The organism is Janibacter hoylei PVAS-1, from assembly GCF_000297495.1.
GTDB lineage: Bacteria > Actinomycetota > Actinomycetes > Actinomycetales > Dermatophilaceae > Janibacter > Janibacter hoylei.
Window position 1 is genome coordinate 1 of sequence record NZ_ALWX01000043.1, and the last position, 56,627, is coordinate 56,627.

At 71.2% G+C, this 56,627-nt stretch carries 52 protein-coding genes, 5 tRNA genes, 1 other RNA gene and 1 pseudogene (1 of these 59 running past the window's edge); 24 read left to right on the forward strand and 35 right to left on the reverse strand.

Features of this window, described 5'->3' with window-relative positions:
- The 5 genes from B277_RS09570 to B277_RS09585 form a co-directional block, all read right to left on the reverse strand.
- Positions 1–1,233 (reverse strand): DNA polymerase III subunit gamma and tau (locus B277_RS09570; protein ID WP_007927669.1); only part of this gene is annotated, 1,233 nt, incomplete at its 3' end.
- A gap of 114 nt (positions 1,234–1,347) precedes the next feature.
- On the reverse strand, positions 1,348–1,917 hold the full coding sequence (locus tag B277_RS09575; RefSeq protein ID WP_007927683.1) for an NADPH-dependent FMN reductase: 570 nt from the start codon (positions 1,915–1,917) through the stop codon (positions 1,348–1,350).
- A gap of 80 nt (positions 1,918–1,997) precedes the next feature.
- Entirely contained in the window at positions 1,998–3,035 is a 1,038-nt protein-coding gene (locus B277_RS16000; RefSeq protein WP_007927685.1) for a hypothetical protein, read from the reverse strand.
- Positions 3,036–3,159: 124 nt separating this feature from the next.
- Positions 3,160–3,256: signal recognition particle sRNA small type (gene ffs / locus B277_RS16865), an RNA gene on the reverse strand.
- A gap of 101 nt (positions 3,257–3,357) precedes the next feature.
- A tRNA-Ser gene (locus B277_RS09585) sits at positions 3,358–3,445 on the reverse strand.
- An 83-nt stretch (positions 3,446–3,528) separates the two neighbouring features.
- Here B277_RS09585 and B277_RS09590 point away from each other — a divergent pair.
- Complete coding sequence (locus B277_RS09590; RefSeq protein WP_007927687.1) at positions 3,529–3,987, forward strand: DUF3817 domain-containing protein; 459 nt, start codon at positions 3,529–3,531, stop codon at positions 3,985–3,987.
- Positions 3,988–3,993: 6 nt separating this feature from the next.
- Here B277_RS09590 and lhgO read toward each other — a convergent pair whose 3' ends face one another.
- The 5 genes from lhgO to B277_RS09615 all read right to left on the reverse strand — a co-directional run bounded on the left by lhgO (position 3,994) and on the right by B277_RS09615 (position 10,631).
- On the reverse strand, positions 3,994–5,199 hold the full coding sequence (lhgO, locus tag B277_RS09595; RefSeq protein ID WP_040881290.1) for an L-2-hydroxyglutarate oxidase: 1,206 nt from the start codon (positions 5,197–5,199) through the stop codon (positions 3,994–3,996).
- Position 5,200: 1 nt separating this feature from the next.
- Positions 5,201–7,039, reverse strand: coding sequence for a hypothetical protein (locus B277_RS09600; protein WP_007927690.1), 1,839 nt, complete (start codon positions 7,037–7,039; stop codon positions 5,201–5,203).
- Between the two features lie 99 nt (positions 7,040–7,138).
- On the reverse strand, positions 7,139–8,713 hold the full coding sequence (locus B277_RS09605; protein ID WP_007927691.1) for a hypothetical protein: 1,575 nt from the start codon (positions 8,711–8,713) through the stop codon (positions 7,139–7,141).
- Complete coding sequence (locus B277_RS09610; RefSeq protein WP_007927692.1) at positions 8,667–8,972, reverse strand: hypothetical protein; 306 nt, start codon at positions 8,970–8,972, stop codon at positions 8,667–8,669. Before B277_RS09610 ends, B277_RS09605 begins: the two co-directional genes overlap by 47 nt.
- 108 nt (positions 8,973–9,080) lie before the next feature.
- Positions 9,081–10,631, reverse strand: a complete 1,551-nt coding sequence (locus tag B277_RS09615) for a helicase HerA-like domain-containing protein (RefSeq protein WP_007927693.1) — start codon at positions 10,629–10,631, stop codon at positions 9,081–9,083.
- A gap of 51 nt (positions 10,632–10,682) precedes the next feature.
- On the opposite strand from B277_RS09615, the pseudogene B277_RS17975 reads away from it, so the two are divergent.
- Together B277_RS17975 and B277_RS09620 are read left to right on the forward strand one after the other, a co-directional pair.
- A pseudogene (locus B277_RS17975) lies at positions 10,683–10,983 on the forward strand (type II toxin-antitoxin system VapB family antitoxin).
- Positions 10,984–10,990: 7 nt separating this feature from the next.
- Positions 10,991–11,494 (forward strand): LytR C-terminal domain-containing protein, encoded by a 504-nt coding sequence (locus tag B277_RS09620; protein WP_007927695.1) that lies wholly within the window; start codon positions 10,991–10,993, stop codon positions 11,492–11,494.
- Positions 11,495–11,526: 32 nt separating this feature from the next.
- Here B277_RS09620 and B277_RS09625 read toward each other — a convergent pair whose 3' ends face one another.
- The 3 genes from B277_RS09625 to B277_RS09635 form a co-directional block, all read right to left on the reverse strand.
- Positions 11,527–11,877, reverse strand: coding sequence for a hypothetical protein (locus B277_RS09625; RefSeq protein WP_007927696.1), 351 nt, complete (start codon positions 11,875–11,877; stop codon positions 11,527–11,529).
- Positions 11,878–11,974: 97 nt separating this feature from the next.
- Positions 11,975–12,064: transfer RNA gene (locus tag B277_RS09630), tRNA-Ser, on the reverse strand.
- 64 nt (positions 12,065–12,128) lie between these two features.
- Positions 12,129–12,575: a nucleoside deaminase gene (locus tag B277_RS09635; protein WP_007927697.1), complete on the reverse strand. Its 447-nt coding sequence runs from the start codon at positions 12,573–12,575 to the stop codon at positions 12,129–12,131.
- Between the two features lie 81 nt (positions 12,576–12,656).
- Here B277_RS09635 and upp point away from each other — a divergent pair, with 81 nt between their 5' ends.
- The 3 genes from upp (at position 12,657) to B277_RS09645 (ending at position 14,300) form a co-directional block, all read left to right on the forward strand.
- Entirely contained in the window at positions 12,657–13,295 is a 639-nt protein-coding gene (upp, locus tag B277_RS09640; RefSeq protein ID WP_007927698.1) for a uracil phosphoribosyltransferase, read from the forward strand.
- 91 nt (positions 13,296–13,386) lie between these two features.
- The gene (locus tag B277_RS17980) at positions 13,387–13,560 is read left to right on the forward strand and encodes a hypothetical protein (RefSeq protein WP_007927699.1); all 174 of its coding nucleotides are present in this window, start codon (positions 13,387–13,389) and stop codon (positions 13,558–13,560) included.
- Between the two features lie 2 nt (positions 13,561–13,562).
- A complete protein-coding gene (locus B277_RS09645) occupies positions 13,563–14,300 on the forward strand; it encodes a PH domain-containing protein (protein ID WP_007927700.1) in 738 nt (245 codons plus the stop codon).
- Positions 14,301–14,430: 130 nt separating this feature from the next.
- On the opposite strand, the gene B277_RS09650 is transcribed toward B277_RS09645, so the two are convergent.
- The 5 genes from B277_RS09650 to B277_RS17505 all read right to left on the reverse strand — a co-directional run bounded on the left by B277_RS09650 (position 14,431) and on the right by B277_RS17505 (position 19,102).
- On the reverse strand, positions 14,431–15,393 hold the full coding sequence (locus tag B277_RS09650) for a permease prefix domain 1-containing protein (RefSeq protein WP_040881291.1): 963 nt from the start codon (positions 15,391–15,393) through the stop codon (positions 14,431–14,433).
- Positions 15,390–15,725: a PadR family transcriptional regulator gene (locus tag B277_RS09655; RefSeq protein ID WP_007927704.1), complete on the reverse strand. Its 336-nt coding sequence runs from the start codon at positions 15,723–15,725 to the stop codon at positions 15,390–15,392. Before B277_RS09655 ends, B277_RS09650 begins: the two co-directional genes overlap by 4 nt.
- A gap of 114 nt (positions 15,726–15,839) precedes the next feature.
- A complete protein-coding gene (pntB, locus tag B277_RS17495; protein ID WP_007927705.1) occupies positions 15,840–17,288 on the reverse strand; it encodes a Re/Si-specific NAD(P)(+) transhydrogenase subunit beta in 1,449 nt (482 codons plus the stop codon).
- Positions 17,289–17,291: 3 nt separating this feature from the next.
- Entirely contained in the window at positions 17,292–18,824 is a 1,533-nt protein-coding gene (locus tag B277_RS17500; protein WP_007927706.1) for a Re/Si-specific NAD(P)(+) transhydrogenase subunit alpha, read from the reverse strand.
- A gap of 140 nt (positions 18,825–18,964) precedes the next feature.
- Positions 18,965–19,102 carry a hypothetical protein gene (locus B277_RS17505; RefSeq protein WP_156811770.1) on the reverse strand — a complete coding sequence of 46 codons (138 nt, stop codon included), beginning with the start codon at positions 19,100–19,102 and terminating at the stop codon, positions 18,965–18,967.
- Positions 19,103–19,144: 42 nt separating this feature from the next.
- Here B277_RS17505 and B277_RS09670 point away from each other — a divergent pair, with 42 nt between their 5' ends.
- Complete coding sequence (locus B277_RS09670) at positions 19,145–20,797, forward strand: acetolactate synthase (RefSeq protein ID WP_007927707.1); 1,653 nt, start codon at positions 19,145–19,147, stop codon at positions 20,795–20,797.
- Between the two features lie 18 nt (positions 20,798–20,815).
- On the opposite strand, the gene B277_RS09675 is transcribed toward B277_RS09670, so the two are convergent.
- Positions 20,816–22,246 (reverse strand): pyridoxal phosphate-dependent decarboxylase family protein, encoded by a 1,431-nt coding sequence (locus B277_RS09675; RefSeq protein WP_007927708.1) that lies wholly within the window; start codon positions 22,244–22,246, stop codon positions 20,816–20,818.
- Positions 22,243–23,583: an MFS transporter gene (locus B277_RS09680; RefSeq protein WP_040881292.1), complete on the reverse strand. Its 1,341-nt coding sequence runs from the start codon at positions 23,581–23,583 to the stop codon at positions 22,243–22,245. The genes B277_RS09675 and B277_RS09680 overlap by 4 nt, the downstream gene beginning before the upstream one ends.
- Before the next feature lie 73 nt (positions 23,584–23,656).
- Here B277_RS09680 and B277_RS09685 point away from each other — a divergent pair, with 73 nt between their 5' ends.
- From B277_RS09685 to B277_RS09695, 3 genes are read left to right on the forward strand one after another with little or no spacing between them, the layout of a single operon-like run.
- Entirely contained in the window at positions 23,657–24,874 is a 1,218-nt protein-coding gene (locus tag B277_RS09685) for a pyridoxal phosphate-dependent aminotransferase (protein ID WP_007927710.1), read from the forward strand.
- Between the two features lie 59 nt (positions 24,875–24,933).
- Positions 24,934–25,317, forward strand: a complete 384-nt coding sequence (locus B277_RS09690; protein WP_007927711.1) for a fluoride efflux transporter FluC — start codon at positions 24,934–24,936, stop codon at positions 25,315–25,317.
- The gene (locus B277_RS09695; RefSeq protein ID WP_007927712.1) at positions 25,314–25,670 is read left to right on the forward strand and encodes a fluoride efflux transporter FluC; all 357 of its coding nucleotides are present in this window, start codon (positions 25,314–25,316) and stop codon (positions 25,668–25,670) included. Before B277_RS09690 ends, B277_RS09695 begins: the two co-directional genes overlap by 4 nt.
- Before the next feature lie 141 nt (positions 25,671–25,811).
- On the opposite strand, the gene B277_RS09700 is transcribed toward B277_RS09695, so the two are convergent.
- Positions 25,812–26,408 carry a superoxide dismutase gene (locus tag B277_RS09700; protein ID WP_007927714.1) on the reverse strand — a complete coding sequence of 199 codons (597 nt, stop codon included), beginning with the start codon at positions 26,406–26,408 and terminating at the stop codon, positions 25,812–25,814.
- A 114-nt stretch (positions 26,409–26,522) separates the two neighbouring features.
- Here B277_RS09700 and B277_RS09705 point away from each other — a divergent pair, with 114 nt between their 5' ends.
- The 5 genes from B277_RS09705 (at position 26,523) to B277_RS09725 (ending at position 32,004) form a co-directional block, all read left to right on the forward strand.
- Positions 26,523–27,164: a MarR family winged helix-turn-helix transcriptional regulator gene (locus B277_RS09705; RefSeq protein ID WP_007927717.1), complete on the forward strand. Its 642-nt coding sequence runs from the start codon at positions 26,523–26,525 to the stop codon at positions 27,162–27,164.
- Between the two features lie 54 nt (positions 27,165–27,218).
- Positions 27,219–30,470 (forward strand): fused isobutyryl-CoA mutase/GTPase IcmF, encoded by a 3,252-nt coding sequence (gene icmF / locus B277_RS09710; protein ID WP_007927718.1) that lies wholly within the window; start codon positions 27,219–27,221, stop codon positions 30,468–30,470.
- A gap of 93 nt (positions 30,471–30,563) precedes the next feature.
- On the forward strand, positions 30,564–30,932 hold the full coding sequence (locus tag B277_RS09715) for a YidH family protein (RefSeq protein WP_007927720.1): 369 nt from the start codon (positions 30,564–30,566) through the stop codon (positions 30,930–30,932).
- Complete coding sequence (locus tag B277_RS16005; RefSeq protein WP_007927722.1) at positions 30,929–31,249, forward strand: DUF202 domain-containing protein; 321 nt, start codon at positions 30,929–30,931, stop codon at positions 31,247–31,249. The genes B277_RS09715 and B277_RS16005 overlap by 4 nt, the downstream gene beginning before the upstream one ends.
- Positions 31,249–32,004: a helical backbone metal receptor gene (locus B277_RS09725; RefSeq protein ID WP_007927724.1), complete on the forward strand. Its 756-nt coding sequence runs from the start codon at positions 31,249–31,251 to the stop codon at positions 32,002–32,004. The genes B277_RS16005 and B277_RS09725 overlap by 1 nt, the downstream gene beginning before the upstream one ends.
- A 90-nt stretch (positions 32,005–32,094) precedes the next feature.
- Here B277_RS09725 and B277_RS09730 read toward each other — a convergent pair whose 3' ends face one another.
- From B277_RS09730 to B277_RS09745, 4 genes are all read right to left on the reverse strand, one after another.
- Positions 32,095–33,855: a S8 family serine peptidase gene (locus B277_RS09730; RefSeq protein ID WP_007927726.1), complete on the reverse strand. Its 1,761-nt coding sequence runs from the start codon at positions 33,853–33,855 to the stop codon at positions 32,095–32,097.
- 97 nt (positions 33,856–33,952) lie between these two features.
- Positions 33,953–34,714, reverse strand: coding sequence for a ParA family protein (locus tag B277_RS09735; RefSeq protein ID WP_007927728.1), 762 nt, complete (start codon positions 34,712–34,714; stop codon positions 33,953–33,955).
- 215 nt (positions 34,715–34,929) lie between these two features.
- The gene (locus B277_RS09740) at positions 34,930–36,195 is read right to left on the reverse strand and encodes an acyl-CoA dehydrogenase family protein (RefSeq protein WP_007927730.1); all 1,266 of its coding nucleotides are present in this window, start codon (positions 36,193–36,195) and stop codon (positions 34,930–34,932) included.
- Between the two features lie 46 nt (positions 36,196–36,241).
- Complete coding sequence (locus B277_RS09745; RefSeq protein WP_083853718.1) at positions 36,242–37,567, reverse strand: acyl-CoA dehydrogenase family protein; 1,326 nt, start codon at positions 37,565–37,567, stop codon at positions 36,242–36,244.
- A 292-nt stretch (positions 37,568–37,859) separates the two neighbouring features.
- On the opposite strand from B277_RS09745, the gene B277_RS09750 reads away from it, so the two are divergent.
- Both B277_RS09750 and B277_RS09755 read left to right on the forward strand, forming a co-directional pair.
- Complete coding sequence (locus B277_RS09750) at positions 37,860–39,698, forward strand: phosphoenolpyruvate carboxykinase (GTP) (protein WP_007927734.1); 1,839 nt, start codon at positions 37,860–37,862, stop codon at positions 39,696–39,698.
- A 182-nt stretch (positions 39,699–39,880) separates the two neighbouring features.
- Positions 39,881–42,904, forward strand: a complete 3,024-nt coding sequence (locus B277_RS09755) for a M36 family metallopeptidase (RefSeq protein ID WP_007927736.1) — start codon at positions 39,881–39,883, stop codon at positions 42,902–42,904.
- 103 nt (positions 42,905–43,007) lie between these two features.
- Here the strand turns inward: B277_RS09755 and B277_RS09760 are convergent, their stop codons facing one another.
- From B277_RS09760 to B277_RS09770, 3 genes are all read right to left on the reverse strand, one after another.
- Positions 43,008–43,385 carry a winged helix-turn-helix transcriptional regulator gene (locus B277_RS09760; RefSeq protein WP_338009756.1) on the reverse strand — a complete coding sequence of 126 codons (378 nt, stop codon included), beginning with the start codon at positions 43,383–43,385 and terminating at the stop codon, positions 43,008–43,010.
- A 257-nt stretch (positions 43,386–43,642) separates the two neighbouring features.
- Positions 43,643–43,715, reverse strand: a tRNA-Arg gene (locus B277_RS09765).
- 69 nt (positions 43,716–43,784) lie between these two features.
- Entirely contained in the window at positions 43,785–44,198 is a 414-nt protein-coding gene (locus B277_RS09770; protein ID WP_128277200.1) for a hypothetical protein, read from the reverse strand.
- A 148-nt stretch (positions 44,199–44,346) separates the two neighbouring features.
- Here B277_RS09770 and B277_RS09775 point away from each other — a divergent pair, with 148 nt between their 5' ends.
- The 5 genes from B277_RS09775 (at position 44,347) to B277_RS09795 (ending at position 50,788) form a co-directional block, all read left to right on the forward strand.
- Positions 44,347–45,078, forward strand: coding sequence for a response regulator transcription factor (locus B277_RS09775; RefSeq protein WP_007927739.1), 732 nt, complete (start codon positions 44,347–44,349; stop codon positions 45,076–45,078).
- Positions 45,075–46,547, forward strand: coding sequence for a sensor histidine kinase (locus tag B277_RS09780; RefSeq protein ID WP_007927740.1), 1,473 nt, complete (start codon positions 45,075–45,077; stop codon positions 46,545–46,547). The genes B277_RS09775 and B277_RS09780 overlap by 4 nt, the downstream gene beginning before the upstream one ends.
- 148 nt (positions 46,548–46,695) lie before the next feature.
- Entirely contained in the window at positions 46,696–48,777 is a 2,082-nt protein-coding gene (locus tag B277_RS09785; RefSeq protein WP_007927742.1) for an ArnT family glycosyltransferase, read from the forward strand.
- Entirely contained in the window at positions 48,770–50,026 is a 1,257-nt protein-coding gene (locus tag B277_RS09790) for a bifunctional glycosyltransferase family 2/GtrA family protein (RefSeq protein ID WP_007927744.1), read from the forward strand. Before B277_RS09785 ends, B277_RS09790 begins: the two co-directional genes overlap by 8 nt.
- Before the next feature lie 30 nt (positions 50,027–50,056).
- Positions 50,057–50,788: a hypothetical protein gene (locus B277_RS09795; RefSeq protein ID WP_007927746.1), complete on the forward strand. Its 732-nt coding sequence runs from the start codon at positions 50,057–50,059 to the stop codon at positions 50,786–50,788.
- Positions 50,789–50,828: 40 nt separating this feature from the next.
- Here B277_RS09795 and B277_RS09800 read toward each other — a convergent pair.
- The 5 genes from B277_RS09800 to B277_RS09820 form a co-directional block, all read right to left on the reverse strand.
- Positions 50,829–50,921: transfer RNA gene (locus B277_RS09800), tRNA-Ser, on the reverse strand.
- Positions 50,922–50,996: 75 nt separating this feature from the next.
- Positions 50,997–52,490 (reverse strand): LCP family protein, encoded by a 1,494-nt coding sequence (locus B277_RS09805; protein ID WP_007927748.1) that lies wholly within the window; start codon positions 52,488–52,490, stop codon positions 50,997–50,999.
- Between the two features lie 175 nt (positions 52,491–52,665).
- Positions 52,666–52,869, reverse strand: coding sequence for a cold-shock protein (locus tag B277_RS09810; protein WP_007927749.1), 204 nt, complete (start codon positions 52,867–52,869; stop codon positions 52,666–52,668).
- Between the two features lie 242 nt (positions 52,870–53,111).
- Positions 53,112–53,555, reverse strand: a complete 444-nt coding sequence (locus B277_RS09815; RefSeq protein WP_040881306.1) for a type II 3-dehydroquinate dehydratase — start codon at positions 53,553–53,555, stop codon at positions 53,112–53,114.
- A 1-nt stretch (position 53,556) separates the two neighbouring features.
- A tRNA-Ser gene (locus tag B277_RS09820) sits at positions 53,557–53,643 on the reverse strand.
- Between the two features lie 212 nt (positions 53,644–53,855).
- Here B277_RS09820 and B277_RS09825 point away from each other — a divergent pair.
- Positions 53,856–54,077 (forward strand): hypothetical protein, encoded by a 222-nt coding sequence (locus B277_RS09825; RefSeq protein WP_007927751.1) that lies wholly within the window; start codon positions 53,856–53,858, stop codon positions 54,075–54,077.
- 181 nt (positions 54,078–54,258) lie between these two features.
- Here the strand turns inward: B277_RS09825 and cysE are convergent, their stop codons facing one another.
- Together cysE and cysK are read right to left on the reverse strand one after the other, a co-directional pair.
- A complete protein-coding gene (gene cysE / locus B277_RS09830; protein ID WP_007927752.1) occupies positions 54,259–54,858 on the reverse strand; it encodes a serine O-acetyltransferase in 600 nt (199 codons plus the stop codon).
- A 2-nt stretch (positions 54,859–54,860) separates the two neighbouring features.
- Positions 54,861–55,787, reverse strand: a complete 927-nt coding sequence (cysK, locus tag B277_RS09835; protein ID WP_007927753.1) for a cysteine synthase A — start codon at positions 55,785–55,787, stop codon at positions 54,861–54,863.
- Between the two features lie 251 nt (positions 55,788–56,038).
- Between cysK and B277_RS19920 the strand changes: the two genes are divergently transcribed.
- Positions 56,039–56,627 carry the 5' end (the start) of a heterodisulfide reductase-related iron-sulfur binding cluster gene (locus B277_RS19920; RefSeq protein WP_007927754.1) on the forward strand. 3,080 nt of this gene lie beyond the right edge of the window, so only the first 589 of its 3,669 coding nucleotides appear in the window; it begins with the start codon at positions 56,039–56,041; its stop codon lies off the right edge, out of view.

Below are 56,627 nucleotides of genomic sequence, written 5' to 3' on the forward strand. Positions count from 1 at the left end.
GCGCGGGCACGGGCGCGACGGGTGCCGCCTGCGGGGGGGCGGGGGGCTCCCCCCTTCGCTCGTGGGGACGCCACCGACGTCGAGCCGACGCTCGAGCCGGTCGAGGCGCGCGGCGTACCCAGACTCGCCGGCTGCGGCCGGCAGCAGGACGCGCGCGGCGATGATCTCCAGCTGGACCCGCGGCGAGGTCGCACCGGTCATCTCGGTGAGGCCGGCGTTGATGATGTCGGCGGCACGGGAGAGCGACGCCGGCCCGAAGGTGGCCGACTGCTGGCGCATGCGGTCGATCTGGTCGCCCGGCAGCCCGCGCAGGATCGCGGCGGCGCCGTCCGGGGCCGCCGCCACGACGATGAGGTCGCGGAACCGCTCGAGCAGGTCCTCGACGAAGCGCCGGGGGTCGAGGCCGGTCTCGATGACCGAGTCGATGACGCGGAAGACGCCGGCGGCGTCGTCGGCGCCGAAGGCCGTCACCGCTGCGTCGAGCAGCTCGCCGTCGGTGAAACCCAGGAGGGCCGCGGCCCGCTCGTAGGTCAGGCCGGACTCGTCGCTCCCTGCCATGAGCTGGTCGAGGACGGACAGCGAGTCACGCACCGACCCGCCACCGGCCCGCACGACGAAGGAGAGGACACCCGGCTCGACGCGCACTCCCTCGGCGGCGCACAGCTGCTCCATGTACTCCTGCAGCCGCGCTGGCGGGACGAGACGGAAGGGGTAGTGGTGGGTCCGGGAGCGGATCGTGCCGATGACCTTTTCGGGCTCGGTGGTCGCGAAGATGAACTTCACGTGCTCGGGCGGCTCCTCGACGATCTTGAGCAGCGCGTTGAAGCCCTGCGGCGTCACCATGTGCGCCTCGTCGATGATGTAGATCTTGTAGCGGCTCTGCGCGGGGCCGAAGGAGGCCCGCTCGCGCAGGTCACGGGCGTCGTCGACACCGCCGTGGCTCGCGGCGTCGATCTCGATGACGTCGACGGTCCCGGCCCCGCCGCGGGAGAGGGCCGTGCACGAGTCGCACTGCCCGCACGGGGTGGGCGTCGGCCCCTGCTCGCAGTTGAGGCAGCGGGCCAGGATGCGCGCACTCGTCGTCTTGCCGCACCCACGCGGCCCGGAGAAGAGGTAGGCGTGGTTGACCCGGCCCGACCGCAGTGCCTGCATGAGCGGATCGGTCACGTGCTCCTGCCCGATGACGTCGGCGAAGGTCTCGGGGCGGTAGCGGCGGTACAGCGCGGTGCTCACGGGCACGACTCTACGTGCGCACGACGACAGCGAGCTCCCCCGCGACCGCCTGTGGACGACGGCGCCCGACGGCGCGTCTACGGCGGCAGCGGGAGAGGTCGCTGCGGGACTGCGTCAGGAGCGAAGGGAGGCGGTCGCGTCCGTCAGGCGCGTCAGCTGGCGCAGGACGTTGCCCAGCTCCTTGGTGCGTCGCTCGGCCGGCGCGAAGACGTCGCCGTCCTCGCGCTGCTCGACCTCGAGCATCGTCGAGAAGGAGACCTGGCCGCGGACGACGTGCATCTGCGCGTTTGCGAGGATCGTGCGCCAGTGCTCGACCGCACGCACGCCGCCGTCGGCGCCGTAGGAGACGAGAGCGGCACCCTTGTGCACCCACTCGGGGTAGAGGACGTCGAAGGCATTCTTCAGCGCGGCCGGCACACCGTGGTTGTACTCGGGCGTGACGAAGACGTAGCCGTCGAACTCGTCGATCTTCGCGCTCCAGCGCCGGGTGTTGGGGTTGTCGTACTGCCGCTTCGCGGCGCCGGGGACCGTCGGCTCGTCGAGGAGGACGAGGCCGTAGTCGGCGAGGTCGACGAGCTCGTACTCGGCGTCGTCACGACCGGCGGCCTGGGCCATGACCCAGTCGGCGACCTGGGCGCCGAAGCGGCCGGGTCGGGTGCTGCCGAGGATGATGGCGATCTTCACGGAGGGACTCCTTGGGGCGGTGCAGTCGTGGCGCGGGCGGGCCCGCCACCGAGGAGGTGGCGGGCCCGCCGTCGTGGGGCTCAGCTGCGGGGCCGACCGTCGCCGCGCAGGTCCTCGACCTTACCGCGCACCTTGTCGAGGAGGCCGGGCTCGGCGTGGTCCCCGCCCGCCCGCTCCTCGGGGGACAGGTGGTCGGGTCGCTGGCCGCCGGCCGTGGGCTCGACCGTCGGGTCGGCCACGGGTGCTGCCGGCTCGACATCGCGCGCCGGAGCCACGCCGGGGTCGGACCAACCCGACTCACCCGTCCGCGTCGTCTCGTCGGTGAACGCGTCGTCCCGCGGGGCCTCGGTGAAGGCGTCGTCCCGCGTGGCGGCAGCCGTCGTGTCCGCCGGGACCGTGTCGCGACGGGAGGGGTCCGACGACTCCCACCCGGGCGCAGCCTCCGGTGCTGGCTCGACCGGCGGAGCGGGCTCGACGGGGTCATGCCCCGCCTCGGTCCCGTGAGCAGCGGCGCCAGCGCCGACAGCGCCCGCTCCGACAGTGCCCGCGGCAGCGGTGCCGGCACCGGACGGGCGCAGGTCGCTGCGGCGCGTCGTGGACTCGTCGACGTCATCGGCGTACGAGTCCTCGGACTCGATCATCCCGTCACGGTCACCTCGCCTATCGACCTCGGCGTCGCGGCGCACGTCCGCGTCCTCGACGCGGCGTCCTTCGCGGTCCGTCGGCACGTCCGGGTCCTTGACGTCCGCCTCGCGGAGCTTGTCCTCGTAGGAGCGACGGTCCTCGTCGGCGACGGCGCTCTTGGCCCGGGCCTCCTCCTCGAGGCGCTCGGCGTCGATGCGACGCTGCTCGGCCTCGGCCGCCTTGCGCTCGGCCTCGGCGGCCTGACGGTCCGCCTCGGCGGCTGCTGCTCGGGCGTCGGCGTCGGTTGCCGCAGCAGTGGCCTCCGACTCGCGGGTGCGGCGCTCTCGCTCGGCGGCCTCGCGCCGCAGCTGCTCGGCCTCGGCGCGGTCACGCTCGACCCGCTTGGCCTTGGCGCCCTTCGACACTGCCATGACGATGCCGATGATGATGAGCACCAGCACGACAGCGATGATGATCCAGATCCAGGTGTCCATGCTCCCCTCCTCGGGGTTGCTGCGGTCGCCGTTGCGATCGCTTGTTGCCAACCTACGAGGATCACGCCCGGATTTCGATCGGACGGGTGCATCACATCGAGCGGGCCCGTTGGCACGCCGTGAGCAAGAGGACACCCCGCGTACCTGGAAGAGCTCACCTACCCTTGCTGCATTCCTGCCCTGGGGGAGTTCGGCGAGGTACCACCACGCGGGGTGCCGATCGCAGAGTCTACGTCTCCCCCTTCGTCGGCGAAAGTCGGCCCCCGCCGCGGTCGTCCTCCGACAATGACGAAGCCCCGGTCCGCGGACCGGGGCTCATCGCTGGCGGAGGATAGGGGATTCGAACCCCTGAGAGCTTTCACTCAACGCGCTTTCCAAGCGCGCGCACTAGGCCACTATGCGAATCCTCCGCGGGAGAGATTACCTGAGCACCGCGCCACCTCGAAATCGGGCAGATTTCACTCCGCCGACACCTGTCGGCGACGATGGCGGCATGGCTCTCCCGTCCCCTCGCCGGCTCTACACGATCGTCGCCACCGCCGAGGCGGTGACGTGGACGCTGCTGCTCGTCGGCATGTTCCTCAAGTACGTCACCGAGACGACCGAGCTCGGCGTGCGGATCGGCGGCATGCTGCACGGCATCGTCTTCATCGCCTACGTGCTCGTGACGGTCATCGTGTGGATCGACGCGCGATGGAGCACCAAGCACGGCGTCGTCGCCCTGGTCTCGGCCATCCCGCCCCTCGTCACGCTGTGGACCGAGCGGTGGCTCGAGCGCGAGGGGCAGCTCGCCGACACGTGGCGGCTGCGGACGAAGGGAGCCGCTGGCACCCCGCTCGAGCGGCTCGTCTCCGGCGCGCTGCGCCGCCCGGGGCTGGCGGCGCTCGCCCTCGTCGTCGCGGTCGCGGTCCTCACCGGCGTCGCCCTGCTCGTCGGCCCGCCCGTCGGCTGAGCGAGGTCACACCAGCCCGGCGACGACCTCCTCGGCGATCGCCAGGCTGGAGGTCGCAGCCGGCGACGGAGCATTGCGCGCCGCGGTCACCGGCCCCATCCGCTCGATGACGAAGTCGTCGACAAGCGACCCGTCCCGGCCGACCGCCTGGGCCCGCACCCCCGCGCCGCCGGGCACGAGGTCCGCGTCGGCGAGGCTCGGAACGTAGCGGCGGGCCGCATCGGCGAAGCGACGCACCGACAGCGAGCCGGCCACCTCCGCAACCCCCGAGCGCCAGTGGCGCGCCGCGACCCCTGCGGAGCCCGGCCAGGTCACGGTCTCCAGGAGGTCTCGGGCGTCGACGTCCCGCCAGCGGTAGCCCTCCCGGGACGCTGCCGGCACGGCATTGGGCCCGACGTCGACGGTGCCGTCGACCCTCCGGGTCAGGTGGATGCCGAGGAAGGGCAGCCGCGGGTCCGGGACCGGGTAGACGAGTCCGCGCACGAGATCGGACCGCTCGGGCGTCAGTAGGTGGTACTCCCCGCGGAAGGGCACGATCCGCGGGTCGGCGGAGCCGCCGGCCATGCGGGCGAGCCGGTCGACGTGGAGCCCCCCGCAGAGCACCAGCCGGTCGGCGGCGAGCCGGGTCCGCTCCCCCGCGTGGTCGACGAGCACCTCCACCCCCGAGCGAAGGGGGCGCATGCCCACCACCTCGTGACCGGTGAGGACCCTCCCTCCGGCCGAGACCACGTCGACCGCAAGGGCCCGCGCGACGGCAGGGAAGTCGGTGATCGCAGTGGACGGCGAGTGCAGGGCGGCGCGTCCGCGCACGTGCGGCTCCAGGTCGCGCAGCCCGTCCGGCCCGACCATGGCGGTGCCGGGCACGCCGTTGGCGAGCGAGCGCCGGTGCACCTCGGCCAGTCGGGCCTCGTCGGCCCGGTCGACGGCGACGACCACCTTGCCCACCTCGACGAAGGGGATGCCCCGCTCGCTCGTGTAGTCGCGCAGCAGCCCGACCCCGCGCCGGCACAGGCGGGCCTTGAGCGAGCCCGGTGGGTAGTAGACGCCGGCGTGGACGACCCCCGAGTTGTGGCTGCTCTGGTGGGCGGCGACCGTCGGCTCCTTGTCGAGGACGACGACCTCGGCGTCGGGCCGGGTCCGCTGCAGCTGGCACGCGGTGGCCAGCCCGAGGAGCCCGGCGCCGACGACGAGGGTGCGCGACGAAGGGGGCAGGTCAGTCCCCTCCCGTGCCGGTGCTCGTGACGGTGCCGCGGTGACCTCGGGTCGTCCCCGTCACCGCCTGGTAGTCCTGGGCCAGCTGGGTCTGGAACTCGACGGGGCCCTTGCTCGACATCGCCCGGAGGATGTCGTCGTCGGACTGGGCGGCGAGCAGGTCGGTGGACGCCCGGTCGACACCGTCGAGACTGCGGGCCTTGTCGCCGTCACCCTCGACGTACTGGAGGACGTCGTCGGCGCTCCACTTCTGGCTCGTGTCGATGTCGCTGCCCCGGTACCACTCGGGCGACTCGTTGATCTTGGTCGCCGCCTGCTCCGCGGCCTGGTAGCGCATGGCCTGGAGATCGGTCGAGGTGAGCGACATCGCGACATTCTGCCGCTGGGTGGGCTCGGCATCGGAGCCCTGGAAGAAGTTGTACTGCCGGGCCACCTCTGGGTCGACGTCGCGCTCGCGCAGGTAGTAGCTCGAGGCGTCCTGGTCCTTCACGCCGGCGGCGTCGTAGACGGTGGTGCCGCCGATCTGGGTGCGCCCAGAGTCGCCGGACCACTCGACGGTCTGCCGGCCGTCCGCGTGGTGCTTCGTCAGGCCGCCCGCCTCCCAGCTGCTGCCGTCGCTCCCGAAGGTCTTGTCCCCGAGCGTGAGGGAGGACCCCGTGGACCGCGACCCGGAAAATGCCTCGACGTCGGCGATGTCGGTCACGCCGGCGGCGTCGGCCGACGGCACCTTGCCGAGGATGAGGAATCGGGTGTAGGCGTCCTGCCCTTCGGGGGTCGACAGGTCGAAGGTGACGTCCTTGGCCGTCCCCTCGGTGAAGGATGAGTCGGCGGACAGGCCGACATTGGCCTTGTCGACGCCGAGACCCACCGAGCTCTTGGCCTTGTCGAAGTCGGCGTCGCCGACGCGGACGGTCACCTCGTCCCCTTCGCCACGGGAGACCTCGACGTAGCGGTCGATCCCGGACTCCTTGCCCATGCTCGCCATGAGGGCGGAGTACTCGCCGCCGAGCTCGTGCCCGGTGTACCAGGTGCTGCCGAGGCGGATCGAGGACCCCTCCGGCATGCCCAGGGGGTCGAGGGGGTGGATCGACGTGGGGTCGAGGCCGTCCGGGCCGGTGACCGACCAGCTCGTCTCGGTGCCGGCGAAGAGCTTGCCGTCGACACCCACCCGACCGACCTTGGCACTCGCCTCGGCGCTGAGCTCCGCGGTCCCGGCGACGGTGTGGGTCTGCAGGCCTCGCCCCTTGGCGTCGACGCCGGCGTCCGTGGTCGACGCGGTGACGGTGCCCGAGACCTTGACGTGCTTGCCCTTGGACTCCGACTGCGACACCGAGCCGGTGCCCTCCTCGCGACCGCCGGGCCGCCCGTCGATGATGTTGCGCGGCTCGGCGTCCGGTGGCGCGTCGTGCCCGCCACGGGGCTTGTCGAGGGCGGCGAGGAGCGGGTTGTCCATGCCGGACCCGCGACCGTCCCCACTGGTGAGCTTGCTGGTGACGTCCTTGATCTTGTCGATGGCGTCCTGCCGGTCGGGTCGGGTGCTGGTCCCGCCCGACCCGCCGCGGGCGCCGCCGCCGGACCCCTGGGTCTGCTCGTCGGCCTGGTCGCGCAGCTCGTCCGCCCAGGCGATGATCGTCGACCCGATCGACGCGATCGCCGGGCGGACCTGCGCCACGTCGGCGGCGAGGCTCTCGGCGTCCGGGCCGCTCCACGAGGCCTCGAGAGCCTGCGCGGCCGGGCCGAGCCTTTCACCGATCTTTTCGATCTGGGCACCGTTGCCGCGCAAGGCTTCTGCGATCCCGCGCAGTCGCTCGGCATCCGCGCCGTGCGTCACACCGCTCATGACTCCCCTTCGTCCGTGGTGCACCCAGCCTCACCCGCTGGCGGGTCTCCGGCAATGGGGAGTGGTCCCCGCGGCGGCGCTGTCCCGTGCGGGCGCAGGTCAGGCCGAGCGGGCGCTCGTGATGTCGCCGACCGGCCGGACGTAGTTGCCCGTGGCGGTGTGGTAGTCCCCCGCGAGGTCGCGCTGCACGACCAAGGGTCCGTCGCCGAGCATCAACACCCGCAGCATCTCCTGGTCGCTCTGGGCTCCCAGGATCGTCATGGTGGTGTCGCCCGTCGCGATGTCCCGGAGGTCGGTGCCCGCAGTATCCGGATGTTCCTCGAAGTACCGCAGCACGTCCTCGCTGGTCACGTGCCCGTCCGCCGCGGCCGGGAAGTTCGGGAAGTTCTCGGGGTTGGCGTTGACGATGGATGCGTGGGTGGCGGCAGCCTGGTACCTCATGGTGGCCAGGTCGTCATGGGTGAAGTTGATGACGACATTTTGATCGTGCGTCGGGGTGACGTCCTCGCCGAGGTAGTTGCGGTTGTACTCAGCCGCTGTGGTCGGGTCCACCCCCTCCATGCGGATGTAGTAGGTGTTGTCCTCGACCACCATGTTGCCGTCGGCGTCGAAGCTCGCCGTGCCGCCGACCTGCCTGCCCTGGGCCTCGCCGGTCCAGTCGAGGGTCGTCGTCCCGTCGGCGTGCGTGCGCTGCACTCCCCCGGCGCCCCACTCCGCGAGCGTGCCGCCGGCAGAGACGTCGCCCGCCGTCATGCTGAGGTCCACCGACTTCGAGGCGTTGAAGACGGTGAGGTCGGCGACGTCGACGACTCCGGGGGCGTCGGCCGCCGGGGGCTTGCCGATCATCACGTCGTCGAAGGTCGCGCGCCCTCCCGGGGTGGACATGTCGATCGTCACCTCCCGGGCCGTACCACTCGAGGTCTCGCTGGACGCGCCGGCCTTGACGTTGGCGTCCGGTGTCCCGAGGCCCAGCTCCGACGAGGACCGCAGGAACTCCGCGTCACCGACCTGGACGACGACCTGGTCACCGTCGCCCCTGCTGATCTCGACATAGCCCTCGGTGCCGAACTCGTACCCCGCGCCGGCCATGAGGCCGCGGAAGCGGGCCTCCGCGTCGAAGGCGGCGAAGTACTCCTCGCTGAAGCGGACGCTGACGCCGGGCGGCCAGGACATCGGGTCGTTGGGGTCGATGCTCAGCGGGTCCACCCCGACCGGAGCCGTCACCTCGTAGCTGGCCTCCTTGCCTCCACTGGCGCTGAAGCCCCCACCCGTCAGGTCGCCTCCGGCCTCGCCGGCGATGCCGGCCTCGGCCCGCACGCTCACCGTCGTCGTCTGGACGCTGCGCCCCTCGGAGTCGACGAACTCCCTCGACACCGCCACGGTCTCCGTGCCGGTGACCTGGCCCTTGATGACCTTGCCGCCCTCCACGTCATCGCTGTTCGACACGTATCCGGGCTGCTCCACCTCCCCCGGGTCGGTCTGGGGTCCGTCGCCGATCGCATTGGTCATCGCACCAGCCGGCAGGTCGAAGGGGGACCGCCCCTCCCCCGAGGTCATCCCCCCGACCAGGTCGCGGAAGCCCTGCGGCACACCCGTGATGTGCCGGCCACCACGGATGCCCTCGCCGTCACGCGCGCCGGGACGACCGGCGCCGCCCCCCTTCGCCGGAGCCACGACGCTGCTCGTCCGCCTGATGACGCAGCTGGTCGGCGAAGGCCACGAGGGTCGACCCGGTGCGGGCCATCTCCGGACGCAGGTGGTCGGTCTGCGCGAGCAGGTACTCCATGTCGGGGCCGCTCCAGGACGCCCGCAGCACGGTCGAGGCGTGCCCACGCGTCTCGCTCAGCTGGCCGATCTGCTCCGCGTGCCCCCGCATGAGCTCGCTGATCTCGTCGAGCCGATCCGGGTCCGCCCCGCTCGTCACACCGGCCATGCCCCTGCCCTCTCCCTCGCGTCACGTACTCGCGGGCATCCTGTCAGGACGGACCACGGCCCGGCGATGGGGAGTGCTCCCCTCCGCCGGGCCGTCCTGTCTGCTGCGTCAGCGGCGGCGGCGCGAGGTGCCGAAGATCGAGCGGGTGATCTCGCGCCCGATGACCGTGCCGGCCGAGCGCAGCGCCGACCTGAAGGCCGAGCTGCCGACGACCTTCTCGACGACGCCCGGCTCCTCCTTCGGCGGCGTGGGAGCCGTGGGCTGCGGTGGGGCGGCGGGCTCCCCCTTCGCCTCGTCCTGCGCCGGGGCGGCCTCGAGCTTGGCCGCGAGCTTTTCGTACGCGGACTCGCGGTCGAGGGCCTCCGTGTACTTCGGGGCGAGCGCGGAGCCGGCGGCCGTCTGCTCGAGCAGCTCTGGTGCCGACGGCGACATGAGGGACTGCGGCGCGCGCATCATCGTGTGGGCGACCGGGGTCGGTGTCCCCTTCTCGGAGAGCACGGTGACGACCGCCTCGCCGGTGCCCAGCTGGGTGAGCAGCTCCTCGAGGTCGTACTCGGTGTGCGGGTAGGTCTTCACCGCCGCCTTGATCGCCTTGGCGTCCTCCGGGGTGAAGGCCCGCAGCTGGTGCTGCACCCTGTTGCCGAGCTGCGCGAGGACGTCGGCGGGGACGTCCTTGGGGCTCTGCGTCACGAAGAAGACACCGACCCCCTTGGAGCGGATGAGGCGCACCGTCTGCTCGATCGCGTCCTGGAAGGCCTTGCTCGCCTCGTCGAAGAGCAGGTGCGCCTCGTCGAAGAAGAAGACGAGCTTCGGCTTGTCGACGTCGCCGACCTCCGGCAGGTCCTGGAAGAGGTCGGCGAGCAGCCACATGAGGAAGGTCGAGAAGAGCTGAGGCCGCTGCTGCACCGCAGGCAGCTCGAGGCAGGTGACGATGCCCCGGCCGTCGTCGGCGACCCGCAGCAGGTCAGCCGTGTCGAACTCCGGCTCGCCGAAGAAGACGTCGGCGCCCTGGTCCTCGAAGGCGATGAGCTCGCGCAGGATCACCCCGGCCGTCGCGCTCGACAGACCACCCAGCGCCTTGAGCTCCGCCTTGCCCTCGTCGGAGACCAGGTGCTGGACGACCGCTCGCAGGTCCTTGAGGTCGAGCAGCGCCAGACCCTGCTTGTCGGCGAAGTGGAAGACCAGCCCCAGGCTCGACTCCTGCGTCGCGTTGAGCCCGAGGACCTTGCTCAGCAGGGTCGGGCCGAAGCTCGTGATCGTCGTGCGGATCGGGACGCCTGTGCCCTGCCCGCCGAGGGTGAGGAACTCGGTGGGGAAGGCGGTGGCCTGCCAGTCCTGCCCGATGGAGGTCGTGCGCGCGGCGAGCTTGTCGCCCCCTTCGCCGGGGGTGGCGATGCCCGAGAGGTCACCCTTGATGTCCGCGAGGAAGACGGGCACACCTGCCGCGGAGAGCTGCTCGGCCATGAGCTGCAGGCTCTTGGTCTTGCCCGTGCCGGTGGCGCCGGCCACGAGACCGTGCTTCGTCAGGCTCGCCAGCGGCACACGCACCGGCGCATCCGGCTGGGGAGCGCCGTCGAGCACCGCCGCGCCGAGGTCGACGGCGGGCGCCTCGAAGGTGTAGCCCGCGCGGATCTGGTCCAGGTGTGAAGAGTCGGTCACAAGCCCGAGACTAGTGCGGCGTGCGGTGACCGCCCCTCTTATCGTGTCTGCGTGATCTTCCAGTCCGTCGGCGACGACCGGCCCTACCCCGCGCACGGGCGCGTGACCCCCCCGCGACTGGGCCGACGTCCCACCGCGGCCCGTACGGCTCGAGCAGCTGACGACGACGAAGAGCTCGCTCAACCTCCACGACCTGCTCGCCGAGGACTCGACCTTCTACGGCGACCTCTTCCCGCACGTCGTCGTCTGGCGTGGCCGGCACTACCTCGAGGACGGTCTCCACCGCGCCCTGCGCGCCGCGCTGCAGCAGCGCTCGACCCTGCACGCCCGCGTCCTCGAGCTCGCCGACTGACACCGTCATGGCCCAGGACGAGTACGACACCCCCGGCGACGAGGGGCGCGCCCGGCGCCGACGGTCCGTCGTGACCTTCGCCGTCGTGCTGCTCCTGCTCTTCTTCGCGGTGTGGTACGCGCTGTCGTACATCCGCGCCGACCGGGCCAGCGGCAGCGCCTCGACGTCGACGAGCACACCGGCACCGACGTGCACGCGCTCTCCGTCGGACGTCGAGGTCAACGTCTACAACGCGACCAACCGCGACGGGCTGGCCGCCCAGGTCGCCCGCCAGCTCAAGGCACGTGGCTTCACCGTCAAGACCGTCGCCAACGACCCCAAGAAGGTGACCGTCGAGGGAGCGGGCCAGCTGCGCTACGGCCGGGCCGGCAAGCCCGACGCCGACTTCGTCGCCGGGCACACCGGCCCCCTGCGCAAGCTGCAGGACTCCCGCACGCGCACCACGGTCGACATCGTCCTCGGCCCGGACTTCGAGCGGCTCGTCCGCTCCAGCGACGTCACTGCCTGCTGACCCGCACCCCCGGCACGGGGCGCTCCTTTCGGTCAGGGGCGGGTCGTCGTCAGCTCGACCTTGTCGTCGCCGACGACGTCGCAGGTGATCGTCGTGTCGACGATCTGGAAGCTGCTGCCCTGGGTGCACGTGCTCTCCACGCCGCCGGCCTGGATGAGCGCCTCGCCACCCTGCTTCGCCGACACCAGCCGGATCCGGTCAGCCGACTTCAGCCCGTGGTCCTTGTCGTACGGCCGCGGGAAGTCGTGGAACTGGTCGCCCTGGATCTTGATCTTGCAGGTGTTGTCGGTGTCGCACTTCGAGCTCCACGTGTCGCAGGCGGCCAGTGGCAGGACCGCCACGACCACGGCGGCGGGGACGAGGGCTCGCATGATCTGACGCATGCCCCCAGACAACCAGACGCGGCGCGGTCCGTCCCGTCACGACCGTGTGACACGACGAAGGTCCCACCCGGCGAGCCGGGTGGGACCTTCGGTCAGCTGGCGGTGGCGGTGGGATTTGAACCCACGGTCGGCGTCAACCGACAAACGCTTTCGAGGCGTTCTCCTTAGGCCGCTCGGACACGCCACCGCGGAGCACAATACAAGGTCGAGGCGGTCTGCCCCCAATCGGGCGAAGGGAGCACCCCCTCCCCTCATCGCTGCGCGGCCCCGCGGTGCTCGGCGAAGAAGTCCAGGAGGAGGCGGGCGCACTCCCCTTCGCGCACCCCGCCGACGACCTCGGCGCGGTGGATAGATCGGCGGTCGCGCACGACGTCCCACACCGACCCGCAGGCGCCGGCCTTGGCGTCCCACGCGCCGAGGACCACCCTCGGGACGCGGGCCGCGACCACCGCACCGGCGCACATGGCGCAGGGCTCGAGGGTGACGACGAGGGTGCACCCCTCGAGGCGCCACTCCCCCTTCGCCTCGGCCGCGGCACGCAGGGCGACGACCTCGGCGTGACCGGTCGGGTCACCGTCCCGCTCACGGGTGTTGCGCCCTTCGCCGATGATCTCGCCGGCCGCGTCGACGACGACGGCACCGACGGGGATGTCGCCGTCGGCGACCGCCGCTGCCGCCAGCTCGAGGGCACGACCCATCCACGTCTCCTCCGCGGGGCGGGACGGGCGGGTGCGGTCGCAACTCACGGGACCAGTGTCGCGCACGGTAGTTTGCGAGGCATGCGCGTCATCGTCGCGGACCACCCGCTCATCGCCCACAAGCTGACCTACCTGCGGCACAAGGGCACCGACAGCCCGACCTTTCGCCGGCTCGCGGACGAGCTCGTCACCCTGCTCGCCTACGAGGCGACCCGTGAGGTCCGCACCGAGCCCTTCGACATCGAGACGCCCGTCGGCCCGACGACCGGGATGCGGCTGTCGACGCCCAAGCCGCTCGTCGTGCCGATCCTGCGTGCCGGCCTCGGCATGCTCGAGGGCATGGTGCGGCTGCTGCCGACCGCTGAGGTCGGCTTCCTCGGCATGCTGCGCAACGAGGAGACGCTCGAGGCGGTGACCTACGCCAACCGGCTGCCCGACGACCTCTCGGGCCGTCAGTGCTATGTCATCGACCCCATGCTGGCGACCGGCGGCACGCTCGCCATGTCGATCCGCTACCTCGTCGAGCGGGGCGCCGACGACATCACCGCCGTCACCCTGCTCGCGGCGCCCGAGGGCATCGAGGCGCTCGAGCGCGAGCTCGCCGACCTCCACGTGCCGATCACCCTCGTGACGGCGGCCGTCGACGAGCGGCTCGACGAGCAGGGCTACATCGTGCCCGGCCTCGGCGACGCCGGTGACCGGCTCTACGGCGTGGTCTGACCGTCACACCTGTCACATCTGCAACACTGGGGCGGATCCACGCCCCCGTGGACCCGCGCAGCGACCGCAGACGACGGAGAAGAACGAGCCCATGAACGCGCCGCCGATCAAGAAGATCGTCCTCTGGCTGCTCACGATCTTCCTCCTCTACGCCATCCTCACCTCGCCGACCGAGGCCGCCAACATCGTCGGCTCCGCCTGGGACGTCGTCGCCAACGGCGTGACCAACATCGGCAGGTTCTTCGACTCGCTCATCGCGAGGTAGCCGTGGCGGCGGAGGTCGGGCACCGGGGCCTGCGCAAGTACCTGCTGCCCGGCGAGACCCCCGTGGCCGAGATCCGCCACCACCGGATCGTCCTGCTCAAGCCCTTCGCGATCACCGTCGCGGCGCTCGCGCTCGTCGTCTGGCTCGACATCTCGGTCAGCGATGCGGGCAGCGCGATCCTCCCCTACCTGTGGTGGGCCTGGCTGGCCGTCGTCGGCTGGGCCGCCTGGCAGTGGATCGAGTGGCGGCACACCCGCGTCGTCGCCACCGACAAGCGGATCGTCCTCTTCGAGGGGTGGATCAACCACAAGGTCTCGATGATGCCACTCAAGAAGGTCACCGACATGGGCTACGAGCGCTCCTTGCTCGGCCGCATCCTCGGCTACGGGACCTTCGTCCTCGAGAGCGCCGGCCAGGACCAGGCGCTCTCGAGCATCGAGTTCGTGCCCGACCCCGACGACAACTACCGGGCCATCTGCTCGGTCGTCTTCGGCATGGGTGTCGTGGACGACGAGGACGAAGGGGGCCCCGCGGACGAGGAGCCTGCGTGGGAGACCTCGGCCGACTTCACCACCCGCCTCGGCGTCGTCGACGGCGTCTACGTCGGCGGGCCGCCGCCGGCGGCCGACGGGTCCGCAGTCGGGCACGGCGCCTCCATCTACCGCAGCCGCGACCTCGTGCGCGAGGACCGCGACGCCGACACCGGCGAGCTGCCGCCCTACGACCCCGACGCCTACTGACGCCCCTCCCCCCTTCGTATTTCCCTACGGAAATCGCACCCCCCGGGCCGCATCTCCCTAGGGAGATGCGGCCCGGGGGGTGCGATTTCCGTAGGGAAACGTGCAGGGAGGGTAAGCGGGGTCGGGCGGGTCAGGCGGGGTCGGAGTCGCGCATGCGGCGCAGCGCCGTAACCGCCTCCCAGCCGCAGATGACGACGATGCCGACGGCCACGGCCGGCAGCAAGACGCTCCAGTCCTCGCTCCACCCGAAGGTCTCGTGGAACTGCGCCGGCAGGTCGGTCAGCAGCCGGTCGGTGAGCAGCAGCCAGACGAGCGCCACACCCGAGACGACGGCGCTCACCAGGCTCACGGCCGCGAGCGGGGCGGACCAGCCGCCGCGCGCCCACGCCGCCACGGTGACGAGGACGTCGACGGCGAGGAAGCCGATGATCAGCCCCTGCCAGCCCATACCCAGCGCCGGGTCGAGCACCTGGACGGCGTGCTCGCCGACTCCTCCCCACTGCCACACGCACAGGCCGATGACGACGAGGGTCGAGACGACCTCGAGGAGCATCTCCGCCATCCCGGCACGACGCGCGCGGTCGGCTGGGTCCGCGAGCTCGTCCGGGTCCCACGTGCCGACGAGGCCCTGCTGCTCGCCGGGGCTGCCGTAGCGCTCGGCGACCGCGAAGACGAGCGTGGTCCAGAAGACGACGTGCACCGCCACGTGGAAGGCGAGCGCAGCACCCTCACCGACGATCTCGCCGAAGCCCGCGTCGCTGCCGAAGGCGTGCGCGACGACGGTGCCGAGCACCGCGAGCGGGACGAGGATGACGAGCAGCAGCCGGACCAGCCGCACCCACGAGGGGAAGTACACCGGCCCGACGAGGTGGTTGGGCCGACCTCCGTACTCACGGGCCAGGACGTCGGGGTCGCCGAGACCCACGATCGTCTCGCGTTCGGCCGCAGCCGGCGCCTCACCGGCAGCGACCTTCCCTTCGACCGTCTCCTCGATCGTGCCGCGCAGCTCGCGGGCGACGTCCGGCCCGGTCTCCGGCGGGAGCTGTCGGGTCACGGTCCACACATATCGGTCGGTCAGGCTCGTGCCACTCATGACTGGTCTCCGTCCAGTGCCGCGACCGCCGCATCGAGCGATCGCCATTCGGTCATCAGGTGGGCGCGCAGGTCGGCGCCAGCCGGGCTCGTGCGGTAGAACTTCCGCGGCCTGGCCTCGTCGGTGTTCCACTCGCTCGTCAGCAGGCCCTGCTTCTCCAGGCGCCGCAGGAGCGGGTAGAGCGTGTTGCCGTCCACCGCGAAGCCCGCGGTGTCGAGCGTCTCGAGCAGCGCGTAGCCGTAGCGCGGCTCGTCGAGGATCGCCAGGGCGGCGAGCACGACGGTCCCCCGCCTCAGCTCCTGCAGGTGCCCTGCGAGCAGTTCATCGTCCATGCGTCACACTCTAGTGTGTGACGCACAGTATTGTCCATGGCACTTCGTGGAGATGCCGAAGGGCGGCGCCCACCCGACCGGGTGAGCGCCGCCCTTCGCTGCGGTCGGCCTGCCTCAGAGGGCCTTGAGGATCTCGCCCACCTTGTCCTTGGCGTCGCCGAAGAGCATCTGCGTGTTGTCCCGGAAGAAGAGTGGGTTCTGCACGCCGGCGTAGCCGGTGGCCATGGAGCGCTTGAAGACGACGACGTCCTTGGCGTTCCACACCTCGAGCACGGGCATGCCGGCAATCGGGCTGCTCGGGTCCTCCGCCGCGGCCGGGTTGACCGTGTCGTTGGCACCGATGACGAGGACGACGTCGGTCTCGGGGAAGTCGTCGTTGATCTCGTCCATCTCGAGCACGACGTCGTAGGGGACCTTCGCCTCGGCGAGCAGCACGTTCATGTGCCCGGGCAGACGGCCGGCCACCGGGTGGATGCCGAAGCGGACGTCCACCCCCTTCGCCCGCAGCTTGGCGGTGAGGTCGGCGACGGGGTACTGCGCCTGCGCCACGGCCATGCCGTAGCCCGGGGCGATGACGACGGACGAGGCGTCGGAGAGCAGCTCGGCGACCTGCTCGGCCTGGATCTCGCGGTGCTCGCCGTAGTCCTTGTCCTCACCCGTCACCTGACCGTCGGAGCCGAAGCCACCGGCGATGACGGAGACGAAGGAGCGGTTCATCGCCTTGCACATGATGTACGAGAGGAAGGCACCGGAGGACCCGACGAGCGCACCGGTGACGATGAGCAGGTCGTTGGAGAGCATGAAGCCCGCGGCGGCCGCGGCCCAGCCCGAATAGCTGTTGAGCATCGACACGACGACCGGCATGTCGCCGCCGCCGATGGAGGCCACGAGGTGCCAGCCGAAGAGCAGGGCGATGACCGTCATGATCGCGAGCGGGATGATCGACGGGGAGACGACGAACCACACGCACAGCGCGACCGAGACGAGCACGGCGAGCAGGTTGAGCCAGTGGCGGGCCGGGAGCACGAGCGGCGAGGACTTGATCTTCGCGCTGAGCTTGAGGTAGGCGACGATCGAGCCGGTGAAGGTCACGGCACCGATGAAGACACCGATGAAGACCTCACCGTTGTGGATGCCGACCATGTCGATCGCCTCGAGCCGCTTGTGCTCGGCGACCGCCTCCGGGCTGTCACCGTGCGACGCGAAGAAGGTGTTGTAGCCGACGAGCACGGCGGCCAGACCGACGAAGGAGTGCATCATGGCGATGAGCTCCGGCATGCCGGTCATCTCGACCCGACGGGCGATGCGGATGCCGATGAGACCACCCAGGGCCATGGTGACGACGAGGACGCCGAGGCCCCACTTGCCGGCATCGGTGGCCGCACCCTCGCCGTAGACCCCGTCGACGACGAGGGCGATCGTGGCGAGGAGGGCGATGGCCATGCCGGCCATCCCGAACCAGTTGCCGTGCTTGGCCGACTCGTGCTTGCTCAGGCCGGCGAGGGAGAGGATGAAAAGGAGCGCCGCGACGATGTAGGCGGCGGTGACGACGGTGGACAGCACGACTCAGCCCTTCCGGAACATGTTGAGCATCCGGTTCGTCACGGTGAAGCCACCGAAGACGTTGATGCTGGCGAAGAAGATGGCAGCAGCGGCGATGACCTGGATCAGCAGGTTGGTCGACGTCACCTGGAGCAGGGCGCCGACGACGATGATCCCGGAGATCGCATTGGTCACGGACATCAGCGGCGTGTGGAGCGCGTGGTGGACGCTGCCGATGACGTAGAAGCCGATGACGACCGCGAGCGCGAAGACGATGAAGTGCGACAGGAAGGCCATCGGCATGAAGGCGGCCGCCACGAGGAAGAGGACCGCCGCAGCACCGATGAACCAGAACTTGCGGTTGGGGTCGACCGGCTTGGCCGGCTCAGCCTCCGCAGTCGGCGTCGCGGCTGCGGGAGCAGCGGGCGCAGCGGAGACCTGCACGGGCGGCGGTGGCCAGAGCGTCTCCTCGCCCTGCGTGACCGTCATGCCGCGCACGACCGTGTCCTCCATGTCGAGGACGGGCTGGCCGTCCTTGTCGGGGGTCACCAGCTTGAGCAGGTTGACGATGTTGGTGCCGAAGAGCTGGCTGGCCTGCGTGGGCAGGCGACCGGCCAGGTCGGTGTAGCCGATGATCCGCACGCCGTTGTCCGTCACGACGCGCTCGTCGGCGACGGACCCGGCGACATTGCCGCCGGAGCCGGCGGCCATGTCGACGATGACCGAGCCGGGCTTCATCGAGGCGACCATCTCCTCGGTGATCAGCCGCGGCGCGGGCTTGCCGGGGATCAGGGCCGTCGTGATGATGATGTCGACGTCCTTGGCCTGCTCGGCGTAGAGCTCGGCGGCCTTGCGGTTGAAGTCCTCACCGGTCTCCTTGGCGTAGCCGTCGCTCGACACCTCCTGCTCGACGTCGATCTGCAGGAACTCGGCGCCCATCGACTCGACCTGCTCGGCCACCTCGGGCCGCACGTCGAAGGCCCGCACGATCGCACCGAGCGAACCGGCCGCGCCGATCGCCGCCAGACCGGCGACACCGGCGCCGCAGACGAGCACCTTGGCCGGCGGGACCTTGCCCGCGGCCGTGACCTGGCCGGTGAAGAGACCACCGAACTCGTGGGCGGACTCGACGACCGCGCGGTAGCCGGCGATGTTGGCCATCGAGGACAGGACGTCGAGGGACTGGGCGCGCGAGATGCGCGGCACGGCGTCCATCGCGAGCGCGGTGACGCCCTGCGCCCGCAACGCCTCGACCTTGTCGGGGTTGAGCGCTGGCGCGAGCAGCGAGGCGAGGATCGCCCCAGACCGGAGGAGCGGCACCTCCTCGTCGGAGGGTGCGTTGACCTTGGCGACGACGTCGCTGGCCCACACCTGCTCCGCGGGCTCGAGGGTCGCTCCGGCGTCGACGTAGGCCTCGTCGGGGTAGGCGGACGCCTCGCCCGCGCCGGCCTCGACGACGACGTCGTAGCCGAGCTTGATTAGCTGCTCGACCGTTTTGGGGGTCGCCGCGACGCGGGTTTCTCCGCGCTTCGACTCCTTGGGCACGCCAAGTCGCATCGTCACTCCTGGTCAGGGGTGGTGGGTGTGGTCGGTCGGCAACCTACGACAGCCCACGGCCGGGCGGCACTCTTTGTGACGGGGACGATGCTCACACCGCCACGTGGTGAGACGGCGCGTCACGTCGAGAGCGAGGGGCGCTAGGCCCGGGGCGGCTCCCCGTCACCCTCCGCGGCGGTCTCGTCATCGACATCACTGCCGAGGACATCGCCGGCGAGGGCGGCCTCGCGGGCCTCTTCCTCGTCGTCCCAGACGGTGTGCGGGAGATCGGTGCTCACCTGCTCAGGCTAGCCGACCTACCAGCGAGTAACATCGTGCGGGTGGATCACTACGACGAGGTCAGTGGCGGCGCCCGGGCCGTGCGCGCAGCAGCGGCACACGGGGTCGAGACGATGTTCACCCTCTCCGGAGCACACGTCTTCCCGCTCTACGACGGCGCGGTGCAGGCCGATCCCCCGATGCGTCTGCTCGACGTGCGGCACGAGCAGACCGCCGTCTTCGCGGCCGAGACGACCGGCAAGCTGACCCGCACCCCGGGGCTGGCCGTCCTCACCGCCGGGCCCGGTGTGACCAACGGAGTGAGCGCCGTCGCCCAGGCCTGCTTCTCGGGCTCGCCGCTCGTCGTGCTCGGGGGCCGGGCGCCGGCCTACTCGTGGGGCCGGGGCGCGCTCCAGGAGCTGGACCACCCGAGCATCCTCGCGCCGGTGACCAAGCACTCCGGCACGATCGAGTCGGTCGACGAGATCGCCGGAGAGGTCACCGCGGCCTTCCGACTCGCGGCCGCCCCGCACCGCGGCCCGGTCTTCCTCGACGTCCCCCTCGAGGAGCTCTACGCCGACGCCGAGGACGTACCCGTCGTGGCGGACCCCGTCGCGCCCGCTCCGCCCTCCGACGACGACGTCGCGACCATCGCCCGGCTACTGGCCGGCGCTGAGCGCCCGCTCGTCGTCCTCGGCACCGACGTGTGGAGCGACCACGCCGAGACCGCGGCCCACCGCTTCGTCACCGACCTCGGCCTGCCGACGATCACCAACGGCATGGGCCGTGGCATCCTCCCGGGCGGCCACGAGCTCCTCGTCGGACGGGCGCGGCGGACCGCCGTCGGCGAGTGCGACCTGGCGCTCGTCGTGGGCACCCCTCTGGACTTCCGCCTGGGCTACGGGTCCTTCGGCGGGTCGGCCGGCGGGCCCGAGGCTAACGTCGTCCACGTCGCGGACTCCCCCGGCCAGCTGAGCGCCCACGCCTCCCCGACCGCGACCGCCGCCGGGGACCTCACCTCGTTCTTCGACCTGCTGCAGGTCGCGGTCGAGAGGCTCGGCCGGCCGGGCTGGTCCGACTGGTCCACGCGGCTGACCGACGAGGCGCGCGGCCGCGCGGCGCAGGACCTCGAGCTGCTGCGCAGCCCCGTCACCCCGACCCACCCAGCGCGGATCTACGGCGAGCTCGCGCCCCGGCTCGCCGAGGACGCGGTCGTCATCGGTGACGGGGGCGACTTCGTCTCATGGGCCGGCCGCTTCATCGAGCCGCAGCGGCCGGGCTCGTGGCTCGACCCGGGCCCCTTCGGCTGTCTGGGCGCGGGCCTCGGCGCCGCCATCGCGGCCCGCATCGCCCGCCCTTCGTCGCAGGTCGTGCTGCTCCTCGGCGACGGCGCCTCCGGCATGTCGCTCATGGACGTCGACACCCTCGTGCGCCACGACCTGCCGGTGGTCATGGTCATGGGCAACAACGGCGCGTGGGGACTGGAGAAGCAGCCGATGCAGATGCTCTACGGCTACGACGTCGCCGCCGACCTCGCCCCGCAGACCCGCTACGACGAGGTCGTGCGCGCCCTCGGTGGCGCGGGCGAGATGGTGACCGACCCCCGGCAGATCGGGGCGGCGCTCGACCGGGCCTTCGCCTCCGGGGTGCCCTACCTCGTCAACGTCGTCACGGACCCGCAGATCCCCTACCCCCGCGCGACGACCGGGATGTGAGCCGAAGGGGAGGCCGCCTCAGCGCGTGAGCCGGTCGAGCACCGCCGCGAGCAGCGCCTCGCGCAGGGCCGCCGGCACCGCGTCGAGCAGCGCGTTGACCTCGGCCATGCGATCGGGCACCTGCAGCGGCCCGTCGCCTCCCCCGAGACCGGCGATGGCGAGCAGGCCGTCGAGGGTCGCCTCGTCGAGACCTGCGGGGTCGATCTGCCCAACGGCCGCGACGAGGTCCGGGTCGACCACGACCGGGCCGGACTCCCTGGCCGCAGCGACGGACTGCGTCAGGGCGGCGACGAGCTCGTCGGTGTGGGCGGCCGTCGCCGCGCACAGGGTGAGGTGCACAGTGGCCGGGTGCCCGGCGAAGGCCATCTGCGGCTGGACGAGCCACCCGCGCGAGGCCATCTCGTCGGCGACCGTGAAGACGTCGCAGCCCGAGGTCGCCTCGAGGGCGAGCAGCGTCGAGTCGGGGGCGACGACGACCTGCAGCCCGTCGATCGCCTCCACGGCCGCGGCGACGTCCAGCGTCGCCCGCCGGGCCACGCCGGCCAGCTCGCGGTACCGCTCGAGCCCGATGGCGTGGACGACGGCCCAGGCCGCGGCGAGCGGGCCACCCGACTTCGTCGACTGGAGGGTCGTGTTGAGCATCGTGTAGCCCGGCCACGCCGCCGAGGCGTATACGTGCCCGCGCCGCAGGGCGGGGTCGCGGTGCAGCAGCAGCGAGACCCCCTTGGGCGTGTAGGCGTACTTGTGCAGGTCGACGGAGATGCTCGTGACGCCCTCGACGGCGAAGGTCCACGGCGGCGCGTCATCGAGGAAGGGCAGCACCCACCCGCCGATGCACGCGTCGACGTGGCAGCGGATGCCATGCTCCCGGGCGATCGCGGCGACCTCTTCGACGGGGTCGACGACGCCGTGGGCGTAGGAGGGAGCGGAGGCGACGAGGAGCACCGTGTCGTCCGTGACGGCGGCCGCCATCGCCATCGGGTCGGCGCGGAAGGTCGTCGGGTCGACCGGCACGCTCACGACGTCGACGCCGAGGAGGTGCCCCGCCTTGTGCACCGCCGCGTGGACGGTGCTCGGCGCGACGACCTGCGGACGCTCGACGTGGGGCGAGCCGTTGCGCGCGGCGAGCACCGCGAGGACGAGCGACTCGGTGCCGCCCGAGGTGGCGACACCGACGGTGGAGGGCGGGCCGTGGAGCAGACCGGTGGCGAGCGCGACGAGCTCGGACTCCAGCCGGGCCAGTGACGGGAATGCCGTCGGGTCGAGCCCGTTGGTCGCGGCGAAGGCTGCGAGCGCCTCGCGCCCGATGGCGTCGGCCTCCGCGAGGCCGGAGTCGTAGACATAGCTCAGCGTGCGGCCTCCGTGGGTCGGCAGGTCCTGCGCGCGAAGGGAGTCCAGTGCCGCCCGGATGTCGTCAGCCGGTGCGGGGCGAGTCGGGTCGAGGGTCATCGGGCGGCCTCTCCGGCAGCGACGACCGCTGCCTCGTCGATGCGGTAGCCCCGCAGGAGGAGCAGGGAGCCGAGCACGAGCAGCGCCGGCAGGACGGTGAAGCCCAGGGTCATGGCGGTGATCGCCGAGTCCGGTTGGGCCGCAGCTCCGTCCGTCGACGAGACGTACCCGCCGAGCATGAGGACGAGACCGTAGACGCCCGGGCCGAGGGCGAGGCCGAGCGTCTCCGCGGCGGTCCACACCCCGGTGTAGACACCGACGCGGCTCTCACCCGTGCGGTCGGCGTCGACCGCAGCAGCATCCGGGAGCATCGCCATGGGGAACATCTGCGCGCCGGCATAGCCGACCCCGACGAGGGCGAGCGCCAGGGCGACCGGGGCCAGCCCGAGGTCGTGGGTGACCCAGACGAGCACCGCCCCCACGGCGAGGCAGAGCGAGGCGACGACGAAGGCGGGCCGCTTGCCGGTCCTGCGCCCCACCCGCTCCCACAGCGGGGTGACGACGAGCGCGGGCCCGACGAAGGCGACGAAGAGGATCGTCGCGGCACCGGGGTCGCCCAGCACCCAGCGCGCCATGTAGTCGACACCGGCGAGCATGACGCCGGTGGCCAAGGCCTGGACCGCGAAGGTCAGCAGCAGCGCGCGGAAGTCCGGGGCGCCCGCCACGACCCGCAGCTGGTGGGCCAGCGAGCCACCGGCGGCGACGTGCTCGACGGGGGGTACCCCCTTCGTCCCCCACCAGGCGCCGACGGCACCGACGACGATGAGCAGACTGACGAAGACGCCGACCGCGCGGTAGCCCCACTCGGGGCCGAGCGCATCCCGCAGGGCCGGGGACAGCCCGCCGGCGACGAGGATCGTCAGCGCCAGCACGGCGACCCGCCACGTCATCAGGCGCGTCCGCTCCCCGTAGTCGCGGGTCAGCTCGGCCGGCATCGCGACGTAGGGCACCTGGAAGAAGGCGTAGGCGCTGGCGCACGCGAGGAAGAGGACTGCCACCCACCCGGCGGCCAACGCCGACGGTGAGGTCGGCCCCGCGAAGAGCAGCGCGAAGAGCACGGCCAGGGTCAGCCCCGCGCGGACGAGGAAGGGTCGCCGGCGACCGTCGGGGTGGGTGCTGCGGTCCGAGACCCGCCCGGCGATCGGGTTGAGCAGCACGTCCCACGCCTTGGGGAGCAGGACGATGAGGCCTGCCAGACCGGCCGCGATGCCGAGGCGGTCGGTGAGGTAGGGCAGCAGGAGCAGCCCGGGGACGGTGCCGAAGGCCCCCGTCGCGACCGACCCGAGGCCGTAACCTCGCCGCACCCGCCCCGGCAGCACTGCCGTGTCCTCCGCCATGACGGAAGGCTACCCACGGGTCACCGGGCGAGACGGTGCACGCGCCCGTCGCCGGTGCTGAGAGACTGCGGCCATGCGTCAGATCCGCCAGAGCCGCAAGCTGAAGGACGTCCGCTACGACGTGCGGGGGCCGATCCTCGTCGAAGCCCAGCGCCTCGAGGCCGAGGGCCACAAGATCCTCAAGCTCAACATCGGCAACACCGCCCCCTTCGGCTTCGAGGCACCGGAGGCGATCGTCGCCGACATGACGCGGCACCTGCCCGACGCGCAGGGCTATGTCGACAGCAAGGGCATCTACTCGGCGCGCACCGCGGTGGCGCAGTACTACCAGTCCCGCGGGCTCAAGGACACGACCGTCGAGGACGTCTACATCGGCAACGGCGTCTCCGAGCTCATCTCGATGGTGCTGCAGGCCTTCGTCGACGACGGCAACGAGATCCTCGTGCCCGCCCCCGACTACCCGCTGTGGACCGGCGCGGTCTCCCTCGCCGGGGGCACGCCCGTGCACTACCGGTGCGACGAGGGCAACGGGTGGAACCCCGACCTCGCCGACATCGAGGCCAAGATCACCGACGCCACCCAGGCGCTCGTCATCATCAACCCCAACAACCCGACCGGGGCGGTCTACTCGCCCGAGATCGTCCGCGGCCTCATCGACATCGCCCGCCGCCACGACCTCGTCGTCATGGCGGACGAGATCTACGAAAAGATCGTCTTCGACGACGCGGTCCACCACCACGCCGCCGAGTACGCGGGCGACGACGTGCTGTGCCTGACCTTCTCCGGCCTGTCCAAGGCCTACCGGGTGTGCGGCTACCGCGCCGGCTGGGTGATGATCTCCGGACCCAAGCACGAGGCTGCCGACTTCCTCGAGGGCCTGACGCTGCTGGCCAACATGCGCATGTGCGCCAACGTCCCCGCGCAGCACGCGATCCAGACGGCGCTCGGCGGGTACCAGTCGATCAACGAGCTCATCGTCCCCGGCGGCCGCTACCACGACCAGATCAAGCTCGCCTCGCGCCTGCTCAACGAGATCCCCGGCGTCAGCTGCGTCGAGCCGCGCGGCGCGCTCTACTGCTTCCCCCGCCTCGACCCCGAGGTCTACCGGATCGACGACGACGAGGCCTTCGTCATCGAGCTGCTGCGGGCGAAGAAGATCCTCGTCACCCACGGCACGGGCTTCAACTGGCCCGAGACCGACCACTTCCGTCTCGTGACGCTGCCGGACGAGGACGTGCTCACCGAGGCGATCGGCCGCATCGCCGAGTTCCTCGAGACCAAGCGGGCATGAGCGAAGGCGTCGGCCCGAGGCGCGACGCAGGAGACTCTCGGAGGAGGACCCTCGCCGCGGTGGCGGCGGGCGGTGCGATCGGCTCGCTCGGGCGGTGGGCCGCCGCCCTGGCGGCTGGCGGCTCCCACACGGCGACGCTGCTCGTCAACGTCACCGGGGCCTTCACCCTCGGGGTGCTCGTCGTCTGGCTCGGTCGGGGCACCGTCCACCCGCTGGCCCGACCCTTCCTCGCGGTCGGGCTGCTCGGCGGGTGGACGACGTACTCGAGCTTTGCGCTCGACGCGCACGCGCTGGCCGGGGAGGGGCTCGGCGGCCTGCTCGGGTACCTGCTGCTCACGCTGGGGCTGGGCGTCGCCGCCGCGGTCGCCGGCCTCGTCGTGGGCGACCGGGTGTGGGGCGACGACCCGTCTGCCGACGAGGCCGTCGCGGAGGGCGAGCTGTGACCGCGCTGCTCGTCGCGATCGGTGCGGCACTCGGGGCGGTCTGCCGGCACCTCGTCGTCGAGCGCCTCCGCGCCGCGGGCGCCACGGCTGTCGGCGCGGTGCTGGCCGTCAACGCCACCGGGTCCCTGCTCCTCGGCCTCGTCGCCGGCCACGCGTCCGGCGCGGCACCGGGATGGCTGCTCCCCTGCGTCGGCATCGGCTTCTGCGGGGCGTACACGACCTTCGCGACGCACGCGGTCGAGGTGGCGACCGCCCTTCGCTCCGGCCGGACCCGGCACGCCGTCGCCGACCTCGGGCTCAACCTCGCCCTCGGCCTGCTGCTCGTCTCGCTCGGCTGGACGCTCACCGCCTGACGCCCCCCTCCTTGCGCATCTCCCTAGGGAAATACGGCCCTCCTTGCGCATCTCCCTAGGGAAATGTCAGCGGGCACGGCTGTGCCCGGGCCCCCACAGGGACCCGGGCACGGGGCCGGCACAGCCGACCAGCGGAGGCGGTCAGGCCTTCGTGGCGGCCTCGAGGCGCGCGGAGACGTCGTTCCAGTTGACGATGTCCCAGAGCTTCTCGATGTAGTCCGGCTTCACGTTCTTGTACTGCAGGTAGTACGCGTGCTCCCAGGCATCGAAGGCCAGGAGCGGCGTCATACCGGCAGCGACGTTGCCGTGGTGGTCGTAGACCTGCGTGACGAGCAGCCGCTTGCCGATCGGCTCCCACGCGAGGACACCCCAGCCGGAACCCTGCGTCGTCTGCGTCGCGGCGGTCAGCTGCGCGCGGAACTTGTCGAAGGAGCCGAAGTGCTCGTCGATCGCGGTGCCGAGGGCGCCGTCGGGCTTGTCGCCACCGTCCGGGGAGAGGTTCTCCCAGAAGATCGAGTGCAGCACGTGACCGGAGACGTTGAAGGCCAGCGTCTTCTCGAGGCCGACGATGCCGGAGAGGTCACCCTTGTCGCGCGCCTCGGCGATCTTCTCCGTGGTGTCGTTGGCGCCCTTGACGTAGGTCGCGTGGTGCTTGTCGTGGTGCAGCTCGAGGATCTCGCCGCTCATGGCCGGCTCGAGGGCGCCGTAGTCGTAGGGAAGGTCAGGAAGGGTGTACATGGAGCCTCCGATGCGTAACGGATGTGCTTGCCCTGCCTACCCTTCCATGTCGTCTGGAATGAGTCCACGAAAGGGCACCCTCACCCGGCGTGGGCGGGCCTAGGATCGAGCCCCATGACCGACCGCGACCCCATCTCCGCCGCCCACGACCAGTGGGTGGCCCACGGCTGGGGCAACGCCGCCGACGGCATGGCCCTGATGACTTCCGTGGTCCGCGCCCAGCAGCTCGTGCACGAGCGGGTCGAGTCGGTCCTGCGGCCGCACGACCTAACCTTCGCCCGCTTCGAGATCCTGCGGCTGCTCGCCTTCAGCCGGCGTCGCGAGATGCCGATGAGCCGCCTCGGATCGCTGCTCCAGGTCCACGCGACGAGCGTGACGAGCGCCGTCGCCCGCCTCGAGAAGCAGGGCCTGGTCGAGCGACGGCAGAGCCCCGACGACGGTCGCGTCGTCCTCGCCTCCCTGACGACGAAGGGGGCGCAGCTCGTCGAGTCCGCCACCCACGACCTCAACGAGCAGGTCTTCACCTCCCCCGGCCTGACGGAAGCAGAGGTGCGGCAGGCGACGGCGCTGCTGTCCTCCTTCGCGCCGCGCACGGGGATGACGTGGACTGAGACTCGCCTTCGAGACGGCCGCAGGCGGCCTCCTCAGGGAGCGGGGCGAGACGGCCGCAGGCGGCCTCCTCAGGGAGCGGGGCGGGCCGGGGGCGGCCTCCTCAGGGAGCGGGGGAGAGCGGGAGCGGGCATGGTTTCCCAATAATACTTGGATGTCCTAGCATCTGAGGTGACCCGCACTTCGACGACGAGGTAGGACATGTCCACGCCCGAGCTGCACACCCCGACCCACCCGGTCCGGTTCGTCACCGCCTCCGCCCTCTTCGACGGCCACGACGCCTCGATCAACATCATGCGGCGGATCATGCAGAGCCAGGGCGCCGAGGTGATCCACCTCGGGCACAACCGCTCCGTCCAGGAGGTCGTCGACGCGGCGATCGACGAGGACGTCCAGGGCGTCGCCGTCTCGTCCTACCAGGGCGGGCACGTCGAGTACTTCGAGTACCTCACCCAGCTGCTGCGCGAGCAGGGCGCCGGCCACGTCAAGGTCTTCGGCGGCGGCGGCGGCGTCATCGTCCCGGAGGAGATCGCGCGCCTGCGCGAGGCCGGTGTGACGATCTTTTCCCCCGAGGACGGCCAGCGACTGGGCCTGCCCGGCATGATCAACACGCTCATCGCCGACTGCGACACGGACGTGTGGGAGGGCGGCCCGGTCGCGCTCGAGCCGGTGCTCGCCGGCGAGCGCGCCGCCCTGGCGCGCGCCATCTCCGGCGCCGAGCTCGGTCACCTCGACGAGGCCTTCCTCACCGGCGTCCGCGAAGCGGCCGAGCGCTCCCACGCCCCCGTCCTCGGCCTGACCGGCACCGGCGGCTCGGGCAAGTCCTCGCTCACCGACGAGCTCGTGCGCCGTTTCCGCGTCGACCAGCAGGACAAGCTGCGCATCGCGGTCATCGCCGTCGACCCCACCCGCCGGAAGGGGGGCGGCGCCCTGCTCGGTGACCGCATCCGGATGAACTCCCTCGGCGAGAGCACCTTCGGCTCCTCCCCCGTCTTCTTCCGGTCCCTGGCGACCCGCGGTGACCGCGAGGTCCCCGAGGCCCTCTCGACGGTCATCGACCTGACCAAGGCCGCGGGCTTCGACCTCGTCATCGTCGAGACGCCCGGCATCGGGCAGGGCGATGCCGCCATCGTCCCCTTCGTCGACGTGCCGATGTACGTGATGACGCCTGAGTTCGGCGCCGCCAGCCAGCTGGAAAAGATCGACATGCTCGACTTCGCCGAGGTCGTCGCGATCAACAAGTTCGAGCGCCACGGCGCCGCCGACGCACTGCGCGACGTCGGCCGCCAGCTCGTCCGCAACCGTGAGGCCTTCGGCCAGCGCCCCGAGGACATGCCGGTCTTCGGCACCTCGGCGGCGACCTTCAACGACGACGGTGTCACCGGGCTCTACCAGCACCTGCGCGACCTGCTCGCCGACAAGGGACTGCCCGTCGACGAGGGACAGCTCGCCCCGGTCGACACCAAGCACTCGACCCGCTTCGGCCAGGTCGCCCCCGCGACGCGGGTGCGCTACCTCGCCGAGATCACCGAGACGGTCCGCGGCTACCACGAGCGCACCCGGGCGCTCGCCGCCAGCGCCCGCCGGGTGCAGCGCCTGGCCGCCGTCGACGACGAGCTGACCGCCGCGGGCAAGGACGGCCACGGCGTCGACGAGCTCCTCGACGCCGCGCGCCAGGAGCTGCCCACCGAGGTCGCCGAGCAGATCGAGCGCTGGCCCTCGGTCGTCGAGTCCTACTCCGGCGACGAGCAGGTCGTGACGATCCGCGGCAAGGAGCTGCACACCAAGCTGACCAAGGAGTCGCTGTCGGGCAACAAGATCCCGCGCGTCGCCCTGCCCAAGCACACCGACCACGGTGACCTCGTCACCTTCTGGCGGTCGGAAAACCTGCCCGGCTTCTTCCCGTACACCGCCGGCGTATTCCCCTTCAAGCGGGACAACGAGGACCCGGCACGCATGTTCGCCGGGGAGGGCGACCCCTTCCGCACCAACCGCCGCTTCAAGCTGCTCTCCCAGGGGCAGCCGGCCACCCGCCTGTCGACGGCCTTCGACTCGGTGACGCTCTACGGTCGCGACCCCGGCGAGCGCCCCGACATCTACGGCAAGGTCGGCACCTCCGGCGTGTCCGTCGCGACGCTCGACGACATGAAGGAGCTCTACTCCGGCTTCGACCTCGTCTCCCCCACGACGAGCGTGTCGATGACGATCAACGGGCCTGCTCCGACCGTGCTCGCCTTCTTCCTCAACACCGCCATCGACCAGCAGCTCGACGCCTTCCGCGAGCGGGAGGGGCGCGAGCCCTCCGTCACCGAGGCGGAGGAGCTGCGGGCGCACGCCCTGCACAACGTCCGCGGCACCGTCCAGGCCGACATCCTCAAGGAGGACCAGGGGCAAAACACCTGCCTCTTCTCCACCGAGTTCAGCCTGCGGATGATGGCCGACATCCAGGAGTGGTTCATCGAGCAGGGGGTGCGCAACTTCTACTCGGTGAGCATCTCCGGCTACCACATCGCCGAGGCCGGGGCGAACCCCATCAGCCAGCTCGCCTTCACCCTGGCCAATGGCTTCACCTACGTCGAGGCCTACCTCGCGCGGGGCATGGACATCAACGACTTCGCGCCCAACCTGTCCTTCTTCTTCTCCTCCGGCATGGACCCGGAGTACTCCGTGCTCGGTCGCGTCGCCCGCCGCATCTGGGCCGTCGCCATGAAGGAGAAGTACGGCGCCAACGACCGCAGCCAGAAGCTGAAATACCACATCCAGACGAGCGGCCGGTCGCTGCACGCGCAGGAGATGGACTTCAACGACATCCGCACGACGCTGCAGGCGCTCAACGCCCTCTACGACAACGCCAACAGCCTGCACACCAATGCCTACGACGAGGCAGTGACGACCCCGTCGACAGAGTCGGTGCGCCGGGCCCTGGCGATCCAGCTGATCATCAGCCGCGAGTGGGGCCTGTCGATGAACGAGAACCCGCTCCAGGGCTCCTTCGTCATCGACGAGCTCACCGACCTCGTCGAGGAGGCCGTGCTCACCGAGTTCGACCGGATCAACGACCGCGGCGGGGTCCTCGGCGCGATGGAGACCGGCTACCAGCGCGGCCGGATCCAGGACGAGTCGCTGATCTACGAGCACCGCAAGCACGACGGGTCCCTGCCGATCGTCGGCGTCAACACCTTCCTGCGGGAGGACGGAGCGAAGGGAGAGCCCGACGAGATCGAGCTGGCCCGCGCCACCGAGGACGAGAAGGTCTCCCAGCTGGAGCGCGTGCGTGCCTACCAGGAGACCCACCGCGAGGACGCCGAGGCCGCCATCGCCCGGCTCAAGGAGGCGGCGACGACCGATGCCAACGTCTTCGAGGTGCTCATGGACGCCGCCCGCGTGTGCAGCCTCCAGCAGGTGACTGACGCCTTCTTCGAGGTCGGCGGCCAGTACCGCCGCAATGTCTGAGTCGTGACCACCGGGTGGGCGCATTTCCCTAGGGAGATGCGCCCACCCGGCGTCATCTCCCTAGGGAGATGCGCACGTCGGTACCCTGCGAGCGTGACCTCCGAGCGCTGGCCCGCGTACGTGTACGGCGAAGGGGAGGAGCCGGACTACCGGTTCAGCCTCGCCAACGAGCGCACCCTGCTCGCGTGGCTGCGGACCACCCTCGCGCTGCTCGCAGCGGGGGTCGCCGTCGACGTCGTCGACATCGGGGTCCCCGACCCGATGACCCGCGCCCTCGCCGCCATGCTCCTCACCCTCGGGGCGCTGTGCCCGCTCCTGGCCTTCGCCCGGTGGGCCATGGCCGAGCGGGCGATGCGACGGGGCGAGCCACTCCCTTCGCTCGGGGTGTCGGCCGCGATCGTCACCGGCCTGGTCCTCGTTGCGGCAGCGGCCCTGGCCGTGGTCGTCGGGACCTCGAGGTGAGCGAGCTCGCCGCCGCCGCACCTCGAGGGGCACAACCGGAGCGCACCGCCCTGTCGTGGCAGCGGACCTCGCTCGCGACCGCGACCGGGGCGGCGATCATCGCCCGCCACACCGGGGGCGAGCTCGGCCCGGCTGCCCTGCTCATCATGGTCGCCACGCTCGCGCTGGCGGGGGCGGCCTTCGCCCTCGGCCGGACCCGCTACGCGGCAACCCCCGCGGAGCCCTCCCGGCGGCGCGACGGGCGGGCTCCCTTCGTCCTGGCCGTCGCGATCACGGGCATGGGCCTGACCGAGCTGCTCGCCCTGGCGGTGCGCTGATGTCCCGCGACGACCTCGACGCCGCCGTCGAGCTGCCCCGCCCTCCGGCGCGGGTCGTCTCGCTCGTCCCCAGCCTCACCGAGGCGATCGCGACGAGCTGCCCGCAGCTGCTCGTCGGGGCCACCGACTGGTGCACCCACCCGGCCGACCTCGACGTGGCCCGGGTGCGCGGGACGAAGAACCCCCACCTCGCGGCGATCGCCGATCTCGCCCCCGACCTCGTCGTGGCCAACAAGGAAGAAAACCGCGAGCTCGACGTGCGCCGCCTGCGCCAGCGCGGCACCGCCGTCTGGGTCACCGACATCGAGGACATGCCGTCGGCGCTGACCTCGATGCGCCGGGTGTGGGTCGAGGGCCTGCAGCAGCCGGTCCCTGACTGGCTCGAGCGGGCCGAGCAGCTCTGGGGCACACCGGCGCCGGCGACGCGCGGCACTGTGGTCGTGCCCATCTGGCGCGACCCGTGGATGGCCGTCGGCCCGCGCACCTACACGACCGACCTGCTGGCCCGGCTCGGCTGGACCAATGCCCTCGCCGGCCCAGACGCCGACCCGAGCGACCGATACCCGCACGTCGACCTCGCCGACCTCGACCACCCCGGCACCGACCTCGTCCTCCTACCCGATGAGCCCTATGTCTTCACCGCCGATGACGGACCCGAGGCCTTCACCCGCGTGCCGACCCGGCTCGTCAGCGGTCGCTTGCTCACCTGGTACGGCCCGGCGATGGTCGAGGCCCACGAGGTCCTCGCGCCATGACGAAGGGGGGCCGGTCACCTCGGGGTGACCGGCCCCCCTTCGAGGCTCCTGCGTCGCACCTCAGGACGACGCCTTCGTGCCGCGGTGGCGTCAGGGCTTCTTCTTGGCCACCGCGGCCTGGGCGTCGATGATGCCCTCGCCGTAGAAGCCGTTGAAGCGCTCGCTCCCCACGCACTCGGCGTCGTAGTCCGAGGGCAGACCCGGGTAGGTCTGCGTCCGCGGCTCGGGGCAGGCCTTGTCACGGGCCGACCGCAGCAGGACCGACCGCGTGGTGTCGGCGTCGAGACCGAAGCCCGAGCGCCCCTGCTTCGTGCCGTACCGGCTGACGATCAGGGCCGAGACACCGGCCGCGTGCGGCGACGCCATCGAGGTGCCCTGGTAGTACTCGTAGTAGCCGCAGACCTGCTTGCCCTTGACCTTGCCGCAGTCCTTGAAGACCGAGCCCTCGGCCTCGGGCACGACGTTGCCGTCCTCGTCGACCGAGCCCTCGGACTTGACGACGTTTTCCGGGACCGACGAGAGGATGAGGTTGGCCGGGCTGCGGTAGTCGGGGGTGCCGTGGTACTCGCGCGAGTCACCGCCGGGGGCGCTCACCTCGATCTCGTCCGACTGCAGGTCCTTGGTGTAGTTGGAGAAGTACGACTTGCGCTCGGTCGGGCCCACGGAGGAGACCCCGATCACCTCGGGCCCCTCGACCGGCAGGTCACGGCACCGGGCGTTGTCGATGGTGCGCTCGTGCTCGTTGCCCTCGGGGAAGTTGGGGCTGCTCGAGTCGGTGCCGGGGTTCGACAGGTCCGTCGAGGCGTTGCCGAGAGCACCCACGAGGGTGACGTCCTTGCTGTGCGCGTAGCGCAGCGCACGGGACATCGACTCGATGGTCATGTCCTGCTCGGCCGCCTCCTCCGGGCTGTCCTCGGGGGCGCCGCCCTGGCAGTAGTACGCCCACGGGTCGACGTAGAAGCTCATGTTGACCACGTCGAGGCCGGCGTCGGCCGAGTAGGTCAGGGCGTTGACCGTCGGGCCGACGAAGAAGTAGCCCGAGTCCTGGCCGGCGCGCACGTTGACGATCGAGACGTCCGGAGCGACGCCGGAGACGCCGATGCCGTTCTTGGACGCCGCGATGGTGCCCGCGACGTGCGTACCGTGGCCGCCGTTGTCGACGTCCGCCGGGTCGACACAGGACTCGACCTCGCAGGGCCCGTCGATCGCCGGGATGTCGTAGGTGAAGTTGCGCGAGAGCTTGCGGTCGAAGTTGGGGGCGATGTCCGGGTGGCTCGCGTCGACACCGGTGTCGATGACGCCGACCTTGACCCGCTTGTCGCCCGACTCGACCTGGTGCGCGGCAGCCGTGTTGATCATGTCCAGGCCCCACAGCTTGTCGTCGAGCGGGTCGGCTCCCTTCGCGCCCTGGCCCTTGCCCTTGCCCACAGAGGCTGCCTTGGCCTGGCTCGCCGCCGGCGTCGGGGGACGCTCGATGCGCTTGTTCTTGTCGAGCTTGCCCTGGGACAACCGCTGTGGGGAGCGGCCGACGATGCCCTCCTCCGCGGCGCCGTAGACGCCGTCCATCGTGCGCGTCTTCGCGGCGAAGCCGGTGTCGGTGGAGGTGACCGTCACCATGCCGATCTTGTCGTTGACGGAGACGATCTTGGCCCCCTTCGCCTTGAGGCGGTCGGCGAGATCGGACGCGCTGCCTCCGCGGTCGGCCAGGACGACGTAGCTCGTCTCCGGCCCGGTGGTCGAGGTCGTCGACGCGCTCGTCCCTGCGTCGGCGGTCGGTGCTGCAGTGGCGGTGAGCCCGGTTGCCCCGAGCGCGAACGCTCCGAGGACCGCGGCCATGCGCTGGTGTCGCATGAGTTTCCTCCCGGTGGATGTCGGCGGCGGTCAGCCGCCCTCCGTCAACCTATGACCGGGCTCACGTGGGCTGTTCGAACACAACGTCAGGACATCGTCAGGTTTGCCAACGTCGCCGCGTGGCGCGCAGCGCGTGGGCGAGGAGGCCGTCGAAGAGCCCCGCGACCTCCCGCGCACCGGGGTTGCGCAGGTCGTGGATCGGCACGAAGGCCCCCTGGGCGCGCTGCACCGAAGTGCGCTCGGGGATCCGCTGGGTGAGCACGAGCGGCCCGAAGAGGGAGGCGAGCTCCTCGACCCGGTACCGGTGCTCGCCGATGTTGGCCCGCAGCCGGTTGACGACGATGCCGAGCGGCTGCAGCCGGGGGTTGAGCGAGCTGCGCACCTCGTGGACCGCCTTCAGGGCACGGTCGGCCGCAGCGATCGCGAAGACCCCGGGCTCGGTGACGACGAGCGCTCGATGGGCCGCGGCGAGGCCGATCCGGGTGAGCCCGCCGAGGGAGGGCGGGCAGTCGACGACGACGAGGTCGTAGGCGCCGTCGACCTTGTCGAGCACCGTGCGAAGGGAGGTGAGCGCTCGGGTGGACAGGTCGGTGCGGTCGAGCCGGGCGAGCTCTGCGCCGCCGACGACGACGTCGACCGGGGCGGCACTCCCTTCGCTCCAGTGGCTGCGCAGGGTCGCCGCCCGCAGGTGGCGACGACGCGGGTCGTCGATGATGGTGGCGCTCGTCGACGTCACGTCACCGTCCACGTCGAGCCCGGCGGTCGAGTCGCCCTGGGGGTCGAGGTCGACGACGAGCGTGCGCAGTCCCGCCTGTCGCGCGGCGGAGACCAGACCCAGGGTCACGGAGGTCTTGCCCACGCCCCCCCTTGAGGCTGCACACCGCGATGACGACCACGCACCGATGATATGCGTCGCGCCCCCTCCGTCCGATGGACGAAGGGGGGCGCGAGACCGCCGGTCGGGGCGCTCCGGGGCATCCGCCCCGCCGCATCTCCCTAGGGAAATCCCCACCCGACGGCGCATTTCCCTGGGGAGATGCGCACGTTTGGTGTCATCTGCCTAGGTAGATGCGATTACTTGAGCTCCTTGCTCGAGTAGCCGAGGATGCGGCGGGCGACGACGAGCAGCTGGATCTGCTGCGTGCCCTCGAAGATGTCGAGGATTTTGGAGTCGCGGGCCCACTTCTCGAGCAGGTGGGTCTCGGCGTAGCCGGTGGCGCCGGCGAGCTCGACGCAGGCGAGCGAGACGTTGACACAGGTGCGCCCGGCCTTCGCCTTGGCCATCGAGGCCTCCATCGAGTTGGGCTTGCCGTTGTCGGCCATCCACGCCGCCCGCAGGGTGAGCAGGTAGGCGCTCTGGTAGTCGGCCTCCATCTCGATGAGCTTGGCGGCGGCCGCGGACTGCACGTTGGCCGGCCGGTCCCAGTCGACCTCGATGCCGGCCTCCTTGAGCAGCTCCGTGGTCTTGTCGAGCGACGCACGGGTCAGGCCGAGGGCCATCGACGCGACGAGCGGACGCGTGTTGTCGAAGGTCTGCATGGCCCCACCGAAGCCACCCTCGATCTTGATCTCCGGGTCGCCCAGGAGGTCCTCGGCGGGCACGCGGCAGTTGTCGAGGACGAAGGCCGCGGTGTCCGACGCGCGGATACCGAGCTTGTGCTCCAGGCGCACCAGCTGCAGTCCGGGGTTGTCACGACGGACGACGAAGGACTTGATGGCCGTCTTGCCGAGGCTGCGGTCGAGGGTCGCCCAGACGACGACGAGCTCGGCACGCTCACCCGAGGTGACGAAGATCTTTTCGCCGTTGAGGACGTACTCGTCCCCGTCCTTGACCGCCGTCGTGCGGATGGCGCCGGAGTCGGAGCCGACGTCGGGCTCGGTGATGGCCATGGCGGCCCACTTGCCGGCGTAGCGCGCCTTCTGCTCGTCGTTGGCGACGGCGGCGATCGCCGCATTGCCCAGGCCCTGGCGCGGGATGGACAGGGTCAGGCCGACGTCACCACGGCAGGTCTCGAGGATCGAGAGCACCGAGGAGAGGTTGGAGCCGTTCTTGTTCTCCTTCGCGCCCTTCTTCGAGCTGCGGCCGGAGCCGACGGCCGCGACGTCACCCTCCTCCGCGCCGTCGTCCTTGGCGCGGGTCGAGGAGGACGCGCCCGCGCCCTGGCCGGCACCACCGTCGGACATGCCGTCGATGACGGCGGAGACGAGGTCCAGCTCGGCGGGGTACTCGTGCTCGGCGACGTCGTACTTGCGCGAGATGGGCCAGAAGACCTCCTCGGCCATGCCACGCGCCTGGGAGATGAGGGGTCGGAACTTCTTCGGAACCTCGAGGTCGATCATGATCGTGTCCTTCGTGTCAGGTCTGTGTGAGGGAAGGGGGCCGCGCTCAGACGAGCAGCGTGCCCTCGAGGACTCCGGCGCCCCGCAGGTCGCGGTACCAGCGCTCGTTGTCGAACTCCTTGACGAAGCCGTGGCCGCCGAGCAGCTGCACACCGCTCGAGCCGATCCAGGTCGCGTGCCGGCTCACGAGGCTGCGGGCCTGGGCGATCTCGGCGGAGGCGTCCTCACCACGGTCGAGGCGGGCGGCGGCCTTCCACACGACGAGCCGCAGACCGGCGAGCTCGATGGCGATGTCGGAGACGGTGAAGGCGACGGCCTGGCGGTAGCCGATCGGCTCGCCGAAGGCCTTGCGCTCCTTGACGTACTCGCTCACGTGGTCGAGCACGGCCTGCGAGGTGCCGACGGCGGCAGCCGCCCAGGCGAGGCGGGCGCGACGCACGGCGTCGGCGTGGTCCTCGGCGGTGCCGAGCAGGTCGCCCTTGGCCACGCGGACGCCCTCGAGGTGCAGGCGGGCGGTCTTGGCCGCGCGCAGACCCATGGCCGGGTCGTCCTCGACCTTGAGCCCCTCGGTGCCGGGCTTGACGATGACGAGCCGGGCCACGCCGTCGACGGCCGCCGACACGACGAAGAGGTCGGCGCTCTCGGCGCCGGGGACGATCGCCTTGACACCGTCGAGCACGATCTCGTCGCCCTCGACCTTGCCCGTGGTCCGCAGAGCGAAGGGGTCGAAGAGCGGCTGCGGCTCGTGCAGCGCCAGGGCGGCGACGGGAGGCTTCTCCCCGGTGAACTCCGGGAGGTAGGTGGCCTGCTGGTCGGCGTCGCCGTAGGCGGCGATCGCGGTGGCCACGGCGGCGGGGGCCATGATCGAGGTCGCGATGCCCAGGTCACCACGGGCGAGCTCCTCGAGGACGATGGCGGCCGTCACCGCGGAGCGCTCCTCGGCGATGCCCTCGAGCTCGGCTGGCACGCCGACGAGGTGCAGACCCATGTCGGCGGCCGCGCTGCGGACCTCGTCGGGCACGGCGCGCTCGGCGTCGGCGGGTGCGGCCGCGGGGCGGATGACCTCGTCGGCGAGCTCGCGCGCGACGCCCTGGATCATCTGCTGGTCCTCGGAGGGCGTGAGGTCGAAGAGCTGCTTCGGCTTGGCCGTCGCGGCGCGGGTCGGGTCGCCCGAGCCCTTCTTCTTGGCGAAGGCGCGACCGGCTGCGGTCTGCGCCTTGAAGCCGGTCACGGCCCCCTTGTAGAGGTACCGCTCGACCTTGGAGCGCACCTCCTTGTCCTTCAGGCCGGGCAGCCCGCCCGCCTTGGCGATGAGCCGCAGGCCAAGTCGCTGGCCCTTGTCGGCCAAGGACATCGATTCGCTGGAAGCCATGTGGGACTACCCCTTCGCGACGTTGCTGAATGGAACGGAAAGTGTTCGATACCGACAGTACCTGCTACACCGCGTATCGGTAAACCGGTGAGTCACTTCGGGGCCCGGTGACCTGCCGCACAGCCGGCCCGGCGGCCGCCGAGCGGCCCCGCCGTCCGGCGCGTGCGTCAGATCACGCCTGCCCCGGACCTGCCGCCATGTCATCCCCCGCAACGGGGCGGTAACCTGCCCGCAACCGGGAGAACCTGCGAGGGACCGCCCGCACACCCAGCACGTGAGAGGGAAACACAGCATGGTCGACGTCGACGCCGCACTTGACGCGTCAGGTCTCACCAACGAGGCCGTCCGCGAGTACGTGAAGCACTGGGCCGAGATCACCCAGCCCGACCGGATTGAGGTGGTGGGCGCTCAGGACGACGACCGTCTCATCGCAGAGGCCCTCGAGGCCGGCGAGCTGCAGCCCGCGGGCGAGGGCCGCTACTACTCGCGCTCGTACTCCAAGGACACCGCGCGCTCCGAGGAGCGCACGATCGTCGCGACGAACGACGAGAAGGACAAGGGTGTCTACAACAACTGGCGTCCCGCTGCGGAGATGAAGGAGAAGCTGACCGAGCTCATGCGCGGTCAGTCCCAGGGCAAGACGATGTACGTCCTGCCCTACCTGATGTCGCCCAAGGGCAACGAGCTGGCCCAGTGGGCCACCGGCGTCGAGCTCACCGACTCGCGCCCCGTCGTGCTGCACATGATCCGCATGTCCCGGGTCGGCGTCGAGCACGTCAACGACCTGCCGGTCCAGGACGACTTCGTCCGCGCCGTCCACGTCACGGGTGACCTCGAGAACCTCGGCCAGGGCACGCCGGACGACAAGCGCTACTTCGTCACCGTCGCCGACGAGCGGATGATCCTGCACTTCGGCTCGTCCTACGGCGGCAACGCGCTGCTCGGCAAGATCGCCCACGGCCTGCGCCAGGGCGCCTACGACGGCTGGGCCACGAAGAAGTTCCTCGCCGAGCAGTACATGCTCATCGGCATCACCGACAAGGAGACCGGCAGGCGATACCACATCACCGGTGGCTTCCCGAGCGCCTCGGGCAAGACCAACCTCGCGATGATGCTGCCGCCGGACGCCCTCGGCGACCGCTACCAGGTCGACTTCTACGGCGACGACATCGCGTGGCTGTGGGTCGACGAGTCCACCGGCAAGCTCATGGGCATGAACCCGGAGTACGGCGTCTTCGGCGTCGCCAAGGACACCAACGAGACGACCAACCCGACCGCGCTGCACTCCGTGGACCCGGGCACCAAGGTCATCTTCACCAACATCGCCTACAACCCGAAGACCGAAGAGGTCTGGTGGGAGGGCCGCACGCCCGAGCCGCCGGCCGACGTCGACGGCTGGCTCGACTGGAAGGGCGAGGCGATCGCCGACCGCGAGCCGGGCGACACCTCCCCGTGGGCGCACCCCAACAGCCGCTTCACGACCACCCTGGCCAATGTCCCCAACGCGGCCGAGGACTTCGACGAGGCTGCGGGTGTCGAGATCGACGCGATCATCTTCGGTGGTCGCACCCGTGACCGCGAGCCGCTGATCCGCGCGATCACCGCCCTGCCGGAGGGCGTCTACGACGGCCTGACGCTGGGCGCCGAGGCCACCGCCGCGGCCGAGGGCGTCGAGGGCCAGCTGCGCTACGACCCGATGTCCAACCGGCCCTTCATGGCCTACGGCGAGGGTGACTACGCGCGCCACTACCTCGACATCATCGGGGCCGCCAAGGACAAGCCGCTCTTCGCGCACGTCAACTGGTTCCAGAAGGACCCGGAGGACGGTCACTACCTGTGGCCCGGCTACCGCGAGAACCTCCGTCCGCTGCTGTGGCTCATGCAGCTCAAGGCGGGCGAGGTCACCGGTCGCCAGACCCCGGTCGGCATCATCCCGACGCAGGAGGAGCTCGAGCTCACCGGCCTCGACCTGCCCCAGGAGGACCTGGACCGCATCCTCGACATCGACGTCCCGCGCTGGCAGCAGGAGATGAGCTTCCGCGAGGCACACCTCAAGGCCTTCGACCGTCTGCCCGAGGAGATCTGGGAGGCCCACCGCCGCGTGGCCGCCGACCTCGACGCGCAGGCCTGAGCCGGCGGGTACGACCCGACTGACGACGAAGAGCGTTGCCCCCCCAACGGGGGTGGCGCTCTTCGTCGTTTTCGACATGCGGGGCCCCGCGGTCGCCGATATGGTCCGGACACCGCCACCCCCTGTGACTCCAGTCACACGCGTAAGCGCCCCACCCGGGCGCGTCTTCGAGAGGACCACGCATGTCCAGAGCTCGCCACCGCCACACCAGAACGATCGCCGCAGCCGCGGCCGCCACCCTGTCCGTCGCCCTCGTCGGGCAGGGCGTGGTGACCGCCACCGCGGCGCCCACCACGTCGGGCGCCGCCACCGCCGAGGGCTCGCCGGCCGCCGGTGACCCGCACGACCATCTTCCCGACCTCGACACCCGCGCCACCCGCAGCGCCGCCCCGTCGAGCACCCAGCGCTCGGCGGCCGCCGACGACGGCCGCTCCCCCAGCGCCCGCAGCGCGACGGGCCGCGGCACGATCACCTGGAACCGCTTCGGGTCGGTCGAGACGATGACCCCGACGAGCGCGAAGGGGGACCTCTCCGCCGGCTTGGGCAAGGACCCGGAGGCCGCCGCCCGCGCCTTCCTCGACAAGGAGCGCTCCACCTTCGGCCTGACGAGCGCCGACATCGCCGACATGGAGCACGTCGCGACCAACCGCATCGGCTCGAGCGACGTCGTCATGCTCCGGCAGCAGATCGACGGCCTGGCCGCCGGGCTAGACGGCCTCGTCGTCGTCGCGGTCGACGGCGGCACCGCCCGCTACGTCAACTCCTCGCTCGCCCCGACGTCGTCCACGGCCCGGCGGGCACCGGCCGCAGCCGGGATGACCCCCGAGAAGGCCCTCGGCCACGCCGCGAAGAACATCGGCCACCCGGCGACCGGCATCGCGAAGGTCTCGTCCCGGTCGGCCTCCGCCAGCTCGTCGTGGACGACCCTCACGGCCACCGGTCTCCAGGGCCAGCAGCAGGTGAAGAAGGTCGCGGTCCCCGTACCCGGCGGCGCCGCCCGCACGGCCTACCACGTCGTCACCCGCGTGGGTGCCGACGAGGGCTACTCGGTCTACGTCGACGCCGCCGACGGCTCGATCATCGCCCGGGAGAGCCTCGTCGACTTCGACAGCGACAACCCGTCGTGGTCGGTCTTCACCGGCACCCCCGACGCGGAGACCAGCGACACCCGCTCGATCTGGTGCTTCACCGCCGCGGCGGGCTGCGACGAGGCGGTCGGCAACGCCGCCTCCGCCTTCGGCTGGGACGTCGACCCCGCGACCAAGCTGTCGACGGGCACGACGAACGGCAACAACGCCTACACCGGCGAGCGCTGGCGCTCCGGTGGACCCGTGACGCCGGCGACCTCGAAGCCCGAGCGCGACTACGTCTTCCCCTTCACCGCACAGTGGACGAAGAAGGCCTGCGACCCGGCCAACTACACCAGCCCTGAGCGCAACGACATCGACGCCGCGACGACCAACCTCTTCGCGATGCACAACCGCATGCACGACTGGTCGTACAACCTCGGCTTCACCGAGACCGCGTGGAACATGCAGCGCGACAACGGGACGAAGGGGGGCAAGGCCGGCGACCCCGAGCTCGGCTACTCCCAGTCCGGTGCGCAGTCCGGCTCCCGCAACAACGCCAACCAGGGCACTCCCCCGGACGGCATCAGCGGCTACAGCAACATGTACCTCTGGCAGCCCCTCGCCGGGAGCTTCTACGCCCCCTGCGTCGACGGTGACTACGACATGTCGGTCATCGGCCACGAGTACGGGCACGCCATCAGCAACCGGATGGCGGGCGGCCCCGACGCGGGCCTGTCCGGGCTCCAGGCCGGCGCGATGGGCGAGTCGTGGTCCGACCTCATGGCGACGGAGTACCTGCAGGAGTGGGGCTACACCCCGGTGAGCAAACAGGCGACCCCGATGGGCGGCTACGTCACCGGGAACCCCGACCGCGGCATCCGCAACTACAACTTCAGCGACAGCCCGCTCAACTACTCCAACGTCGGCTACGACCTCACCGGCCCGCAGGTCCCCGCGGACGGCGAGATCTGGTCGGCGACGCAGTCCGACATCCGGGCCTCCTTCATGGATCGCTACGGGTCGGGCGACGCGGCGACCCAGGCCGCCTGCGCCAGCGGGGCGAAGGCGGTGGACACCTGCCCGGGCAACCGGCGCTGGATGCAACTCGTCTTCGACGCGTGGCTGCTCATGCCACGCGGCACGGTGAGCATGGTCGACGCCCGCAATGCGATGCTCGCGGCCGACCTGCTGCGTTTCGGCGGGGCCAACCAGGACCTGCTGTGGAACGGCTTCGCCGACCGCGGCCTCGGTCGGGACGCGGCGTCTGCCAGCTCGTCGACGACCGCGCCGACGCCCTCCTTCGCGTCGGCGTACGCGAAGAACGCGACCCTGCGGCTCTCCCCCACCGACGAGGACGGCCGCCCGGTGGCGGGCGCGAAGGTGTACGTCGGCGAGTACACCGCCCGCTCCCGGCCGGTGGCCGACACCGACGCGGCGAGCGACCTGGGCGAGAGCTTCGAGGTCGTGCCCGGCGAGCGGACCTACACGGTGACCGCACCGGGCAAGGCGCAGACGGTCGTCACCCTCACCGCGAAGGACAACCAGCGGCGCGACCTGCCGGTCAAGATGCGCGACAACCTCGCCAGCACTGCTGCAGGCGCGACCATCTCCGGCGACGGTGACGGCGTCGACAACCTCGTCGACGGCGACGAGGACACGACGGGCGCGACCCCGGCGAACCCCACGTCGGAGCAGAAGCGGTACACCGTGGACCTCGCCGGCGGCCGGCAGAAGATCCGTCGGGTCCAGGTGAGCGCACTCGGCGCGCCCTCGTCCGGCGTCTCACGCAACAGGTTCCAGAACCTGCGCCAGTTCAAGGTGCTGACCTGCGACGCGAAGGGCAAGGTCACCTGCGAGGAGGACGCCGACTACCGCGTCACGTACACCTCGCCGAAGGACGCCTTCCCCGGGGACGTCCCCCGGCCGGTCGCCCCGGAGCTGAAGATGCGCTCCTTCGACATCCCGCAGACCTCCGCGACGCACGTGCGCCTCGAGGTCGTCGCCAACCAGTGCCAGGGTGGTGAGCAGTTTGCGGGTGAGCAGGACGGGGACCCGGACAACGACACCGACTGCACGACGGCCTACGCGGGCAGCAGCGTCATCGCCACCACCGAGTTTCAGGTGATGCGCCGCTGAGCGTGCCCAGCAGGTCGTGCTGGTGCATCCCGTGGCGCCCCTTCCCGCCGCCAGATGCACCAGCACGACCACGTGTGCACACCGATGCGAAGGAGACGGAAGATCAGCGTGCGGTCCGCAGCTCGCCGGCAGCGACGAGACGGTCGCGGCGGCCGTGCCAGGGCTTGTCCCACGACATCTGCTCGGGGACGAGGGCCTCGCCGCAGTGGCTGCACGTCTCGCCCCGCGTCGTCTTCCGGCCGCAGCCCTCGTGGATCAGCGCCATGTGACCACCACCGGAGGGCGTGGGCGTGTGCCGCTCTCCCCAGATGGCCAGTTGCTGGAGGACGGGTAGCAGCTCGGCGGCGGCCTCGGTGGCCGCATAGCCCTGCCGGGTCCGGCCGCCGTCGTCGTAGTCCACCCGCTCGAGCAGCCCCGCCTCGACCATGGCCCGCAGCCGGCGGCTGAGGACGGCCTCCGAGATGCCGAGGTTGTCGCGCAGGGTGTCGAATCGACCCGGCCGTGCAGGACGTCACGGATGATGAGCAGGACCCACCCGTCACCGAGGACGTCGAGCGAACGACGGATCGGGCACAGCTCGTCGGACCAGTCGGAGCGAAACGGCATGGGCGGACCTCTCACGGGTGGACTGCTGCCGGCAGCCTAACTTCCCTGACGAAAGTCGTGAGGGTCGCTCAACGAGTCAGGCCCTGCCGCGTTACCGCTGGCAGGGCCTGTTCCGTCTGTCTCAACACAGAGCGCGCCCGTAGGGATTCGAACCCCAAACCTTCTGATCCGTAGTCAGATGCTCTATCCGTTGAGCTACGGGCGCTCGCCGCCGGTCTCCGGCGACAAGTGAAGAGAGTACCTGCTCCCGGCCGCGCGGCGAAATCGACGGACGTCAGGAGGTCTGGGCGCTCTGCGGGTCGCTCGGCTGGTCGTTCGGCAGGGTGCCCTGCTGGCCCATCTGGCCGGGAGCCTGCTGCTGACCCCGCTGACCGGGGACCTGCTGCTGGTTCTGCCCGCCCTGCTGTCCGTGCTGTCCCTGCTGCTGGCCGCCGGGGAAGCCCTGACCACCGCCGGGGCCACCCCCTTCGCGCCCCGTGCTGCCCTGCTCGACGGTCGCGGCCGCGGCGACGGCACCGGCCGAGCTCAGGCCGATCGCGAGGGCCGCAGCGACGGCGGTCTTGCGGCCCCGCCAACGCGGCGGGTTGATGGCCGGCGCGGTCTTGGGCAGCGGCGCGGTCGCCTCGGGGTCGGGCTGGGTCGGGTACTGCTGGGTCATCGGTGCTCCTGGGTCGTGGGAGGTGCTCATGGCTCCACGCTCGGACCGCTCCCTGTGGTGGCGCTGTGGCCGAGCCGTCACCCACCTACGCACCACGAGGACCGTCCGCCGATCCTTCACAGGTGACACACAGCCGACGCATGGGTTCGAAGGGGGACGAGGGGAGTTGACTGTCCTCATGGCCCAGCGCACCACGCTCTCCCCACTGACCCGAGCGGACGGCTCGCCCGTCCGCGTGCTCGTCGTCGACGACGAGCCCAACCTCACCGAGCTCGTCGCCATGGCGCTGCGCTACGAGGGGTGGGACGTGCGGACGGCCGCGACCGGCACCGAGGCCGTCCGCACGGCGCGGGAGTTCTCCCCCGACGCGGTGGTGCTCGACATGATGCTCCCCGACATCGGCGGGCTCGAGATCCTGCGCCGGATGCGTGCGGACGAGCCCGAGGTCCCGGTGCTCTTCCTCACCGCCCGCGACGCGGTCGAGGACCGGGTCGCGGGCCTCACGGCCGGCGGCGACGACTACGTCACCAAGCCCTTCAGCCTCGAGGAGGTCGTCGCCCGGGTGCGGGCGCTGCTGCGACGCACCGCCGTCGTCGCGACCGAGTCCACCTCGCTCCTCGTCGTCGGCGACCTCACCCTCGACGAGGACAGCCACGAGGTCATCCGCGGGGGCGACGAGATCTCGCTGACCGCCACGGAGTTCGAGCTGCTGCGCTACCTCATGCGCAACCCCAAGCGGGTGCTGTCCAAGGCGCAGATCCTCGACCGGGTGTGGAACTACGACTTCGGCGGGCAGGCCAACGTCGTCGAGCTCTACGTCTCCTACCTCCGCAAGAAGATCGACGCCGGGCGCGACCCGATGATCCACACGATGCGCGGCGCCGGCTACGTCCTCAAGCCGGCGAAGTGACCTCCCTCCGCCGTCCGTCGACCTGGACGCTGCGGGCCAAGCTCGTGGCGTCGGTCGTCCTGCTCTTCCTCGCCGTCACCGTCGTCATGGGAACCCTGACGAGCCTCGCCGCGCGGCAGTACCTCACCCAGCAGGTCGACGACGACCTGATGAGCGCCTCCGAGCGGTTCGTCGGCGCGATCGACGGGACCCAGCCGCCCGGGCCCGGCTCCGGGCTGCGCGGCGGGCCTCCCGCCGGCAGCGGCAACGCCGTGCTCCACCTCGTGCTGCGCGACGGCGAGGTCGCCGTCGACGAGCGCGGCAACGACCTCAACTACGCGGTCAACACCGCGGGCCGCAACGACACCCTCGACGAGGCGCAGGTCGCCGAGCTCAACGCCGCCGGCCTGAGCAGCCGTCCGCGGACCGTCGACCTCGGCGACGACATCGGCACCTACCGGCTCGTCTCCGTGCGCACGGCCGACGGGTGGACCGCGATCACCGGGGTCCCCGTCGACCCCATCGGTCGCACCGTCGGCGCCATCGTCCTCATCGTCGCCGGCTCGAGCCTCGTCGGGCTGGTCGGCGTCTGGGCCGGCGGGACCTACCTCGTGCGGCGCAACCTCCAACCCCTCGAGCGCGTCGCCGGCACCGCCCGCCGCGTCTCCGAGCTCGAGCTCGCCTCCGGCGACGTCTCCCTCGCCGAGCGCGTCCCCGACGTCGACCCGGCCACCGAGGTCGGACAGGTGGGGCTGGCCCTCAACAGCATGCTCGACAAGGTCGACGGCGCGCTGCGCGCCCGGCAGGAGTCCGAGACCCGCGTGCGGCAGTTCGTCGCCGACGCCAGCCACGAGCTGCGCACCCCCCTCGCCTCGATCCGCGGCTACGCCGAGCTGACCCGCCGCGAGACCGAGCCGGTGCCCGCCGGCGTCACCCACGCCCTGACCCGGGTCGAGTCCGAGGCGCTGCGCATGCAGGACCTCGTCGAGGACCTGCTGCTCCTCGCGCGCCTCGACACCGGGCGCCCCCTCGAGCGCGAACCCGTCGACCTCACGATGCTCGCCATCGACGTCACCGGCGACGCGCGCGCCGCCTCCCCCCACCACCGGTGGGAGCTCGACCTGCCCCCCGAGCCCGTCGAGGTCATCGGCGACCGCGCGCGACTGCACCAGGTCCTCGCCAACCTGCTCGCCAACGCACGCAACCACACCCCGCTCGGGACGACGGTACGGACCTCCCTTCGCCTGGACGAAGGGAGTGGACGCGCCCTCCTGCAGGTCCAGGACAACGGGCCCGGCATCCCAGACGCCTTGCTGCCCAACGTCTTCGAGCGCTTCACCCGAGGTGACGGGTCGCGCCAGCGCGCCTCCGGCAGCACCGGCCTCGGCCTGTCGATCGTCTCCGCCGTCACCCGCGCGCACGGCGGCGAGGTGACGGTCGAGTCGGTGCCCGGGCGGACCGTCTTCAGCCTCGCCCTGCCTGTGGGGTGAGGGGGCTCAGATTCGGTGGTTGAGGAGCGACGAAGCAGCCTCGACCCCATCCGCCACCTGGGTCTCGAGGCTCCTCGCTGGCGCTGCTCACACCTCGACCAACGGGTGACCACAGCGTGGGCACAGGCAGCAGCCCGAGCGTGGAGGCATGGACACCATGACCCTCTCACCGCCCCCCTCCACGGCGGCCGCCACACCACGCAGCCTGCCTTCACCCCCTTCGCGTCTTGCTCGGCTGTGGCGCGGCCTGGAGGCCGACCCGCGATGGGCCCGCCCCGCGCTCCTCGCCCTCCTCCTCGTCACGGCCGCCGCCTACTTCTGGAACCTCACGGCGAGCGGCTGGGCCAATGCCTTCTACTCCGCCGCCGTGCAGGCGGGCTCACAGAGTTGGAGTGCCTTCTTCTACGGCGCGTCGGACGCGGCCGGGTCGATCACCGTCGACAAGCCGCCGGCGTCCCTGTGGGTCATGGCCCTGTCCGTGCGCCTGTTCGGGCTCAACTCCTTCGCGATCCTCGCGCCCCAGGTGCTCATGGGTGTGGCGAGCGTCGGCTTCGTCCACGCGAGCGTCAAGCGCTACTGGGGCGCCGGCGCCGGCCTGCTCGCCGGCGCGGTCCTCGCGCTCACCCCGGTCGCGGTCCTGATGTTTCGCTTCAACAACCCCGACGCGCTCCTCGTGCTGCTCATGACGGCCGCCGCTTGGGCGACGATGCGCGCGATCGAGCGCGGCTCGATCCGCTGGTTCGCCCTCGTGGGTGCGCTCATCGGCTTCGGTTTCCTCACCAAGACCCTCCAGGTCCTGCTCGTCGTGCCCTTCCTCGGCATCGCCTTCCTCGTCGCCGCGGACACCACGCTGCGTCGACGGATCATCGGCTCCCTCGTCGGCATCGGCACGATGCTCGTCGGTGCCGGCTGGTGGGTGGCCATCGTCGAGCTCGTCCCGGCGAGCATGCGGCCCTACATCGGCGGCAGCCAGACCGACTCCTTCCTCGAGCTGACCTTCGGATACAACGGTCTCGGCCGGATCAACGGCAACGAGACCGGGTCCGTCGGCGGCGGCAACGGCTGGGGTGAGACCGGCATCTTCCGGATGTTCGGCAGCGGCTCCGGCGGCCAGATCTCGTGGCTCATCCCGACCGCGCTCGTCCTGCTCGCCGTCGGGCTGTGGCTGCGCGGCCGCGCCCCGCGCACCGACCAGCGACGCGCCGCCTACCTCGTCTGGGGCGGCTGGGTCGTCGTCACGATGCTCACCTTCTCCTTCATGGCCGGCATCTTCCACGACTACTACACCGTCGCCCTCGCCCCGGCTGTGGCGGTCCTCGTCGGCGCCGGTGCCGCCGAGGCCTGGGAGCGAAGGGAGGAGTCCATCGGCTCCGTGACCCTCGCCGTGGCGACCGCGACCGCGGCCGTGTGGAGCTTCGTCCTGCTCAGCCGCACCACCGAGTACGGCTGGTTGCGGGTCGCGGTCCTCGCCGTCGGCCTCGCGGCCGCTCTCCTGCTGCTCGTCATCGCCCGGGTCCACCGCCGGGCCGTCGCCGTCATCGCCGCCGCTGCGGTCCTCGCCGGCCTCGCCGGGCCTGCGGCCTACAGCGCCACCACCCTCGCGCAGGGCCACTCCGGCTCGATCGTCACCGCCGGTCCCTCGACCGGTGGCCCCGGCGGCGGCATGGGTGGTGGACGCGGTGGCACTCCTCCCCAGGCTGGCGGCGGAACGACCACCGGTCAGGGCGGCACCGGTAACGGCTCCCCCCAGGGGCCCGGCGGGACGGGGACCCGGGGCGGCACCGGGACCCAGGGCGGCACCGGAGGCGGCGGCATGGGTGGCCTGCTCGACGCGAGCACTCCCAGCACCGAGGTCGTCGCCGCCCTGTCCGCGGACGCCGACTCCTACACCTGGGTCGCCGCGGCCATCGGCTCGCAGAATGCCGCAGGCCTCCAGCTCGGCACCGAGCTGCCGGTCATGGCGATCGGGGGGTTCAACGGCTCCGACCCCTCCCCCACGCTCGCGGAGTTCCAGCAGTACGTCGAAGACGGGCGCATCCACTACTTCGTCGCCGGCGGCGGCATGGGTGGTGGCGGCATGGGTGGCTCCGGCTCCAGCTCCGAGATCTCGACCTGGGTGCAGGACAACTTCACCGAGGTGACGATCGACGGGAGCACCTTCTACGACCTCACCCAGCCGGTCTCGTCCTCGACCACCTCGACGTCGACGAACGGTGCGACGGATGTCTGAGCCGACCACCAGCCCCGTCCTCGACGTCGTCGTGCCGGTCTACAACGAGGAGCACACCCTCGGGCCGTGCGTCCGACGACTCCACGCGCACCTCGTCGCGACCTTCCCCTACCCCTTCCGGATCACGGTGGCGGACAACGCGAGCACGGACTCGACCCCCCAGGTCGCCGCCGAGCTCATCCGGGAGCTGCCGGGCGTCGCGCTGGTGCGGATGGAGGCCAAGGGCCGCGGCCGTGCGCTCAAGCAGGTGTGGCTCGCCTCCGACGCACCGGTCCTGGCCTACATGGACGTTGACCTGTCGACCGACCTGGACGCGCTGTGGCCGCTCGTCGCACCGCTGATGTCCGGCCACTCTGACCTCGCGATCGGGACACGACTGCACCCGGACAGCCGCGTCGTGCGCGGCGTGAAGCGGGAGTTCATCTCCCGGGCGTACAACCTCGTCCTGCACGCCGCGCTCGGGGCCCGCTTCTCCGACGCGCAGTGCGGCTTCAAGGCCGTGCGCGGCGACGTCGCCCGCGAGCTGCTGCCGCTCGTCGAGGACCCCACGTGGTTCTTCGACACCGAGCTGCTCGTCATCGCCGAGCGCTCCGGGCTGCGGATCCACGAGGTACCCGTCGACTGGTGGGACGACCCCGACAGTCGAGTCGACGTCGTCGGGACCGCGTCCGACGATCTGCGGGGCGTCTGGCGCATGCAGCGCACCTTCGCCGCGGGGCTGTTGCCCGTCGAGGACATCCGGCAGCGCATGGGGCGGATCCCCCCTTCGTCGGGGGTCGGGGCGCACGTCGTGCGCTTCGGCGTCGTGGGCGTGGCCTCGACCCTGCTCCACCTCGGCCTCTTCGCCGCGCTCGTCACGGCGACCGGCCTCGGCTCGCAGACGGCCAACGTCGCCGCGCTGCTCGTCGCGACCGTCGCCAACACCTGGGCCAACCGTCGATGGACCTTCGGCATCCGCGGGAGCGCAGGCAGCCTGCGTCACCAGCTGCAGGGGCTGCTCGTCTTCGGCGCGACGTGGGCGATGACCTCGGGTGCGCTCGGGCTGCTCCACGCTGCCTGGCCGGCCACTCCCGTCACGGTCGAGACGGTCGTCATCGGGGTCGCCAACATCGCGGCGACCGTCGTCAAGTTCGTCGCGATGCGCTCGTGGATCTTCGCCGACCGGGGCGAGCCCGACCTGCCGGCGGGCTCCGTCGACGCCGCGGCCGACGAGTCGAGCGCGGAGCGCGAGGTGGAGGCCGTCCACTGAGCCCGCGGTGGCCGCGGCCATGATGGAGGCATGGCCCACGACCCGTACCGGCGCCTCGCGCCGCGCACCGCCGAGGACCTGCGAGCGGTGGAGGACCGGCCCCCGAGATGGTGGCCCGAGGCCCGTCGGGCCGCGGGCTACGGGGCCGGGGCCTTCGCCTTCTTCTCCGGTGTTTTCCTCTTGTCCCTCACCGGGTGGTTGCGCTACAGCCCGGCGTCGAGCGACACCATCGAGGCCGACGTCGGGTGGGTGGCGATCCTCGCCGTCGGGTGCGGCTTCATGTGGCCCTTCCTGCTCCTGTCCACGGAGCGCGACGACCACGGCTACCCGCGGCGCAACCTCACGAGCATCCTCCTGCCTGCGCTGCTCGTGGTCAGCGCCATCGGTACCGCCGCGGTGACGGGATGGTCCCTGCTCATGGACGGGCGTGCTCCGACGGACTCGGTCCTGATGACGATCACTTCGGACCCGATCTCGCTGCTCACCGTCGTCGCAGCGCTCGTCGCGACGCACGCGTGGTGCACCACCTGCGTGCTCGGCTTCGTGCGTCCCGGCTGCCTGCGGCTGGGCCTCGGCCTGCCGACGTGGTTCGTCGTCGCGGGGCTGTGCTTCTGGCGTGCGGTGGTGTCCTTCGAGGAGCCGCCATCCGCGGCCCGGGCACTCGTCTGGGCCGTCGTCGCGGGTCTCGGCCTCGCTGCGCTCGCGCTCCTGGCCCTGGTCGACGAGACCTGGGGCGAGCCGTCAACCCGGGCGTGGAGATGACGAGACCCCGGCCGCACGTGGCGACCGGGGTCTCGTCCGCTGGCGGAGGCGGAGGGATTTGAACCCTCGATGGGCGGTTAGCCCAAACCGCATTAGCAGTGCGGCGCCATAGACCGGACTAGGCGACGCCTCCAGACAACCCGGACAGAGTATCTGCCGGGTGCGCAGCGCTCCAACTCGGGTGGGCGACAGGTCGCCCACCCGACCGTCAGCCGCAGATGTCCTGGTCGGCCGTGCGGCTCTTGACCGCCGTCGGCGCCGGCGGTGCCGTCACCGAGTGCGACGGCAGGGGGTCTGTGCCCTCCCGGTTGGGGACCTCACGGGCGGGGTCGGCCCCGGCGCCGATGACGAGACGGGTGGCCCCCTTCGTCAGCTGGGGGTCGACCTTGAGCTTGGCGCCCGGGTAGGCGGCGGCCACGGTCCGCGCGGAGGCGGTGTCACCGCGCGCGTGGTGGACGACGACGCCCGTCACCGAGGAGGTCGGGGCGACGTCGGCGATCTGGACGCCGAAGCCCTGCACCTCGAGAGCAGCCGCCTCCTGCGCCGCCAGCCCGGTCACGCCGGTGTCGTTGACGACGCTGACGGTGATCTCCGACGGTGCGACCGTGGGCTTCGGCGCGGCCTTGGTCTCGCGCTTGGCCCCGGGCAGCGCCGTGTCGTTGCGGACGGCGGCCCACAGCTCGTCGGAGGCCTCGGTGCGCCACTGCACCCGGTTGGTGTCGGCGGGGTAGGGCTCGGTCGGCACGGTGACGAAGACGAGCTCTCCCGTCCCCAGGTCCCTGAGGCTCGAGGCGATCGAGGTGAGCCGGGTCAGGCTGAGGTCCTCGTCTGCCGTCATGGACTTCGTGGCCGCGTCGAGGAATCGGTACAGCCGGTCCGGGCGCAGGAGCAGGGAGGTCTTCGTCGCCTCCTGGGCCATCGACGACATGAAGGCCTGCTGGCGCTCGATGCGCTGCAGGTCCGAGCCGTCCCCCAGGGTCTTGCGCATGCGCACGTACCCGAGAGCGTCCTTGCCGTCGAGGCGCTGGCGACCGGCCGGCAGGTCGATCTGGGCGTCCGCGTCGGACACCGGCTTGGGCAGGCACACGTCGACGCCCCCCAGGCCGTCGACCATCGACTGGAACCCGCTGAAGTCGACGACTGCGACGTGGTCGATGTAGATCCCCGTCAGCCCCTCGAGCGTCTTGACCGTGCAGGCCGGACCGCCCTGGTTGAAGTTGTCGTTCCACCGACGCACCTCGCCGTTGGCGACGGTGGACTTGGGATCGGCGCAGTCCGTCGGTGCCTGCGTCATCGAGTCCCGCGGGATCGAGATGACATAGGCGGACTCACGGTCCGCGGAGATGTGCACGAGCAGGTTGGTGTCGGATCGCGCCCCGCCCTCGGCGGTCCCCGTGCCGTACTCGGTCGTGCCGAGCCCCTCGCGGGTGTCGGACCCGATGACCAGGATGTTGAGTGCGCCGTCGACGTCGTCGGGACGTTCGGCCGACCCGTGCGCGATGTCGACGCGCGAGACGTTGTTGCCGAGGTGCATCGTGACACCGAGCCCGGCGGCGACGACGAGCGCCGCCCCCGCACCCGTCACCTTCAGAGCCCGGCGTCGCAGCCGCGCGCGCCGGGCGAGGCGGTGCTCGCGGCGGGCCGCTCGAGTGGTGCCGCCGGTGTGGTGCTCGGCCCGGGTGGCACCCACGGAGGTGGTCACCCGGTCGCGCCGGCGGGGCCGTCTCCTCGGAGCCCCGCGCCGGTTGGCGGGGGGCTGGTGCTGGGCGCCGTCATCCATCGGGGGACACACTAGCCGCACATGCCGAAGGCCCCCACCATCTGGTGGGGGCCTTCGAGGGTGCGCGGTGAGATCACCGCATCACTGGTGCGTCGTCTCAGACGGGACGGACGCGCTCAGCCTGCGGGCCCTTCGGGCCCTGGGTGATCTCGAACTCGACGCGCTGCGCCTCGTCGAGCGACCGGTAGCCGGTCGTGTCGATCGCGGAGTAGTGAACGAACACGTCGGGGCCGCCGCCGTCCTGGGCGATGAAGCCAAAGCCCTTCTCAGCGTTGAACCACTTAACGGTGCCCTGTGCCATGGGGTGAATCTTCTTTCCTGTTGAACAATCCGGGCCCGCAGGTCGCGGTCCCTTGTGCAAGCTGCAAAGCTCCCCTCGGCAGGGGTACACGCCCCTGGTAACACTGTGAGCCCGGCGTGGCGGCCGACCCCATTCGCATCATGCGAGAAGTTCTGTACTGCAACTACGAGAGCGACGCTACCAGCAAACCTCTGCGGGAGCATGGTCACGCACGCGGGAAGGTGCGGACGGCCGCCTGGCCGTCACCCCGCGAGCCGGTGCACCTCGTCGATCGCATCGACGTAGCCGCGCACCCCACGCCCGACGACCTCTGCGCTCGCCACGTCGGCGAGGTAGGAGAAGGCACGGAAGGGCTCACGCGCTCGGATGTCCGAGATGTGCACCTCGATGACCGGTCCGGCGACCGCGGCCAGTGCGTCCCGGATCGCCACGGAGGTGTGCGTCCAGCCGCCGGCGTTGACGACGAGCCCGATGGCGCTGCGGCGCACCTCGTGGATCGCGTCGATCATGACGCCCTCGTGGTTGGTCTGGCGGAAGTCGAGATGCCACCCCAGCGCGTCGGTGCGCGCCCGGCACAGGGCCTCGACGTCGGCGAGCGTCTCGTGGCCGTAGACCTCGGGCTCACGCTCGCCGAGCAGATTGAGGTTGGGTCCGTTGAGCACCACGAGGGCGGGCCGGGATGTCATGCGGAGGGCGTGGGATTCGAACCCACGATGACGTTGCCGCCATAGCGGTTTTCAAGACCGCCGCACTAGGCCACTATGCGAGCCCTCCTCGCCTGCCGCGCGGCAGGCGAGTCCACGGTAGGCCATGATGAGTGTGGGTAGTGTCGGGGTGAGCCGACCACCAGATCGAAAGGACTCCCATGTCGAAGATCTCCTTCCTCCTCGGTGCCGCCGCCGGGTACGTGCTCGGGGCCAGGGCTGGCCGTCAGCGCTACGAGCAGATCCGCTCCGGCGCCGCCAAGGCCTGGCAGTCGTCAGCCGGTGCAGCAGCAGGTCGCGACCGCGAAGCACGCCGCCAAGACGAAGGCCGCCCCTGCCGCGCTCGATGCCGTGAGCAGCGCAGCCTCCGTCGCCGGCGACAAGATGCGCGAGGGCGCCAGCAAGATCACGGGCGACCCGTCGCGCGACGTCCCGAGCGGCGTCGCGGCGGACACGCAGGGCCCGTCGACCTACCCGCTCGGCGACGGCCCGACGCCCGCCTGACCCTTCGAGACGGTCGCTGCGCGACCTCCGGGTCCTGAGGAGGGAGTCCGCGCAGCGGGCGAGCGTCTCGAAGGGCAGGGCCCGTGGCGACACGACGAAGGGAGGGTACCCACCGGTCATCGGTGGGTCCCCTCCCTTCGAGGCTCGCTGGCGCTCGCACCTCAGGGCCCGGCGAGCGGACTCAGATGAAGAGCGCCGGGTCCGCGTAGAGCAGCTCCTGCGGCGAGCGGCCCGTGGTGTCCTCGAGCGCCGGGAACCGGTACTGCGCCGGGATGCCCGTGGCGACGGCGCCGGTCGGCACGTCCTTGACGACGACCGAGTTGGCCCCGACCTTGACATTGCTGCCGACGTGCACGTCGCCGAGGATCTTGGCCCCGGCGCCGACCATGACCTTGTCCCCCAGCGTCGGGTGACGCTTGACCCGCTTGCCGGAGGTGCCGCCGAGCGTCACGCCGTGGAAGAGCATGACGTCGTCTCCAACAACCGCCGTCTCGCCGATGACCACACCCATGCCGTGGTCGATGAAGAAGCGGCGCCCGATGTGCGCACCCGGGTGGATCTCGATCCCCGTGAAGGAGCGCGAGAGGTAGGCGAGCACACGCGCGGGCCACTTGCCGCCGGGACGCACCCACCAGCGGTGGGCGATGCGGTGCAGCCAGATGGCGTGCAGCCCGGCAGAGGTCAGGAGCACGACCCACCGCGAGGTCGCGGCGGGGTCGCGCTCCATGGCCGCGGCGAGATCCTCACGGATCGTGGCGCGGATCGGCAGGTGGGCGGCCACGGTCAGTCGAGGAGCCCTTCGAAGAGCGGGGTGGAGAGGTATCGCTCGCCGAAGCTCGGGATGATGACGACGATCGTCTTGCCGGCATTCTCCGGCCTGCGGGCCACCTGGTCAGCCGCCGCAAAGGCGGCGCCGGAGGAGATGCCGACGAGCAGACCCTCGTCGGTGGCCGATCGACGCGCCCAGTCCATAGCCGTCGGGGCGTCGATGTCGATGACCTCGTCGTAGATCTCGGTGTCGAGGATGTCGGGCACGAAGTTGGCGCCCAGTCCCTGGATCTTGTGCGGGCCGGGGGCACCCCCGTTGAGGATCGGGGACTCGGCCGGCTCGACCGCGATGATCTGGACGTCCGACTTCTGCGAGCGCAGGTAGCGTCCGGCGCCGGTGATGGTGCCGCCGGTGCCGATGCCGGAGATGAGGATGTCGACCTTGCCGTCGGTGTCCTCCCAGATCTCCGGACCCGTGGTCTTCTCGTGGATCGCCGGGTTGGCGGCGTTGGCGAACTGCTTGGCCTGGACGGCGCCGCGCTCGGCGGCGATCTCCTCGGCCTTCTCGACCGCACCCTTCATGCCCTTGGCGCCCTCGGTGAGGACGAGCTCAGCACCGTAGGCGCGCAGGAGCGCACGGCGCTCCTTGGACATCGTCTCCGGCATGGCCAGGACGACGTTGTAACCGCGGGCCGCGCCGACCATGGCCAGAGCGATGCCCGTATTGCCGGAGGTCGCCTCGACGATCGTGCCGCCCGGCTTGAGGTCACCGGAGGCCTCGGCCGCGTCGATGATCGCGGCGCCGATGCGGTCCTTGACCGAGTTGGCCGGGTTGTAGAACTCGAGCTTCGCGGCGACGGTCGCCTCGGACTCGATGATCCGGTTGATCCGCACGAGCGGGGTGCGGCCGACGAGCTTGGTGGCGTCTTCGTAGATGGGCAACGCGGGTCCTTCCCTCGGGAGTCGAGTGCCGCGATGAGTGCGGCGGGCACGTCCGCGACAACGAACGCGACGTTATGGATATTCCAACACCGCGTTATCTGTCGGTGCAAGCGGGTCTCACCGCCGACGGGCGAAGGGGGCACACCCCCTTCGTCCGAGGCCGCGACGGGGCGGTGAGGCTACCCTCAGGTGACGAGTGACGCACCTCTGCGGTGCTGTCGACACAGGGGTCGAGTCCTAGACTCGGACCCATGTCTGCCCTCCAGATCGTCGCGATCATCCTCGGGGTCGGGATCACCATCGTCGGATGGGGCCTGCTCGCTCGAGCCGTCAAGCACTTCGTCACCGTCTTCAAGCTCGGAGCGTCGACGCCGGCCAAGGAGCGCACGGGCCAGCCCGGCGCGCGCACGGCGACGCTGCTGCGGGAGTTCCTCGGCCACACCCGGATGTCGCGACTGCCCATCGTGGCGATCGCCCACTGGGTCACGATGATCTCCTTCGGGGTCCTCTTCCTGACCCTGGTGCAGGCGACCTTCCAGCTCTTCGACCCGCACTTCGTGCTGCCGCTCATCGGCCACTTCTTCGTCTACGAGTGGATCACCGAGCTCTTCGCGATGACGGGCATCGTCACGATCGTCATGCTCATGGTCATCCGGCAGCGGAGCCACCCGCGCTCGGCCGCCGGTGACGAGGGCCGCAAGTCCCGCTTCTTCGGCTCGACCTTCTGGCAGGCCTACTACGTCGAGCTGACCATCCTCGGCGTCGGCATCTGCATCGCCCTGCTGCGCGGCCTGGAGCGGGCGCTCCTGCTCAACACCGGTGAGACCGACCACGCATCGC

Bases quoted from the DNA above. Each gene is read 5' to 3' on its own strand.
- B277_RS16000 (WP_007927685.1), bottom strand. From the start codon at position 3,035: ATGGACACCTGGATCTGGATCATCATCGCTGTCGTGCTGGTGCTCATC.
- B277_RS09590 (WP_007927687.1), top strand. From the start codon at position 3,529: ATGGCTCTCCCGTCCCCTCGCCGGCTCTACACGATCGTCGCCACCGCC.
- B277_RS09600 (WP_007927690.1), bottom strand. From the start codon at position 7,039: ATGAGCGGTGTGACGCACGGCGCGGATGCCGAGCGACTGCGCGGGATC.
- B277_RS09610 (WP_007927692.1), bottom strand. From the start codon at position 8,972: ATGGCCGGTGTGACGAGCGGGGCGGACCCGGATCGGCTCGACGAGATC.
- B277_RS09620 (WP_007927695.1), top strand. From the start codon at position 10,991: ATGGCCCAGGACGAGTACGACACCCCCGGCGACGAGGGGCGCGCCCGG.
- B277_RS09625 (WP_007927696.1), bottom strand. From the start codon at position 11,877: ATGCGTCAGATCATGCGAGCCCTCGTCCCCGCCGCCGTGGTCGTGGCG.
- B277_RS09635 (WP_007927697.1), bottom strand. From the start codon at position 12,575: ATGGGTCGTGCCCTCGAGCTGGCGGCAGCGGCGGTCGCCGACGGCGAC.
- upp (WP_007927698.1), top strand. From the start codon at position 12,657: ATGCGCGTCATCGTCGCGGACCACCCGCTCATCGCCCACAAGCTGACC.
- B277_RS17980 (WP_007927699.1), top strand. From the start codon at position 13,387: ATGAACGCGCCGCCGATCAAGAAGATCGTCCTCTGGCTGCTCACGATC.
- B277_RS09650 (WP_040881291.1), bottom strand. From the start codon at position 15,393: ATGAGTGGCACGAGCCTGACCGACCGATATGTGTGGACCGTGACCCGA.
- B277_RS09655 (WP_007927704.1), bottom strand. From the start codon at position 15,725: ATGGACGATGAACTGCTCGCAGGGCACCTGCAGGAGCTGAGGCGGGGG.
- B277_RS17500 (WP_007927706.1), bottom strand. From the start codon at position 18,824: ATGCGACTTGGCGTGCCCAAGGAGTCGAAGCGCGGAGAAACCCGCGTC.
- B277_RS09675 (WP_007927708.1), bottom strand. From the start codon at position 22,246: ATGACCCTCGACCCGACTCGCCCCGCACCGGCTGACGACATCCGGGCG.
- B277_RS09680 (WP_040881292.1), bottom strand. From the start codon at position 23,583: ATGGCGGAGGACACGGCAGTGCTGCCGGGGCGGGTGCGGCGAGGTTAC.
- B277_RS09685 (WP_007927710.1), top strand. From the start codon at position 23,657: ATGCGTCAGATCCGCCAGAGCCGCAAGCTGAAGGACGTCCGCTACGAC.
- B277_RS09700 (WP_007927714.1), bottom strand. From the start codon at position 26,408: ATGTACACCCTTCCTGACCTTCCCTACGACTACGGCGCCCTCGAGCCG.
- B277_RS09705 (WP_007927717.1), top strand. From the start codon at position 26,523: ATGACCGACCGCGACCCCATCTCCGCCGCCCACGACCAGTGGGTGGCC.
- icmF (WP_007927718.1), top strand. From the start codon at position 27,219: ATGTCCACGCCCGAGCTGCACACCCCGACCCACCCGGTCCGGTTCGTC.
- B277_RS09725 (WP_007927724.1), top strand. From the start codon at position 31,249: ATGTCCCGCGACGACCTCGACGCCGCCGTCGAGCTGCCCCGCCCTCCG.
- B277_RS09730 (WP_007927726.1), bottom strand. From the start codon at position 33,855: ATGCGACACCAGCGCATGGCCGCGGTCCTCGGAGCGTTCGCGCTCGGG.
- B277_RS09740 (WP_007927730.1), bottom strand. From the start codon at position 36,195: ATGATCGACCTCGAGGTTCCGAAGAAGTTCCGACCCCTCATCTCCCAG.
- B277_RS09745 (WP_083853718.1), bottom strand. From the start codon at position 37,567: ATGGCTTCCAGCGAATCGATGTCCTTGGCCGACAAGGGCCAGCGACTT.
- B277_RS09750 (WP_007927734.1), top strand. From the start codon at position 37,860: ATGGTCGACGTCGACGCCGCACTTGACGCGTCAGGTCTCACCAACGAG.
- B277_RS09755 (WP_007927736.1), top strand. From the start codon at position 39,881: ATGTCCAGAGCTCGCCACCGCCACACCAGAACGATCGCCGCAGCCGCG.
- B277_RS09770 (WP_128277200.1), bottom strand. From the start codon at position 44,198: ATGAGCACCTCCCACGACCCAGGAGCACCGATGACCCAGCAGTACCCG.
- B277_RS09775 (WP_007927739.1), top strand. From the start codon at position 44,347: ATGGCCCAGCGCACCACGCTCTCCCCACTGACCCGAGCGGACGGCTCG.
- B277_RS09785 (WP_007927742.1), top strand. From the start codon at position 46,696: ATGGACACCATGACCCTCTCACCGCCCCCCTCCACGGCGGCCGCCACA.
- B277_RS09790 (WP_007927744.1), top strand. From the start codon at position 48,770: ATGTCTGAGCCGACCACCAGCCCCGTCCTCGACGTCGTCGTGCCGGTC.
- B277_RS09795 (WP_007927746.1), top strand. From the start codon at position 50,057: ATGGCCCACGACCCGTACCGGCGCCTCGCGCCGCGCACCGCCGAGGAC.
- B277_RS09810 (WP_007927749.1), bottom strand. From the start codon at position 52,869: ATGGCACAGGGCACCGTTAAGTGGTTCAACGCTGAGAAGGGCTTTGGC.
- B277_RS09815 (WP_040881306.1), bottom strand. From the start codon at position 53,555: ATGACATCCCGGCCCGCCCTCGTGGTGCTCAACGGACCCAACCTCAAT.